The sequence below is a fragment of the Chloracidobacterium sp. genome (assembly GCA_016716305.1).
In the GTDB taxonomy this organism is placed as follows: Bacteria; Acidobacteriota; Blastocatellia; order Pyrinomonadales; family Pyrinomonadaceae; genus OLB17.
The window spans coordinates 692056-735000 of record JADJWP010000002.1; the positions used below are offsets into that span (position 1 = coordinate 692056).

Consider the following 42945-nt stretch of genomic DNA (forward strand, 5'->3'; position numbering starts at 1 on the left):
TCCTGCCATGCAGAGGCACGTTGTGCTGTTATCAGTTCTGAAAGATCTTCGATCACAAGAACCGCACCGCTGTCATTTTCGAGTGCGGTTGCAGTGATAGCAACGGTGATCTCGGGGCTGGCGTCACCCGAGAGGCCCTTCGTCTCGCGGCGGAGAGTCGTCTGTTCCGCAGCCCGGCCTATTCGCCTCGCCCTTGCTACGAGACGTTCCAGAATCAGACGATCGTCTTCGCCTACGAGTTTATCGAGATCGAATCCTCGAAAATCTGCATTTTCAAGCCGAAGCATCTTTATCGCCGCTCGATTTATCGTCCCGACCCGTCCCTCAGCGTCGACCGATATTACACCAGTGGGCAATGCCTCAAATACGGTTTCTATGTACCGCCGCCTTTCCGAAAGCTCGACCGAATTCGCCTCAAGCTTTGAAGACATTTGGTTAAAGGTGTCGACAAGCAAAGCAAGTTCGTCCTCGGCAATGACATCGACGCGGTGCGAAAAATCACCTTGAGCGATCTTGTCGGCCCCCTCAGCCAACGCCTTTATCGGCACCGTCAAACCACGAGCGATATAGAACGCCGTCCATGAAGAGGCAAAAATGAGCATGAACGTCAATACACCGAGCGTCAAAAACCCGAGTTGACGTACGGTCAAATTCTGTCCTTTAAGCCGGTCAAGTTCAACGAGCGCGGTGTCGACCATCTGGCTTACACTTTCGCCCGATCTGGGTTCGGGCACTATCAACAGGCGACGGCCATCAGAGAGCTCGGCGGCCGCGATATCAAAACCGGTGCTGTTATCAGCCGACGGTTCGGCAATTTGCCCCGACCTTGCCAAAACAAGGATCGCATCCAGCTCGGCCTGTTTCACAGTTGCTAATTTGCTCGAACTGACTGCGATCGTTTCGCCCTTACGAGAAACTATCTCTATGTGCGTCAAATTGCCGTCTTGAGCAAGTTTTGCCAGCTCAACACCTGTCGGTTGTCGATCTGCGAAAGCCGCTGCCAACATTTTTGCCGTATCGACGAGCCTTGCGGCCTGATCTGCAACGGCCTTATCCTGCACAGCCTCGGCTTCGCGGACCACATTTTCAGGTATTTGCGAGAACCAGCGTTCGATCGCCCGGTTCATGAAAAGGTATGTAAAACCAGCCATTGCGATGATCGGAAGCAGGCTGATCGCAGCAAAATATACGAACAAACGCGTTTTTATTCGCGAACCTAATTGAAGAGCACGCCGCTCGCGGGCAAGTTTCAAAATGCTACGAAGAAAGATGAAACCAAAGATCACGAAAGCAAAGAAGTTTAGCGAGGAAAGAGCGTAAAGCAGCAATGTGTCGCTCGCGGTTGCGACCGTCAGATCCTTCCAAAGGTTCGACGTCTGAAGCAAGACCAGTACGATGAAGGATAAAAAGACAAAGCCCCCCAATAGCCAGGGCATCTTTCTTCGTTTCCTCTCGACCCGCATCGCCTCCATTATCGTAAGTCTAACATAACCGCAACCGCTCGCGAGGCGTTTGTAACGTATCAAAGCATTCGCTAAACTCAGTCGGAATGACTGGCACAAAGACACTCTTTTTTGACAAGGCGGGCCGATTACGAAGCGGCTTTCGCATGGCTGTGTTTATCGCGATCTTCTTATTCTCGACCGCGCTCCTTGGTTACCTATCTAATGTCGCCTTATCAAACATACCGATAGGCTTCGGGCCTGGTTCGATCTCGTTTTTCGTAACCAGCGGGCTGGTCTCGCTGGTTGCAGCGCTGTTCGCTGGTTGGGTTTGCGGCCGGCATCTAGAGGGCCTTCCGTTCCGCGCTCTTGGAGCCTGGTTCTCGCGAAGGTGGTTTGTTCACGCATTGCTGGGCCTGGCCTTCGGGCTTCTGACGCTTTCGCTGGCGATCGGGCTAGGCGTTCTTTTAGGCGGACTTACCTTTTCACCGAACGCCGGTCAAGGGCGATGGGCAATATTCTTGACTATGGGGGTTTCGTTCGCTGTCTTCGCTATCGCGGCCGCATTTGAAGAGGCGTTGTTTCGGGGCTACATTCTGCAGACGTTTGCGAGGTCGGGCCTGATCTTGTTTGGAGTGATACTGACTTCGTTCATGTTCGCAACCGTCCATAACGCCAATCCTAATGCCTCAGTACTCTCATGGATCAATACGTTTTTGGCAGGCATATGGTTTGCGACGTCGTATATCAGGACCCGCGACCTGTGGTTTGTCACAGGAATGCACATAACCTGGAACTGGACTCAGGGAGCCGTTTTTGGGGTCGAGGTAAGCGGCTTGAAGGAGTTGATCGCAGCTCCGATGCTTAGCGAATCGGATCTCGGCCCGGTCTGGCTGACCGGCGGCAGCTATGGTGTTGAAGGCGGAATCGTGACCACCATTGCTCTTATCGTTTCAACTGCGGCGATCTATTTTCTTCCGATCCTGAGACCCGACGAGGAGATCCTCGCAATGACCAGCCCACCGAGATACGCCATCGAGCCTGAGCTTCAAAATGCTTAGAGTGTTTGGATCTTGAATGAGATATCGACCGCTCGAGCCGAGTGGGTCAGCCTTCCGACCGAGATAAGGTCGACGCCCGCCTCAGCAAATGACCGGACACGGTCAAGGTCCATACCGCCGGACGCCTCGATGAGTACGCCGGGATTCATGTTCCGTGACATTTCGACCAATTTCGCAGCTTCTTCAGGCGTTTGGTTATCAAGCATGACGATGTCGGCTCCGGCTTCGATAGCTTCGCGGAGCTGTGCCCAGTTGGTGATCTCGACCTCGATCTTGTGCAGATGGCCGGCTTTTTGCTTTGCCGCGAGGACTGCCTCAGTGATGCCTCCGGCCAACGCAATGTGATTGTCTTTGATCAATACGCCGTCATCGAGCCCCATTCGGTGATTTCGCCCGCCGCCGACAGTAACAGCATATTTTTCTAATAGCCGGAGTCCAGGCGTGGTCTTTCGTGTATCAACGATCACTGCGTTCGTCCCCTCGACAGCGCGGACATATTGCCGAGTCAAAGTCGCGACACCGGACATTCTTTGAAGAAGATTCAGTGCGACGCGCTCACCGGTCAATAGAACATCGGCGTACCCTTTGAGCGTCGCGAATACCGCCCCCTCCTCGACCTCGTCACCCTCGTTGACAGACGTCTCGATCTCAGAGATCTCGGCGTCAAGGTGAAGAAAGACCGCCTCGGCAACCTCGATCCCGCACACAACAAGGTATTCTTTTGCCAAAAACCGCCCGAGTCCTCTGACCTCAGGCTGAACCGTCGCCTGCGTTGTTATATCGCCGCGGCCAATGTCTTCGGCCAAAAACTCGCCGATCGCAGAAAGGACGTCACCATTATCGAGCCAGTTCATAGGCCTTAGATTATCAACCTTCCGCATATTTACCGCAAGCCGAAGATCGGACGCGATGAATGCAACAAACGAACAGCACGGCTTTGACATTGCGGTCGCCTCGAAGTAATCTCAGCAGGTTTCAAGCAATCGAAGTAAGATCATTTCGTCAGAAATAGATAAGGAGATTTTTCAACGTGAATAACAAATTACCGGCCTTTGCCGCAATCGGAGCTCTTTTTGCTCTTGCCCTCGCATGCAATATGAGCACAGCAAACCTGAGCAGCCTCAAGACGTCAAAGGACAAGGAAGGAAAGCAGGAATCGACTGCCTTCAAAGCTGGCGATACCATTTATGGAAATGCGGTCGTGGCGAACAGTATGAGTAAAGTGACGGTCAAGTATAAACTCGTGGCCGACGACGTTCCCGGGATGAAGAAGGGTGATACAGTGAAAGGTTCAGAAGTGAGCATCGATCTTCCGTCAAGCGGCACGGCAAACTACTCGCTGCCGATCCCTTCGGGAGCACCGAGTGGGAAATTCACCCTCATCGCCGATATGCACGATGAGGCTGGCGAGCGAAAGGACGGAAAGACCGTAAACATTACCATTGAGGGCTCATCGGCCACGACTCCTGCTGCAAAACCGCCGGCTGGTGACGATGTTGACGATGCAAACTCAACAACTGACGCTAACGACGACGACAAAAGTGACAACTAGTTCCTTTAGATCAGCCAAAGTAAGAGAGCGGCCGGGATCAGCCCGAACCGCTCTTTTCATTTGGCTGCACAATTCCATTAGGGTCGGGATCACTCGAGTGACGTAAGATTTTGCTGGAGTGTTGCGGTCTGAATCTCGATCTCCGATCTTCGTTCTCGCAGAGCTTCTACCTTTTCGGCGGGTGCTTTTTTAACGAAATCCAAATTTGACAACTGTCCGCTAAGCCGCGTCAATTCGATCGCAAGTTTCCCGATCTGGTTTTGCAACCGTTCGCGTTCCTTACTAAAATCGATCAGGCCTTCGAGCGGCACAGCGATCTCGGCATTTGCTATCACAGCTTTGGCGGACGCTTTAGGCACCGTGAGGGTGTCGCCACGCACAAGCTTATCAGCCCGTGCAAGCTTTAAGATCTGTGCTTCGTTCGCCGCGAATACTGCGCAAATATCCTCCCCACCTGCTACATGAACCGCGACGCGATCCGAAGGCTTGATGTTCATATCCGTCCGGATATTCCGAACACGACGAATAAGGTCGATCACTGACCCCATCTCGTTTTCGGCTCGATCGTCGGAAAGGTCCGCAGTGCCCGGAGGAAAGTCGGCAAGCATTATCGTGCGTTCAGCTGAACTATAGGCTGGATTGTGAAATTGGCTGTTAGTTCCGGGCAATTTCTGCCACAGCTCTTCGGTCAAGTACGGCATAAAGGGATGAAGCAGCCGCAATGCCTGTTCGAGCACTGATAAGATCAGCCAACTCGCCTCGATATCACCTGCGTTGATCTCGTCTTTCTTGAGTTCGATGTACCAATCGCAAAAATCGTCCCAAAAGAAATGGTAAAGAAGCGAAACTGCCGTATGAAACTCGTATTTTGCAAGCGAGCTGTTTACATTGATCGCGGTCTTGTTCAATCGCGAGACGATCCATCGGTCGGCGATACCGGTCAGTTCTTCCGGAACAATAGCCTTTACTTGGGCGCCGTCGGAATTTAAAAGGCAGAAACGCGTTGCGTTCCATATTTTGTTGGCGAAGTTTCGGTAGGTCTCGACGCCGGTGTCGTTCCATTTAATGTCCGCGCCGGTCGCGATCGAAGCAAGATAAATGCGGGTTGCATCAACGCCGAATTTGTCGAACATCTCGATCGGATCGACGCCGTTTCCACGGGACTTTGACATCGGCTTTCCGTCCTTTCCAAGAACGGTTCCGGTCACCACCACGTCGTCGAATGCGGCCTTACCAACAAACTTCTTCGTCAACATCATCATTCGCGAGACCCAAAGGAAGATGATGTCGCGGCCCGTAACGAGAACATCAGTAGGCAGAAATGTCTCGAGATCGGGTGTATTTCTGACCTCACCGTTCCAACCGAATGTTGAGAAAGCCCAGAGCCCCGACGAAAACCATGTGTCAAGAACATCCTGGTCCTGAGTCAGTTCTTTATCGCCTGCTTTTTCTTTCGCTTCCTCCGGCGTTCGTGCGACATAGACATTCCCTTCATTGTCGTACCAAGCCGGGATCTGATGTCCCCACCAAAGCTGCCGTGATATCGTCCAATCCTTTAGATTTTCGAGCCACGTCGTATAGACCTTTTCATGCGGGACCTGCGGCCAGAATTGCGGTTTGCCTGTTCGAATCAGGTCAAGTGCCATATCGCGCAATTCATCCATCTTTACGAACCATTGGTCAGATAGTATCGGTTCGACAATGGTCTTACAGCGTTCGCAGATCGGCAGCGAGACCTCGTAGTCTTCGATCCTATCCAGCAAACCTAGGCTCTCGAACTGCTCTACTACCATCTTCCGGGCATCAAAACGGTCAATTCCATCGAAGGCGGCTCCAGCAGCCGCATTCATCGTGCCGTCATCGTTCATTACGAGAAGTTGTTCAAGCCCATGGCGTTCACCGACGACGTAATCGTTCGGGTCATGAGCCGGAGTGATCTTTACTGCACCGGTCCCGAATTCCGGGTCGACGTAATCATCGGCGATTATCGGTATTTCACGACCTGTGAGCGGCAATGAAACTGTCTTTCCGATCAGATCGGTGTAGCGCTCGTCCAATGGGTTCACGGCAACTGCCGTATCGCCGAGCATCGTCTCAGGACGCGTCGTCGCAACCGTGATAGTGCGGTCGGTTCCCTTTACCGGATACCGCAAATATGTCAGTTTCCCATCCTTCCTTGTTTCCTCTTTGACCTCGAGGTCGGAGAGTACCGTCTTATCCTTCGGACACCAATTGACGATCCGAAGTCCGCGATATATCCAGCCTTCGTCATACAATGTGCAAAAGACGTTTCTAACCGCTAGCGAGAGGCTGTCGTCCATGGTAAAACGATGTCGTGACCAATCGACCGACGCCCCTTCGCGCCGCATCTGCTCGGTGATCGTGTTGCCGTATTGCTCTTTCCACGCCCATGCCCTTCGAACAAAGTCCTCCCGTCCGATATCCAATGGCGATCGTTTCTCGTCTTTTCTCAGTTGTTCGACGACCTTGCGCTGTACAGAGATACCTGCATGATCGGTACCTGGAAGCCAAAGCGTGCGGTAGCCCTGCATTCGCTTCCAACGCGTCAATACATCCATGATCGTATGCTGAAGCGCGTGGCCCATGTGCAGGCTGCCAGTGACATTCGGCGGCGGGATAACGATCGAAAACTTTTTTGCCTTCGGATCCTTGTTGATCTCCGGCGCAAAACAGCCGATCGATTCCCAGCGATCGTAGTGATTTTCCTCAGCGACCTTCGGATCGTATGACTTCGGGATTTCCATAACCGTAAAACGTTTATTCTAAAACAAATACAGACAGTTTTCATCCGATGTCGGAAAACTGCCTGCAGTCTTTGCTTCGAATTTCCAGCTAGTATTTTTGAGCCAGCTTTTCGACCACCTTTTGAACCAGCAACTCCATCAATTCCGGCGAGAGGGTAACGACCTGCTTACTGCCGGTTTCCTCTCGTGCCAGTTCAGGCGTAGTGAATTCGATCGTGCGGTTGTCGCCGACCGGCGGCAGCTCAAGCAGATCGATACCCTCGAAGACCGGTTGAGGTACGAATGATGTTTCGCTTTGCGTCTGAACGCCCGATTCCCCGTCTACGCTGTCCTTTGCCACAACATATCGCTCGTCAACGCTTGCATCAAAGTCCGAGGGTTCGCTTTCTTGAACTTCGTGCAAATCCGAAACCGCCAGGGTATCTGCTGTTCCCGACTGCTCAATAGCCTGCAAGCTCGCCTCTTCCGGCTCATCGGTTATCCGTTCGAATGCGAGCGGCTCCGGCTCCCGATTCGGGTGGGGTTCCTCCCACGCGATCGGCAAAGAGACTTCCGGAGGCCGATAACTTTCGTCCTGATAGCTTTCGGCCAAAGAGCGAGGCAATTCGACCGTTTCAGCCGCCGGATCGCCGTCGGGATAATAGGGAGACGGGTCAAACTGCTGTTCGTCCCGCACATCCGGGAGATCGTTATCTAAGACATCAGCCAGCCCGAAATCGATCGTCTCAACGTCAGTTTCGGGTGAGGCGTAGCTTGTCTCTATCATTTCGTCATCGAGACCGCTGTCGCCGAACTCGAACTCTTTAACCACTTCGCCAGATTCGGCGCCGGCCGTAACCAGGCTCTGCTCGTAAAGCCGGTCTATATCGTCCCCCTGCTCGATCTCGTTGTCGCCGCCATACTCGTCGGCAGCGGGCATCGAATCGCCGACCGTGCCTTGTCGATCGGCTGTTGCGGCCATCATTTCGGTTATATTGGTCACTAACTGCCGTATCGATTGAAACGGTTTGGTCATGAACGCATTCGCCCCGACGCGTTCAGCTTCCGATTCGTCAAAAGGCTCAAATGATCCGACAAGAAGTACGACCGGAATGGTCCGTGTCGATTCATGTGCCCGGATCGCCTCGCAGATCTGATAACCGCTTGCCCCGGGCATGTTGACATCGGCCATAACGAGATCGGGACGTTCTCTCGATAGAAACTCAAGAGCGGCGTCTCCGTCGCTGACGGTCGTCACTTCGATGCCTTCTTCGGCAAACGTAAGATTGACGACTTTCTGGATCGTTACGGAATCATCGGCAAGTAAAAGCTTGCGTTTAGAGACGTTCATTTCAGCTCCTGATCGGTCCTACGAGGGGTTGTTTCTGAAAGCTATCATCTTGTCCGCTCAACAGTCAAGATACCTCTTCGACCACGGTCGGTTTCACCGACTATCTAGGACCGTCTTCAACATTAGCCGCAATTGGCTGTTTGTGAACGGCTTTGAAAGAAATGCCGCAGCACCAGCATTGAAACTTGAGGACGTCGCTTTCGGATCGGTTCCGGCGGTCATAACGATCACCGGAATATGCGAAAATCGTTCATTGGAACGCATGAACCGCAGCAGTTCGGTTCCTTCGATATAGGGCATACGAATGTCAACGATGACGGCTCGGATCTGGTGGTTTGATTGAAGCAGTTTGTAAGCTTGCTTGCCATCATTCGCAGCAACGACCTCATATCCCTCCGCCTGAACGATTGCTGTAACAAGCTTAAGGATCGCCGCGTCGTCATCGGCGATAAGAACAGCTGGTCTTGGAGGAGTCTCAGAAACCATACTAGATTGGTTCAATTCACTGGGCATCGTCGGCCGTGCACTTCATCGGGCGTTGCATGGCCAAATCGGCAGCTAGTTTGATCGCAGATTGCATACTCGAAGCATCGGCAATACCCTTGCCCGCAATATCGAACGCCGTTCCATGGTCGACGGAAGTTCGGATCAACGGAAGTCCCAGGGTCACATTTACCGCTGAGCCGAACGACAACGACTTAACGGCGATCGTAGCCTGATCATGATAACACGCGATGACCGCGTCAAATTCGCCCCGATAGCCTCGTAAAAAGACCGTGTCCGGGGAATACGGACCCGATACGTCGATGCCAAGCTCGTCGCGGCATCGCGCTATTGCCGGTTCGATCTCGTCTGCTTCCTCGACACCGAACATCCCATGTTCCGAGGCATGCGGATTCACTCCAGCGACGGCGATCTTGACACTACGCCCGAGCAACTTCTTGAACTGTTCCGAGGCAAAAGTGATTAGCGATATCATGGTCTCGGTCTTCACAAGTTCGATCGCTTTTCTTAAAGGCACGTGAGTCGAAACCAGCACGACGCGTAATTTGTCCGCAAAAAAACTCATGGCAAACTCGCGAGTTCCAGTCAACTGAGCAAGAAACTCGGTATGACCGGGAAAATCGTAACCGCCGAGAACAAGCGAGCCCTTATTTATAGGGGCTGTCGCGATCGCGTCGATCTTTCCTGCTCGCCAGAGTTCGACCGCTTTTTCGATATAGCTTCCTGCCGCCCGGCCGCAAACGGGCGACTCTCGACCGATCGCCAAGTCAGACGGGAGACCACCGAGATCGATCACCGGGACAGAACCGAAAGGCTCCTGCTCATCCGCATTTCGCAGCCGGACGGGAATTGAAAACGAAGCGGCCGTACGACGTAATAACCCTAGATCACCGACTATGATGATGTCAGCGAACTTATTCAAATCGGCATCAGCGGCAGACCGCAAGACGATCTCAGGTCCGATTCCCGCCGGGTCGCCGATTGTTACCCCGATCCTTGGACGTACTTGCATTAACCGTCGTTCGCTTTGGTCAATTCCGGTCATGCAGCTATGATATCACGCAAAAAGGCCGGGCTTAATGATTGGCCCGGCCACTGCATCGATCTACCAGCGGCTAGTCGGCTTGCCTGCGAATAAATGTAGGAACCTCGAGATCTTCGTCTCGTTTGGATTCGATTGCGGGAAAAACAGATCCTCCGCCCCCATTCGCGACCGCTGGAACTTCCATCGGCCTCGGAAACGGCATTGCCGACTGTACCGCTGTATCAAAACCTGTCGCGATAACCGTCACCCTGATCTCGTCACCCATATCTTCGCGAATGACGTTGCCCCAGATAATGTCCGCCTGATCGTCCGATTCACTCTCGATCATACCGATCGCGTCTTCGATCTCGCCGAGCGGCATATTCGCGCTCCCGGTTACGTTGATAAGAGCAGCCTTGGCTCCGGTGATCGAATTCTCTTCAAGCAACTTGTAATCAAGTGCGGCACGCATCGCTTTCGACGCCGCATCGGGTCCACTGGCTGAACCGATACCCATCAGGGCGACGCCTTTGCCGCGCATAACGGTGGTCACGTCGGCGAAATCAAGATTGATGATTCCCGGCGTGGTGATCAGGTCGGTTATGCCCTGGACCGCCTGCAGCAACACGTCGTCCGCGCTTCTGAAGGCGTTCATCAAGGTTATATTTTCTTCGACCTCGCGGAGCTTCGAGTTGGGGATCGTGATGATGGTATCAACACAGCCGCGAAGTTCGGCAAGGCCGCGTTCCGCCTGTGCCATTCGCTTCTTGCCCTCGACACCAAACGGCTTGGTCACAACGGCAACCGTCAATGCTCCGAGTTCGATAGCAAGCGATGCAACGACCGGTGCGGCTCCGGTTCCGGTCCCACCGCCTAGGCCTGCGGTAACAAAGACCATGTCAGACCCTTCGAGCACGTCGAGAAGTTTTTCGTGATCCTCCAGTGCCGCTTCACGTCCGACCTCCGGGTTGGAACCGGCTCCAAGGCCGCGTGTCGATCTGGTACCGAGTTGGATCTTCATCGGGGCCTTCGAAGCGTTGAGCGCCTGAAGATCGGTGTTCGCGACAATGAACTCTACACCTTTGATACCTTCTTCGATCATTCGATTGACCGCATTGCCGCCGCCGCCGCCCACGCCGATCACTTTGATCCGGGCACCCGTTATCGGCGGCTCGTCCAAAAACATTCTTATTCCGCTATTATTCATTTGAAGACCTTCCGCAAATACCTAGCATCCCGGTTACCCGGGCAGTCATCCTGATAAATTAATTCTGATGATTCGTTGACGTGATTACTGCTAGCAACAATATATTGTGCTGATGGGCAAAAAGCATACAACGATTTGTGGTAAAAATCTAGTCGTGACATTACCATTATCGAAATTTTTCTCGAAAATTCTCAAGCCATGCCGTAACCCTTCCGGCTCCGGATCTTCCGCCCAAGTTTTGCTCACGGACCTGTGTTCTCATCGATGAAAGCGCCAGCCCGCATGCGACGGCCCAGTCCGGGCTCGCGACCTGCGCAGAAAGGCCGCCGAGATAATTCGGATCCGGAAAGCCCACACGTGTAGGCGCATCAAACACCTGTTCGCCGATCTCGACCATCCCGCGAGCAAGCGCTCCTCCGCCGGTCAGAACGACACCGCTTGGGATCTGTGCCTGTGTTGCCGCGACCTCCTGAGCAATATGCTGAAGCAGTTCGATGGCTCGCGGCTGCATGATGTCGCAGAGTATTTCCTTGGATAAGGCACGGGTCTCATTTCGTCCGACCGGCACGATCTCGATGACTTCCTGCCGTTCCTCATCGTCCATCAGAAACGAGGCGACGCATCCGAAATCGTGCTTGATCTTCGCTGCTTCCTGCATCGACACGCGTAACCCAACCGCGATGTCCTTTGTAAAGTGAAGGCCGCCGAAAGGAAAAACCGAGGTATGCTGGACGGCTCCGCGTCCGAAGATCATAAGCCCGGTGATCTCGGATCCAATGTTCACGACAGCACATCCGTATTCACGATCGTCATCGATGAGCGTACTCTCAGCCGCCGCAAGCGGTTCGAGCATCATACGTTCGACTTCGAGGCCTGCCCGCCTCACTGCCTTTTCGAGATTCTGCCTGCCCGCACTCGGGCCGGTAACAACGTGAACAAGCGATTCGAGCCGCGAACCCGTCATTCCGACCGGTTCAGTGATGCCGTCCTGCCCATCAATGATGAATTCTTGTGGAAGCCTGTCGAAGACTTCCCATCCAGTCGGCAGCTGTACAGCGCATGCCGACTCGATCGCACGGTCCACGTCTTCGTTCGATATCTCACGGCCTGTTCCGGCTACAGCAACGACCCCGCTCTTGTTCTCGCCGCGAAAGTGTTCGCCGGAAAGATTAACGGTGACAGCACTGAGGTCGAGCCCGCTGATCCTCTCGGCCTCTTCGACCGCCTTCTTGACCGAGTCGGCAACGGCCTCAGCACCTGTCACGATCCCGCGCCGCAGCCCGCGCGATTCTGATTGTCCGATGCCGACGATGTTCATCTTTCCGCTGGCCGCAGCTTCGCCAACAATGCATCGAACCCTGCTCGTCCCAATGTCGACCCCGATCGCGTGAATTTCGTTGCTCATAATCCGATCACTATTGTGATTACCTAACTTTCTGGCTTTGATGCTTGTCAGTTCGAGGTGCCAGAATCATGTTCGATCCGACCAGATCGACTGCTTCGAACGTAGTGCCTTTGCCCGCGATCGCTTTTATGCCGCGGCTCAAATTCTCACCAAAATTGCTTCGTCCAACGGCGATCGAAACCGCATGACCCGAGTCGTCCAAAACAGCACGCGGCTCCTTCGGATCTGAAATATTTACGGCCTTGACCCGATCTGCAATTCCAAAGGTGACCCATTCCTCGAGCATCTTTCGATAGAGCTTTACGCGTTCCGGGTTTTCTCTATCGGCTCTTTCCGATTTTGATTCGTCCCAGCCGGTCATTACGAATGGAAGCGCGGCCTCATTCTTGTTTGCTCTCGCAAGTATCTTGCCATCAGCCCCGACCAAATGATCGCCATCAGAAAGCCTTACTATCGCCTTGGGTTCGTGTTCGATGACCTCGACCCGAATTCCGTTCGGAATCACTCGGGAGACTGACGCAGATCTGACGAAGGGCATCTTTTCGATCTGAGATCTGAGTTCATTGAGGTCGGCATTCCATACTCCGGTCCTGACGGTCTGCGATTCTACCAGTCGTTCGATGTTCTCTCTTGATGTACGGCTGGTGCCCCCGACCGCTACCGTCCTTACCTCAAAGAAGTCCGATGCGGTGACAGTTCGATAGCCCAGGTAAACCAAGGCCGCGATAAAACTTAGAATTACCGCACTCAGCAATATCGGAAAGACATTCCCGAATCTCGGAGCTGCCCCAGAACTTGAACGTTTAGGGCGCGTTGCACTTCTGGAACGCCTCTTTACCGGTCGCGCCATACTTCGCTTTAAAGCTTTTTGGCTCCTCGTCGCTGCCATCTACGCCGTTACGCCTCCGTCGTTCGAATTTGCTTGCCTGAGCTTTTCAATTATCTCATCAGATACACGCGTAACGCTTCCCGCTCCGAGGGTAATGACAAGATCGCCTTCGAGGAGCTCTGGAACAACCCGGTCAGCAGCTTTTTCTACGTCGCCGATATAGCTAGCGTTCTTATGGCCATGCTTACGAACATTTTCGGTAAGGACCTCGGCATTAACGCCCTCGATCGGCTGCTCGCTGGCAGCATAAATGTCCAGAACATAGAGAACGTCGGCATTGTTGAAAGCAAGTGCGAACTCGTCCATTAACTCTTGCGTCCTTGTATATCTATGCGGCTGGAAAACAACAACGGTCCTTCGACCGCTGGCAGCATTCTTTGCCGCTGACAGCGTTGCGAGTATTTCGGTCGGATGATGTCCGTAGTCGTCGACAACGGTGATCCCGTTAACGTCGCCTTTGAACTGGAAACGACGGTTAGCGTTCTTGAATCCGGTAAATGCCTCGGCGATCTTTTCGAACGGCACATCTAGTTCGAGTGCGACGGCCGTTGCGGCTAAAGCATTGTATACATTATGCTTGCCCGGCACCGGCAGGTCGATGTCGCCGAGCACCTCGGTCCCTTTCCAGACCGTAAAGTGCGATCCGAAATCATCTCCATACTTAATGTCATGTGCTGAGATATCTGCCTGGGCCGTCATGCCGTAAGTGACGCGGCGCCGCTTTATATTCGGGATCAACAATTGGACATTCGGATCGTCAAGGCAGATGATCGCTGCTCCGAAAAACGGTACCTTATTGACGAAGTCGGTAAAGCACTGAACGACATCGTCCATGCCCTTGTACGATTCCATGTGTTCTTTGTCGATATTCGTAACGACCGCGATCGTCGGATAAAGCATGAGGAAGGACCGATCGCTTTCATCGGCCTCGGTGACAAACCATTCTGATGTTCCGAGTTGCGCATTCGAACCGAGCGTATCGACCACACCCCCAACGACCGTCGTCGGATCTACACCGGCATGCTTTAAGATCGTCGCCACCATCGACGTCGTCGAGGTCTTGCCGTGTGTACCCGAAACAGCAACTGCGTAAGGCTTTAGCACCATCAACTCTGCCAGCATTTCGGCACGAGGTATTACCGGTATACCGTTCTCTTTCGCGATCAGGACCTCGGGGTTATCGTCACGAACTGCAGATGAGTAGACCACAACCTCGGCATCTCCGACATTTTCGGCCGAATGACCCTCGGTAATACGGATGCCGCATAGTTTTTCAAGGCGGTCAGTATTCTTCGATCTCTTGATGTCCGATCCTGACACCTCGAAGCCAAGATTAGCGAGTACCTCGGCTATCCCGCTCATTCCGATTCCGCCAACTCCGATAAAATGTATCTTCTTTACGTGTCTAAACATTCTTTTGTAACTCTTCGATCAGATCTACCGTTCGCTCTGCTGCATCGGATCTTGCAAGTGCTCGTGCCGATCTTTCCATCTGCGAGATCGTTTCCGGCGACGCCATCAACCGTCCGATCTCGGAAGCAAGTCGTTCTCCGTCAAGGTTCTGCTGTAGAAGCATGATCGTCGCTCCGGCTTTCTGCATCGCTTCAGCATTTTTTCGCTGATGATCGTCAGCAGCCGTCGGCAGCGGTATCATGATCGAAGCCTTGCCCGCAGCAGCAAGTTCGGCACAGGTCGTGGCTCCGGCTCGGCTGATGACAAGATCGGCATTTGCAAATTCCGCACACATATCGCTGATGAACGGTCGGATATCCGAATCCGCAAATGCGGACCGATTGTAGATCTCGCGGATCTTTTCGAAATCCGCCTCACCGGTCTGATGTACGACCGAGATCTTGCCTTTGTACTCTGCCAGGTGTTCGAGCGCATCAGCCATTGCATTATTGATCGCACGAGCTCCCTGCGAACCGCCGAAGATAAGAATACTGAAAACCTCGCCACGCACTTTTGGCTCGATTTCGAAGAACTCGTATCGCACCGGGTTGCCGGTAACAACGCCTTTGTTGCCAAAGTACGGCAAGGCCGCCTCGAACGTCAGGGCTGCCTTATCGATGAACCGTGCCAATCGCCGATTGGTGAAGCCCGGCAAAGCATTCGAGTCCATGACAAGCGTCGGTATACCCATTACTGCCGCCATTAATAACACCGGTCCCGAAACGTATCCGCCCGCTCCGACAACGACGTGGGGCCTGAACTGCCGGATCAACTGTCGTGCCTCGAGAAAGCTCTTCGGTAGAACAGCAAGGCCTTTTAGCTGCGCGACCAACCCGACACCTTTTAGGCCTGCGCTGTCGATGAGCGAAAGCTGAAACCCATTTTCGGGAACGATCTTCACTTCGAGGCCTCTAGCCGTGCCTACGAAGAGCACCTCCGAGTTCGCATCTCGGCGCAACACCTCTTTGGCGACCGCTATTCCCGGAAAAATGTGTCCGCCGGTTCCACCCGCGGCGATCAGGATCTTCATTATGTATCCAATCTACCTGAGCCCGTTCTTGTTCTTCTTTCGTCGGACCGGCCGATCGATCGGGCCTCCACTTTGAGAACTGTCGGCTGCAGATGCCTGAGAAATATTCAGGAGTATTCCGACGGCGACAAGCGTCACCAACACCGAAGAGCCTCCATAGGAAATGAATGGCAACGGGATTCCTTTCGCCGGAAGTATCGAGATCACGACGCTGATGTTAAAAAGTGCCTGAACAATAATCCCGGTGATCAGCCCGATACCGAGAAGCGTTCCAAACCGGTCCGGGGCCTTTATCGCCGCTCGGGCACCACGCCACAGCAAGAGGCCGAAGGCGATGACCAACCCCAAAGTCCCAAACAGTCCAAGTTCCTCGCCGACCACCGAAAAAATGAAATCAGAATGCGGATACGGAAGATAAAAAAGCTTTTGCTGGCCCTTCGCGAATCCCTCGCCGAATATCCCGCCTGACCCGATCGCATAAAGCGATTGGCATACTTGATAGCCGGCACCAGCCGCGTTGTCCGGATCGCATGGATCGATGAAAGCCCCGAGTCTCCTCAGCCTCCATGGTGCAAGCAATAGTGCGGCGGCTCCGATCAAAACCAGGCCGCCGACAACCGTCACTATGTGAAGAAACTTAGCACCGGCGGCAAAATAAACAGCCGCAAATATTGCACACAAGACGATCGTCGTACCCAGATCGGGTTCGAAAAACACCAATCCGCCAAGTAGCCCCAAGCAAGCAAGACACGGCAAAACGGTAGCACGGAGATCTCCGACCCGGTCGCTGTTGCGTGTCAGATAATACGCAAGGAATAGAGGCAACGCGATCTTGGCCATTTCGGACGGCTGCAGCGAAAACGAACCGAACCGAATCCATCGCCGCGCACCGTTTATCTCCGGGAACCCGTAGACTGCGATCAGTGCTCCAACGGTGACCGCAAGTACCGCGACGACCGCATAAGGATTATTGTATCGACGATAGTCGACGCGGCTCGCACCAAACATTAGAAAAATACCGGCAATAGTGAAAGCAAGCTGCTTGTAGAAATAGGTGAACTGCGTTGCTCCGGCCGATTCGTTGTGAGCGATCATTGCCGATGCGCTGTAGACCATCATCGTCCCGAAAACCGCGAGGCTCGCAGCTATCGCAAACATGATCCAATCCATTCGCAATTCTCGCATAGGAATCAATCTGAATCAGGCAACTTGCCCGCTCTGCTTTTCGCTGAGTTTCGCAACCTCAGCTTTGAAAACCGTCCCACGTTCTTCGTAACTTCTAAACATATCGAAACTTGCGCAGGCTGGGGCCAGCAAAACCGCATCGCCCATTCTCGCAAGCTCATATCCTTTTTCGACCGCGTCGCTTATTCCATTCGCACGGACAATAGGTGCCAGACCGTCGAGCTGGTGTTGGATGTTGTCGCCATCTTCACCGATCACGACCATCGCCCTTACAGACGAACTGATCAAGCCGCTCAGAGGCGAATACGGAGCGTTCTTTCCACGTCCGCCAAGTATGACGATCGTCTTGCCGATGCCGTCGCTAAGAGCTTCGAGGGCCTTCGCTGTTGCGTCGACCGACGTTGCCTTCGAATCGTTGTAAAACCTTATTCCGCGGATCTCAGCGACGAATTCGATCCGGTGCTCGACGCCCTTAAACGCAGCTACTGTTTTACGCATCGATCCGGGGTCGGCACCGCACGCCAATCCGGCAGCCAGAGCGGCCAATGTGTTCTCGACATTGTGAAGGCCGCGAATGAAGATCTCGTCGCGCGTGATCAACACCTTTTCTTTCGAATTCGCTCTCGCGACAAGATCGCGGTCCCGGAGAAAGAGGCCGGTTTCAAGTTCGCGTCTGACGCTAAACATGGTCACGTCGGCTCGGAGGCCCGACGCCCAGCTTGAGGTGGTCGGATCGTCCGCATTCAGTATCGCAATGTCGCTCGGCTCCTGATTCATGAAAATGCGGTGCTTTGCGGCCGCGTAATCGTTGAAACTGTCGTATCGGTCGAGATGATTCGGCGTGACGTTGAGACAAACCGCAACGTTTGGGCGAAAATCGACGATGGTCTCAAGCTGAAAGCTCGAAAGTTCGACGACGGTCCACGTTGCATCAGTCGAGGACCCGGCGAGACTTAACAAAGGTGTGCCGATGTTCCCGCCGACCTGAGTCTCAATACCTGCGTTTCTCAACAATTCGCCAATAAGAGTTGTTGTCGTCGTCTTCCCGTTCGATCCGGTGATGCCGACGATGCGGCCCTTCATGAAACGATAGGCGAGTTCGACCTCGCCAATGACCTCGCCGTCCTTTCGGTCAACGTACCGAGCCGGGATCGTGTTGGTGGGCACGCCCGGCGAGATCACGACAAGATCGATCTGGTCGAGAAGCCAGGACGGAAGCTCTCCGGAGATCAATCCTACGTTGTGACTTTCTTTTAACGAACGTGCGGCATCAGACCAGTTTTCGATATCGTTTCGGTCATGGAGAGCGACCACCGCGCCACGCTCGGCAAGAAACGTCGCAGACGCGATGCCCGACCGTCCCGCTCCAAGCACCAAAGATTTTCGTCCTTTGATCTCCATTTCAGACTTCGCCGTTGCTGGCCGATCCAATTCGTATTTCCCGATCCGCCGCGATCGCACCCCGATGATCTGACGTCCCCTAACGCAGTTTCAATGTCGATAGACTCAATAACGCGAAGAGGATCGCCACGATCACGAATCGGAACACGATCTTGGGTTCTTTCCAGCCCGAGAGCTGAAAATGATGATGCAGCGGCGCCTGCCGGAAGATTCGCTTCCCGACGCCCGTGCTGCGTTTCGTAAACTTGAAGAACGACACCTGAATCATCACCGATACTGCCTCGAGGATAAAAACGCCTCCGATAAACGGCAGCAGGAACTCCTGCTTGGTCAATATCGCTACTGTCCCAAGAGCTCCGCCGATCGCAAGCGAGCCGACGTCTCCCATAAATACTTCTGCCGGGGGCGCGTTGAACCAAAGAAACCCGAGGCTTGCTCCAACCATCGCCCCGCAAAAAACGGTCAGTTCGGAAGATGCTGGGTTGTGCGTCAGGTCAAGATATTCGGCCCACCGCCGATCACTCGCGACGTAGGTCAGAGCCGTTAGAGCAGACATCGCAATGAATGTCACACTCGTCGCCAGGCCGTCGAGCCCGTCAGTTAAATTCACCGCATTTGACGATCCCAACAGAACAAAAACGATAAAGATCAAATAAACAAAGGGGCCTACATAACTGATACTGATCGCAGGGTTGGTTTCGGCCGTTGCCTTGATGAACGGAACACTTATATTCCACGCGTAATTCGTCAAAAAGAACAAGACCGCCCAAATACCGACCGCGGTGAGCAATTGCCCTGCCAATTTCTGCTTTCCGGTCAACCCGAGGCTGCGTTTCTTGACGATCTTGATATAATCGTCCGCAAAACCTACAGCCGCGAACAGCGTTGTCGCGATCAGCGCAAGCCAAAGGAAAAGATTGTCGAGCCGTGCCCAAAGCAGCGTCGAGAGAAAGACCGACCCTATTATCAATATACCGCCCATCGTCGGGGTTCCTTTCTTTGCCTGATGTTCTGGCGAAAGCTCCTCGCGTATCTCTTGACCGACCTTCAGAGCATCAAGTTTGCGGATCACCGTTTTTCCAAGAAAGAGCGAGATCAAAAGCGCCGTTATCGTCGCCCAAGCCGTCCTAAACGTCACATACTGGAATACGTTAAGCCCCTTAAAGAAGTACGATTCGCTGCCGGCCCCGTACTGTCGAAATATTAGTTGGTATAAAACGTAGTAGAGCATGAGCAGTCTCTGGTTTCCCGATCATGGACAACAGAGGGCTTAGCGGATCGGTCTCCGCGTCTAAGCCTCACCAAGACCGTCCGCGCTTTTCTCCAGTTCAAATTTCTCTAACAGCTTTTCGATCACCTTTTCTGTCCGTACGCCTCGCGAACCTTTCACAAGTATCGCGTCGCCGGCTCTGACCCATCGAGACAATTTCTCACCGGCTTCGGCCGAGTCCGTCACAAATTCGGCATTGCCCAGTCCGCCACCTTTTGCACCCTCGACCAACTCCCTCGCCAATCCCCTGACCCCAATAAGGATATCGATCCCGGTGTTCGCGATCTTGTTTCCAGTGTCTCGGTGGATCAGAGCGGCATCATGACCAAGTTCGAGCATCTCGCCCGCGACGACGATCAGTCGTTTCGCATCTTCCGCACCAGCCTTCAAAGTCTGTACCATCGAGAGCAAAGCGTCCGGATTGGAATTGTACGAATCGTTGACGACGGTAAAACCCGCGGCAAAATGCAAGATCTCGCCACGCTGCGGCGGCGGTTCGGCAGACGACAACTGCGCGGCAATTTCGGCAGCAGTCATTCCGAATGCGTGACCGACGGCTGCGGCCGCCAATGCATTCGATATGTTGTGTCGACCGTTCAGCGGGAAGCTTACGCACGCCTCGCCTGACGGGAGCACCAGCGTAAACGAAGTCTCGCCAAACGAAACGTACTCGATATTCTTTGCATAAACATCAGCAGGATTTTCGATTCCGTAAGTGATTATCGATCCGCCGGCGAGGCTCGCCATGGCCATCACACGCGGATCATCCGCATTCAAGACCGCCTGTCCGCCAGCCTTCATTCCCTCTACGATCTCCGCTTTTGCCGCGGCGACATTTTCGATCGAACCGAGATGTTCGACATGGACCGGCAGCACGTTCAGAACGACCGAGTAATCCGGTGGAGTGACGCGGCATAACCGCTCGATCTCGTGCATCGGTGTGGACATCCCCATTTCGAGAACGGCAACGTCGAACGTTGGATCCTTTGCGAGATTCAAGACCGTCAACGGATGCCCTAGGCCATTGTTATAGTTCTTGATGTTCTTGAGAACTTTGCGGCCGGATCCCTCAAGCACGTGCGCCGTGAGTTCCTTTGCGGTCGTTTTACCAGCGCTCCCCGTGATCGCGACCACTGGCCGATTCCATTCCAAATAAACACCATGCGCAAGACGCTGGAGAGCCACGACGGTATCGTCGACAAACAGTATTCTGTCGGCAAGATCTTCGAGCTGCTCCCGGTGCTCTTCGAATCGATCAGACCGGACGACACACGCGATCGCACCTTGTTCCAAAGCACCTGGGACGTATTTGGTCGCGTCCTCAAAGTCGCCGTTAAAACCGTTATTGGCATAGTCGGGCTGCGAAAGGGCAAAAAAGACATCACCCGCCTGAACCTCGCGAGAATCGATCACGAATGAAACGACGTCACGCTCCGTCAAAGCGGGTTCCAGATTCGGCGCCGAAGCGTTCATATGATCAATTGCGGCTTTCAGTTTCAATGTGCTTTCCGATCCTCGAGTTCTGTTTATCGCTTTTTATATTTGGAGTTCCGGTCGTCTTCCGATCTATGACCTTTTTTGAAATTCTGCTCGCATCGGTATCCGATCTGGACGCCGCAGGCTTTCGGCCGACAATTGGCAACGACGGGCGTATCGCCTGAAGTTCATCCGATCCTACGGCCGAGTCATCTCCGAATCTATTTGTCTCGACCTCTCCGTTCCCGACCGGCTCAACGACTTCATCGCCCGAGTCCGCGAGAGTTTCTGCGATCTCGTCGCGGCGAACATTCAGTTCAGGCAGTATCCGTTCTGCGATCTCGCGGAATGCCGGTGCGGCTACGCTCCCGCCGTCACGACCGCCCGATCTTGGTTCGTCGATCACCACAGCGATCGTTACGTCAGGGTTGTCAGCAGGAGCAAATCCGATGAACGAGGATACATATTTCGCCGAATTCACCCGTTTAAGTTTCTCATCAAATTTCCACGCCGTGCCTGTCTTACCTGCGATCGTGTAACCAGCAACCTGGGCCCGTTTGCCCGTTCCGTTTAAAACGACCTGGCGGAGCATTTTGCGCAGATCTCTGGCTGTTTCGACACTTACGACCTGAGTTTTCTCGGGCCGGGTGACTGAAACAATGGTCTCATCAGATTGTCGGATTTCTTTAATTAAATGAGGCTGAATTCTGACGCCGTCATTTGCTATCGTCGCAAAAGCGTTTGCCATTTGCAACGCGGAAACACCAATTTCATAACCGATCGACATAGACGCCAGCGAGTCGCCAAACCAGCGTTCGATCGGCCTCACGAGACCCGGCGTCTCCGCGGGCAATTCTATGCCTGTCGCATTGCCGAAGCCGAATTTTTTGACCGTCGAATAGAAATCCTCGCGGCCGACACGAAGACTCGTCTTTATCGCCGCAACGTTGCTCGAAACAGCCATTGCTTTAGCGTATGAAATGCGGCCCAACGAGCCGTGGTCCTTGAATTTATGTTTCGCAACCTCGATCGTGCCGCCGCCAGTGTCGATCTCGGCCTCAGGCGAAATGAGGTCCTTCTCTAATGCGGATCCGTATGTGATCAGCTTAAAGACGGAACCGGGCGAATACATATTCTGAATAGACCCATTTGCAAGATTCTCAGCAGTAATGCCTTCAAGATCATTCGGATCGAAGGTTGGGTAGTTTGCCATCGCAAGCACTTCGCCTGTTTTGTTTGAAATGACGATCGCCATTCCTGCTTTTGCGTTCGAAGCGCGAACGGCTTTTTCTAGCGACTGCTCAGCGATATACTGAACGGTATTGTCGATCGTAAGAACGATATCTCTCGGCGGTTCTTTTTCAGAGACAAGCTCGTCATAGACCCGTCCCAGCCGGTCGCGCTCCTGCGTTCGTTTGATAACCGCTCCGTAAAGAATATCGTTCTGCGATTGCTCTATTCCGGCCTGACCGACACCGGCATGATTGCTGAAACCGACGACGTGAGCAGCAAGCGATCGATGCGGATAGCTCCGCTTCTGCTCATCTCGCCAATGCAGACCCGGAAACTTTGGTAGATCGGCTTTTTTAACGCCGCGACGTTCAAGATCCCGGTTCAGATTCTGCACGGCCTGTTCGTCAAGTCCCTTTGCGATAGGCACGAATCGCCGCTCAAGCGATCTGGCCTCTTCAAGCTGACCGGTTAGTTCTTTTGCGTTCAGCTTTAAAAGTCCCGACAGAGTTTTCGCCGTTTCCTCGACGTCTTCGATCTTGGTCGCGTCGGCGTAAAGCGTTTTCACATTGATACTTATTGCCAAAGCTCTCTCGTTCCGGTCGTAGATAGTGCCGCGAAGCTGTTTGGTCTGCTTTACATCACGTCGTTGGACGAGGGCCTTTTTACGCAGTTCTTCGTGCTGATTTACTTGAAGGTAGACCAGTCGCGTGCCAATCCCCGCGATCCACAGGACGAAAAACGCGACGATCAACATGAATCGAGTGAAGGCCACCTGTCGGAGATCGGTCCTTTTTTTGCGAGTTGCTCGAACGGCCATAAAAGTTACTTAACGGAGCTTTGCAACTGATAAAATACCGGCGGAATCGACTTTTGTGCGTGATTCGGTCACCTGGCGAGGACGACCATCTACCAACTGAGGTTCCCTTCGTGGGCTCGTTTCCGGCGAGACTACCGTTTTCGATCCGGCCTGCGGCCGAACCGACGCAGTTTTCACAACCTTTTTCCCGGATGCTTCGATAATTTCGAGCTCCGAGGGTACCGCCTCAGCCTGTTTTTTCTCCACCACTTCAGCCGACGAACGCACTTGCTCACTCAAACTGCTCATTGAAACAACGGCCGGTACCAGGCCAGCCTCGGTAAACCCATATTTCCGGGCAGCCTTAGTGATCTCAACGGGCGAGAGCGAGACCTCCTTGGCGAGCAGGAGCCTTCGCTTTTCTGATTGAAGGTCGTCCACCTGTTTCCTGAGCTTCGAATTCTTGAAACCGAGATCGATCGTCGCAAAGTGCTGAAGCGCGGCGAAAAAGAAGCCTATGGCCATCAGGGCTGCACAGAAGATCGTCAGCAGCAGGTAGCTCCAAGAAATGGGGCGAACTTCAGCCGTATTGGCCGATGTTCGTATCGCTCTGGTTTGATTTCTTTTTCTCATGACTATTCGAAGTTCTTTAGTTGGCACCTGCACCGATCTTCCTCACGGCCCGTAGTTTGGCACTTCTTGATCGTGGATTTGCTTTCAATTCGTCGTTGTCCGGTGTGATCGGGCGTTTTGTGATTATTTCGACCGTCTTTACTGCACCGCAAACACACTGTGGTATTCGCGGAGGACAGTAACATTTGCCGGACAGCTTCTGAAAAGTGTGCTTTACGATGCGATCCTCAAGGGAGTGAAACGTTATAACTGCAAGTATCGCCCTTGGCTGCAGCAATCCCGCAGAGTCGATAATGAATTGTTCAAGGATCTCGATCTCTCGATTGGCGGCTATCCGCAACGCCTGAAACGTTTTTGTAGCTGGGTGAACCTTGTCCCGCGGACCCTTCTTTATGACCGACGCCACCGTGTCGGCAAGCTGCTTGGTCGTCTTGATCGGCTCGCCTCGATCCCTCTTCTGTACGATCCTGCGTGCGATTCGCCGCGAGGCTCTTTCCTCGCCAAAATTATAAATAATGTTCGCGATCTCTTCTTCGGATCTCGATGCAAGAATTTCAGCGACCGTTTCTGAGCCGGAACCAGCATCCATCCTCATGTCCAATCGGGAATCGAACCTAAAACTAAATCCCCGATCCGGACTGTCAAACTGCAGCGATGAGACGCCCAGGTCGGCCAGAACGCCCGCGACCGAGTCGATTCCAGCTTCGCCGACGATCCGCCTGATCTCGCGGAAATTGCCGTACACGATCTTTGCTCGGTCGCCGAAGGCGGACAGCCGTTGACTTGCGATCGCTATGGCCTCTTCGTCCTGATCGATACCTAGGATGTCGATCGTCGGATATTGCGTGAGGAGCATTTGTGAATGACCGCCTAATCCAAGTGTCGCATCAACGATAGTTCCGGGCGCGATGTCGCCAAACAACGAGACAACTTCGTCAAGCAAAACGGGTTGATGGATGTTCTCAGTTTCGGCCATCGTTCGATTCAAAGAACCGTTTTTTAGAGACACCTGTAGTACAGCGTGATGCTTAACGCTTTCTTACGGCTCAAATTTTTCGGAAAGGTTGCGGAAGTGCTTTGTCCTCTATTCGCCCTGCTTGCGAACAAAAGGTCTTTTCCACGGTTCGATCAAATCGACATTTCGCCTACGGTCTCTGCTTAAGTGCTTAAGCATTCATTTTAGCTGCCGGGCATCTGAAAATCTCTGAAAACTGTCAATTAGCGAATGTCCACAAGCATCTTACGCCCGTTCTGTAAATTCTGTCAAGAGATAAAATGACGGATTACTTTAATCACTAGTTTAAGCAGTGCATTTGAAAACCTCGGGGGGTTTCGGTGCCCGAACCGACGTTTTCCTTTCGTGCGACAATACGGTAAAGTTGTGATTCGTTCGGTTTATGGATCCCATCCTTCTGCAATTGATATTATTTGGGGCACTAGCGGCCGCCGCCAATGTCCTTGGCGGATTGATACTTTTTCCCTCACGGTTACATTCAAACTACAAACCCGCCCTTAAATACCTTCTCGCTCTTGGAGCTGGTTTCATGTTGGCGGTCACGCTTTTTGAGATACTGCCGAAAACGATCTTGTTGTGGCAGGCCAAACATCCGGAATCGACCGGCAATCTGTATCCGCCAATGCTTCTGTTGCTTGCTGGCTACTTGCTTACTCAGTTTTTCGAGCATACGATCGCCCCGCATTTTCACCTTGGAGAAGAGGTCCATTCTGATCATGTCATTTCGGCCAGGTCGGCCTACACCGGGGTTGGAGGCTTACTGATCCACACGTTCTTTGACGGTGTTTCGATCGCGGCGGCAACTCTGATCGATATTAAGATCGGTTTTCTGGTCTTTATCGCAGTATTTCTTCACAAATTCCCTGAGGGTTTTACGATCGGATCGATGATCTTGGCCGCCGGCAAGGGTATTCGAGAAGTCATCGTTGCGACCTCGGTCATCGGTGCCGCGACTGTTTTGGGTGTTGCCGCGTTTTACGTTGTCGGCAACAACGTTGATGGCGCCGTTGCTTATGCGTTACCGGTTGCCGCGGGCGTCACACTGTACGTTGCTGCAAGCGACCTGATCCCCGAGGTCAACCATCACGGCGGAAAGCGTCCATTGGTTTCGCTTTCGGTATTCGGCGGTGTTGCGTTGTTTTTTCTTATCCACTTGGCGGTCCATGAGCTTTTCGAGCACTGATCGTGCCGAGGCCCCTAAAACAATGCGGAACTATTTGCCCGCTATTTCGTTAATTGTTATCGGAGGTGCTTTTCGACGATGCGAGAGCCAATTGTTGCAGGGATTTTGAGTCTTTTGGTGCCCGGTGTCGGTCAGATATACAACGGCCGTATCCTGATCGGCATTATCTGGTTGGTCTTGACCGGTGTTTCCTGGATCGGAACGGCCGGGTTATTGGGATGGGTGATCCATCTTATCTCGGCTTGGTGTGCATACAGCTATGCCAAGGATAACCCAGTGAGAGCGTAAAGTTATCTTCATACAATCCTCCTCTTGCCCGCCGTCTAGTCAACTGCGGGCGTTTTTATGTTCGCCAAACTTGCCTAAATTGTATAAGATGTTCGAAAGCATCAAGAGGTTAGATATACAGAGGTCGGTTCATCATGCTTCTGTTTCTAACCTCTAATTCATTATGGTCAAAGAAGGTCTTCCGTTCTTGATAGTGCCGGCTATCCTGGCATTGATCTTTGGTTACTTTCAGCTTTGGATCGTCGTTGCGGCATTCGTTATCGTTGCCGCGTTCATGGCCTACTTTTTCCGCGACCCGTTCCGCACAGTTCCCGAAGGCGACGACATCATAGTATCGGCAGCGGATGGAAAGGTCACACGGGTCGAAGAGAATGAGGATGGCAAATTTGTCAGTGTTTTTCTTTCGCCGCTTGATGTTCATATCAACCGTTCACCGATCGCAGGGGTCATTGAAAAGGCCGATTACATACGTGGAAAGAAATTACCTGCGACAAGTAACGAGGCAAGCTTCACGAACGAGCGCAATTCGCTCACGATCCGGGGCTCGAAGGTCACTGTTGTATGTACACAGATCGCCGGCATCGTCGCGCGTCGGATCGTTTGTTGGAACAAGGTCGGCGATGAACTAGGTCTCGGTCAAAAATTCGGCCTGATCAAGTTTAGTTCAAGAACCGACCTTCTGATGCCATTGAATGTTGATGTTCTTGTGAGTGTGGGCGACCGCGTTGTGGGTGGTGAGACGATCATTGCCAGGATCAAATAACCCGATGGAAAACGAAGAGCCGAAATCGGTTCACAAGGGAATTAAAAAAGGCCTTTATGTGATACCGACCGCGTTTACGGCGGGCAACATCGCTTGCGGATTTCTTGCCGTGCTCTGGTCGATCCGCGGCTTTCACCTGGTGTTTACAGATCCGGTAGCGGCGTCAGGATATTTTAATTACGCGGCGGTTGCGATCGGCCTTGCCATACTCTTCGATACACTCGATGGCCGCGTTGCGCGAATGACAAAAACGGCGACCGAGATCGGTGTCCAGTTCGACTCGCTGGCCGACGTCCTCACTTTCGGTATAGCTCCCACTTCGCTTATCTTCAGTTGGGCGTTTGCTCCGACTTTTGCCGAAAATACCTCGGAATACGGATTCGGCGTATTTTTACTGTTCATGTATATCATGTGCGGCGCGTTTCGGCTTGCAAGGTTCAATATCCAGTCAACACGACCGCGGGTGCTGATCGAGGGCACTCCGAAACTGGACAAAAAGAACTTTGTTGGACTGCCAATTCCACCGGCCGCCGGTCTGCTCGCTTCGATCGTGCATTTTTCTCCAATGCCGCTGAGTTCGCACGGCCAAGGACTTTCTAGCTTTTACGCGCTTTTGATGATGGTTCTGATCGCCGTGCTGGGTGTTCTTATGGTAAGCACACTAAGATACACAAGCTTCAAATCGGCCGGTGCCGGCAGACGCAATCTTTATCTGGTATTGGTGATCGCTGCGGTTGGGATGCTGATTTGGCTATACTCAGAATACGTACTCCTGATACTCTCGGCGGCCTATGTATCACACGGCATTGTCTGGCACATCCTGACTCTTTTCCGGCGGCCCACTGAGGAAAAACCGGCGGAAGCGTAGTACCCTAGGTCAACAACCTGTCATCCAATCGCATCCCGCGAGACACTATTCATGTACACGTTTAAATTCGGCGATCGTCGGCTTCTGCAGATCATCAAGCGACCGCCGAGGCGTACGACGCATGCGTCGGTGACGATCGGTTGCATCCTCTACATCGTCTTTGTAAGAGAAACCCGCCGCGATCAACAGCGTCAATAGCAGTAGAAACAAAAGTGCAACGGCGGTCGTGTGGAGCACGAAATCAAAAATACTGTGAACCAGCAAGGCAGAGATCCCAGAAAAAGCGCCGATAGCGATGCCTCGTCTATAAGTAATATCTATCTGCGATGATCTCAAACCCGTTCTGATGACGAGCCACAGAAACCCGACACCGATCAAAAATCCGATAATCCCACCGTCCGCAACAACCTGTAAATAATCGTTATGGGCCTGTTCGACCCGTTCGAGCCCGCTGTACGAGTCAAAGGCAGTGTACGCCACGCCAAATGCTCCAAAGCCGGCACCGAATGGCATGTGAGCTCCGATCACGCGTATGGCAACGCCCCAAATATGCAGCCGATCGGTAGTTAAATCCTTTGAAGCCGAGGTTTCGGCGATTCTTGTAAGCGATGTATCGCCGCCAACAAAGAAAGCACCGCCTGTGATCGCGGCGATCAGGGCGATCGCCAGCCCCAGCCGGAGCACGATGTTTCGCTTTGTCCGCGAGCCAAGAGTAAGAATAACAAGCAGTATCAATTGACTAATGAACGCAACGAGCCCGCCGCGCGACCCGCTTAATAACAATGCCGCCCCCATCAATGCAATAGCGGTCACGTAGAGCAATCGTTTATCGCGCGTGACGGCGCCTGCAAACAAGAGGCCGAGCGGTATCGAAAGCGTCATCTCCATGAACGCCGCAAAATTGTGGCGATTTACGAAAGAACCGAACGGGACCGCAAACCGAGTTTCGTAGATGCCGTATATCCTGTCAGGACTAAGTACCGACTGCAGAACTGCGAAAAACGCAAAGCCAAATCCAAAGACCGTTACGAGCATAGCCGCACGTCGAATTCGTGCGGCGCTGTCCAACAAAACAAGTGATGCAGAGAAAAAGAACGCTAAAGCAAAGAACTGTATGGCCGTCAGTTTCGTGGAAAACGGGTCGACCGAGATCGTTCGTGGTATTCCGTTCACTCCGGCGATATCTGCGATCGATCCGAAGGGTAAGATCTGAATAAGACTATAAATCGCAACGGCGAATAGCGGCAGCTGCAATACGCTCGGGCTGATCCGTACAACGCCCGACTTGACGGCATCGACTACCCAAAGGACCATCAATGACGCTACGGCTAAATAAAATATGACAATGACCGGTTGATGCACGCCACCATAAGCCAGAGTCGTGAAGGCCACGATCCCAAACATCAATACAAATGCTGTTTTGTTCGCCCAGGTCATTCTTTGATCGGTCTTCCGAAAGATGTCGTCGTCTGCTCAACGCCGGGAGAGAGCGAAATCGTCATACCAGAACGTTCCGGCGATCGGACACTCGCCGCCACAAAACGTCCGGGCAGTACGTATCGAGATGCCGGTGCAATCGGCCGGCACAGTAAAATCAATTGTCTTTTGTTCCCAATCGGACGTGCCGTTCGCAAACGGCTCGGTCGCACCGAGAATGGCGCCGTCATTCATATTGGTCACCTGCAAGATGGGTGGGCCGCCACTTCGCAGATTCTCGGTCCGAACCCAAAACGTAAGCCGGTAATCGGTACCGGATTCCACCGCAATGATCTGAACTACGTTGTGCAATTCCGGCTTGATGTAGCCCTTAAAAGTGACCTTAAGACTCCTGGCACCCTCTCTTTTCACTCCAGAATCGACCGACGCCTCGAAGCGCGCATCGCCGCGATAGACGTTCCAGCCAAACAACGTATCGTCCGGACTGCCGAGAAATTTCTCAAATCCCCCGTTTGAAACAGCGCCGATGGATGCCTCCGGATCGATTCCGGCCTGCTTCGCGAATTCTAGCGCTTCGCGAAACGATAGTTTGTCGTAGAGACCTTGAGCCATTATCCGCGGCAAACGCGGATCAGCCGCTTTTTGCTCTTCACTGAGCAAGTTCCAATTTCGAAGCGCGTCTGCGGCGGCACCGCGAACTGCATAGAACATTGCAAGACTCGACCTGATGTCCGGGGCATCGCCAGCGAGCTTTTCGACCATCGATGGATCTTTCCCGAAATAATCCCATGCGAGTGCAAATACCTGTTCGCGATACACGCTGCTTTTTTCGGTTGTCTTTATGAGTTCGGCGAATGCTTCGTCAGTCCGGCGCTGCCGAAGATAAAAGTTACCAAGCTGCCAACGCGGAAAAGTGTAAGCCGGCGCCAGTTCGACCGCTCGAAGCAATGCACGTTCAGCCTCTGCCGGCCTTTCTGTCTGTTCGTAGGCTCGGCCAAGTTCGATCCACCAGCGAAAGTCGTTCGGTGCGATGCGTACAATGTTCTCGATCAACCGTGTCGATGTCTCAAAGCTCTCTGTACCGAAGTTCTCGCGCTCCTTGCTTGCCAATAACCAAATAGCAAAGGGATCGGAAGGTGAAATACCAACGGCAAGCTCGGCGATCTCGCGAGCGTCCGGTTGATTCACTTGCGTGATCTCTGCAAAGAGATTGCCGATCTGCCAGCGCACCCCGAACCAAACGAACAAGATCGCGATGACGATCGTTAAGATGATGGTCGCGCGTGCCGCAAATGAACTCGTTTCTAAAATTATTAGTGGACTGTTCAACGGTTCTTAATTCTCTCTACGATAAAAGCGGCCGATCGTCTCGACCACATATTCCTGTTGATCGGCTCGCAACTCCGGATAAATCGGCAACGCGAGCGTCTCGGCGGCTGCCCTTTCCGATTCCGGAAAGTCGCCCTTACTATGACCGACGAAAGCGAAACACTCCTGCAAGTGAAGCGGAACGGGGTAATAGATATCGGTTCCGACGCCGTTTTCGGACAAATATTCGCGCAAAGCATCCCGAAAATTCGGGACGCGGATCACGTACTGATTGTAAATATGCCGGCACGCTTCCCTTTCAACCGGCAGACCTATTTCCTTGGTCAATCCGAAATCCGAGAACAGCTGCCGGTATCGAAGCGCGTTTGCCCTGCGGGCATCTGACCACGCATCAAGGTGAGGTAATTTAACGCGCAGTATCGCACCCTGAAATCCGTCGAGACGCGAATTAAGTCCGACCCATTTATGGTAATAGCGCTCCTTTGAACCGTGAACGCGTAGCGCGAGCAGCTTCTCGGCTATCCTGTCGTCGCTCGTGGTCATGAATCCACCGTCGCCCATCCCGCCGAGATTTTTTGAAGGATAAAATGAAAAGCAGCCGATCTCGCTCATCGCTCCAGCCCGAACGCCATTTTCGTCGGCCCCGATCGCTTGTGCCGCATCTTCAATAACCGGAACACCGTGCCGTTTGGCAACCTCGTTAAGTGCCGCCATATCAGTGCACTGTCCGAAAAGATGAACAGGCTGAATGGCCTTTGTCCGTTCGCCTATTTTTGCTTCGACCTGCGAAACATCAAGGTTGTATGTGAGCGGATCGATGTCAACGAATACCGGGGTGGCTCCGACACGGGTGACCGCACTGACCGTCGCAAAAAAACTATACGGGGTCGTGATCACCTCGTCTCCCGGGCCGACATCAAGAGCCATCATGGCAAGAAGAAGAGCATCACTTCCGGACGCACATCCGATCGCATACTTTGTACCGCAATAGCCGGCAAGCTCGCATTCAAGCTCAGCAACCTCGCTCCCAAGGATAAATGCGTTGGTGTCGAGTACGCGGCCAAGCGCAGCTTCGATCTGAGACCTCAGGGCTGCGTTCTGTTCTTTGATATCCAGGAGCGGAACATTCATCGGCTTCTTTGACAAAATCAAATCTTACCGAAACTCCGGTCGATTTGCATTTTTCGACCGTGCATTTTAGCCTAGCCTGAATGTTGCGAGATAAAACTAAACAGGCCGCTGAGATCATAAATCGGCTCGCGAAGGCCTATCCTGATGCACACTGCGCGCTCGATCATTCCAATGCATTCGAATTGCTGGTCGCTACGATATTGTCAGCTCAATGCACAGATGAACGAGTAAACATCGTAACTGCGAACCTTTTTCGCAAATACCGAGGCCCCCGCGATTTCATCGCCGTATCGCAGCAAGAACTTGAAAAAGACATCCATTCGACGGGCTTTTTCCGTAACAAAGCAAAGAACATAAAAGCTGCGTGTGAAAGGATCGTAGAGACGTTCGGAGGTGAGGTGCCAAAGACAATGGATGAGCTGCTGACACTCGGAGGGGTTGCCCGCAAAACGGCTAACGTCGTGCTCGGCAACGCTTACGGCATCGCGTCGGGCGTTGTCGTCGACACACATGTCTCCCGGCTGTCTCAGCGGCTCGGATTGACAACTGAAAAGACGGCCGAAAAGATCGAACGCGATCTCGAACGACTCGTGCCGCGCAAACACTGGATAATGTTTCCGCACTGGCTCATCACTCACGGACGCCGGATATGTAACGCTCGCAAGCCAAAATGTACGGAATGCATTCTAGCAAACATATGCCCGAGCCGAGAGCTCTTTGACCCAGCGGCAAAATAGAATGAGGCCGCCGCATTCGACGACCTCGCACGAAAGACCTCGAACGGTCGAACGCGTCTTAATTGCGCGAAGGCGGTGCCGGAGGCATGGCTTCTTTGGCAAATCGCGGCAACAGTTCGTCGCGCATCGCCAGCTGATAAACCGCCGCGGCGATAACGATCGCACTCTGCTGCAGATCGCTCTCGATCAATCGTTCATATGTATCAAGGTTGGTATGCCACGTATGTGTCTGATACTCGATCGGGTCGAGAGCCGTACCGATACCCGGCAACCCGGCAGCATTGAACGAGGTGTGATCCGAACCGCCAAGCCCGCGGCTACGCGTTGCGATCGCACCAGCCAAACCGAAATCGGCAAATGGTGTCCCGATTTCGCGAAGGATGGTTGCAGCTTCAGGTGGTCCGAACACGGTCAAACCGCGAATACGTCCGGTCCCGGTGTCATGATTGAAGTATCCGCCGAATTTCGACCAGTTCGGGGTCGGATTCTCAGCAGTTCCAAAATGCTTCGCGACGTAAGCCTGCGACCCGAGCAAGCCCTGCTCTTCACCGCTCCATAATGCTACGCGGATGGTCCGACGCGGCTTGACGCCGAGAGCCTTTAGAATCCGTGCAGCTTCCATCATTACGGCACAGCCGGTAGCGTTGTCGGTCGCACCGGTCGCTGCATGCCAGGAGTCGAGGTGGCCGCCAAGCATTATCACTTCGTCTTTCTTATCGGTCCCGACGATCTCGGCGACCGTATTGTAGGCCGTTGCCCCCTCCGGAAAGAGCTTGTTTCGAATGTCGAACTCGAGTTCGACCGTACGTCCCATTTTCGCAAGCCGAACTATCCGGCCGTAATCTTCGTTTCGCATCACAACGGTCGGAACGACCTTTGTCGCATCGTAAGTGTTGTTGCCGAACGCCCTTATCTGTCCGTGCTCCCGGCCCGCGTCATTGATCCGGACGGCAACACCAGAATCGATCAGAAACTGATTGACCTGAGCACCCAACTGCTGAAATGTGAGTGCTCCCGGTTTCGGTGGCTGCGGTGCGGGCGGTGTAAATTGCGGTCCGGCCGGCTGTGCGGCATTTGGGTCAAATCTCTGTTTAGCGACATCGTCGGCAATGCGTTTCGCAGGTGGATTTAGATTGAGGGCCACACGATTTGGGTCGCCCAAAACTACCATCGCACCTTTCAAGCTTGAACGAACGCTGTTGAAATAGGCAGTCAGTTCATCCTGCGTCGGCCGCATCGGGATCGTTAGCTGGACAACCGGTCCTTTGACCGGGCCGGGTGTGCTGGGTGTCCACGCGAGCACTTCAAATACAAGTGAATCCTGTACCGGAGCGGTAATGAATCCGTAAGCCCTTTCATTGACCCATCCGGGATTGCCCCAATTCCAAGGCTCGAGAGCGGCATTCTCCAATCCCCATTCGGTCATCTGTTTCGCAGCCCATTCGCCGGCCGCCTTAAGCTGAGGGGAACCTGTGAGACGAGGACCATATACATCCGTCAGTATCTGGATGGTCTTCATTACTTGCGAATTCTTGGTCCCTTCTTCGCGGATACGGGCGTTGATGTCGGCCGCAGGCTGCGCAAAACTCAAGCTGGGAAGGACGATCGCCTGCAACGCGAACAATACACAAATACTCTTCAAATTCTTCGATTTTCTCATTTTTCTTTTTCTTATTGACCGGCCTTGCCGGTTATGTTGATACTCTGCAAACTGACGCCTTCAGCGGCCTCGCCGAGTGACGAAGCCGAAACGAATGCCTAAGCAAACGGAATGAAACACTTACTTATACTGTATCATCGGCGGACTGGTTTCAAAAAAGTGACGAAAGGTATACCAAAGGTGACGAGCGGCCGATCGTTTCTAATGGCCCGGACGAGAAGCGGTGTGTCCTTTGCCGAACCGGTGGATTGTATTATTATCGCCGCTATGAAAGACGAAATAAAGGCTCGCGCGCCCTATCGCGTAAGTGACCCGCGTTATTCGGTCTCGCCGCAAATGGTAACGACGGCATTCGACGTCCCCGGTTTTCGTGTCGTTCAAAACCTCGGCGTGGTCCGCGGAATTGTCGTTCGTTCGCGCTCTATCGTCGCGAACATCGGAGCTTCGCTTCAGACTCTCGTTGGAGGCAATATCACGGCGTGGACCAACCTCTGCGAGCAGACACGAGCCGACGCGTTCGACATCATGATCCAGCACGCATCCGAAATGGGTGCGAATGCGATAATCGGCGCGCGATACGACGCGACCGAGATCGCAGCTGGAGCTGCCGAAGTCCTTGCGTATGGAACGGCAGTGATCGTCGAACCGCTTGAGGGCTCAGAAACGATCTATGATTCATGAACGTCCGCAAATGCCTGTTTCTAAATGATTTTCCAAGGAGACAAGAATGAAATCGATCGCCGGTGTCCTGACTGCTTTGGTTGCTATTGAGCATCTCGGCATTCTTGTCCTAGAGATGTTCTTTTGGGACCATCCGGTCGGCCAACGAATATTCGGAATGACGCCCGAGGTCTCTGCAGCATCGGCAACTTTGGCAGCTAATCAAGGCCTGTATAACGGTTTTCTGGCGGCTGGACTGGTATGGGGTCTCTTGTCTGCGCGGCGTGATCTAAAGATCTTCTTTCTCGGCTGTGTCGTCATCGCAGGTATCTTTGGTGGATTGACGGCAAAGACCTCAATATTGTTTTCACAGGCTTTGCCTGCACTCATTGCTTTGCTTTCGGTCTTGTTAACAGATAGAGAGTAGCTTCGGAATGCAATCCATTTTGCCTTGGGTCCATCCTTTTCATCTATGCGATCTAACTACAAACGAAAAGTATTAATGTCCACTGTAATGGTCTTTGTTTTGAACATTGCAGCTGGATCGATCACTGCCCAGCAGGTCAGCCCGGAAGAACGAATGATCGTTGATCATGTCGACAAAAATTCTGCCGCCGCGATCGCCTTTTTGGAAAGATCAGTAAATACCGAAAGTCCGACCGAGGATCTTGCGGGAGTCAAGGCCGACGGCATGTTATTTATGAAACAATTTCAGGCTATCGGAATGAAGACACGATGGATCGATATGCCCGTCGCATCAAAAAGGGCCGGCCACCTCGTCGCCTATACTAGCGGGACGAGGGGCAAGCGTGTACTTCTTCTGGGTCATCTGGATACTGTGCTTCGTGGTGAGAAGTTTCGCCGTGAGGGAGATCGCGGTTACGGCACCGGGATCGGCGACATGAAGGGCGGGAATGTGATCCTGCTTGAAGCTCTGCGGGCAATGCATGCGGCCGGCGTCCTTAAGGACGCCCGGATCACCGTTCTGCTTACGGGCGATGAAGAAGACTCCTGCGAACCTGTTTCTATTTGTCGCGGCGATATGATCGAGGCCGCTAAGAACAGCGATGTCGCTCTTAGTTTCGAAGGTACGGTTGGTTTGACCGCAACTGTCGGCCGGCGAGGTGCGAGTTCGTGGACGATCGAGATAGAGGCAAAGACCGGTCATTCGAGCGGCATCTTTCGTGAAAATATGGGCTACGGGGCCATTTTTGAAGCGTCGCGAATCCTGAACGAATTCAGAACGCAGCTCGCCGGCGAGCAATATCTCACCTTCAACCCGTCGCTCATCCTGGGTGGAACGACCGCTGAAGTAGAGAACGCCGCCGGAACAGCCACCGGCAAAACGAATGTGGTCGCGGCAAGGGTCGTGATCGACGGAGACCTAAGGTTCATAAGTGAAGAGCAGAAAGAACGTATTCGCGACAAGATGCGTTCGATCGTTGCAAACAATCTGCCTGGTAGTAAAGCGAAGATCTCATTCTTTGACGGCATACCGGCAATGACCCCGGTCGACGGAAATTTCGCGTTACTTGCAAGACTCGATCAGGCGAGTAAAGACCTTGGATTCGGGCCGGTCGAAGCTCTCGATCCGGGTCTTCGAGGGGCCGGCGATATTGCATTCATCGCGCATCTCGTGCCAAGTCTGGATGGCATTGGGATAGGAGGCGGCGGAAATTCCCACGCGAAAGGTGAGTATGCCGATCTTTCTTCGATGCCCATGCTCACGAAACGTGCCGCGATACTGATATATCGGCTGACCAAGGAACCAACCGACAAGAAATGATGAGAAACAATCTCGATCCGCGTCGATCGCTGGCCGCTCTGTTGGTCGGCGCTATCCTATTCACCGCCTGCTTTGGGCAAAACATTCCGCGCGCAAAACCTGAATCCGTTGGCATGTCGACCGAAAGGCTTGGCCGGCTCAGTAAGGAACTCGATAAATATGTTCGCGACGGCTTGCTCGCAGGCGGCGTTGTTATGGTCGCCCGTCGCAGCAAGGTCGCATTTACACATGTGTTTGGTGACCGCGACCGCGAAGCGAGGTCACCAATGCTCGAAGACACGATCTTCCGCATTGCTTCTCAAAGCAAGTTGATAACAAGCGTCGGCATCATGATATTGCAGGAAGAGGGAAAACTTCTGATCACTGATCACGTCGGAAAGTTCATACCCGAATTCAACGACACGACCGTGGCGATCCCGAACGGCAGCGGCGGCTACGAAGTAGTGAAGGCGAAACGAAAGATCACGATCCGCGATCTGCTGACGCACACCGCCGGAATAAGTTATGGCACCGGCCCCGCAAAGGATAAATGGGAAGCCGCCGGTATTACTGGCTTCTATACGGCAGACCGGGATGAACCGATCGGAGAAACGGTTAGAAAGATGGCAGCTCTTCCGATGGATGCCCATCCCGGAGAAAAATACATTTACGGTTACGCGAACGAGATACTCGGCGTCGTCATCGAAAAAGCGAGCGGAATGGATCTTGACTCGTTCTTCAGCGACCGTCTATACGATCCTCTCGGCATGACCGACACTTCCTTTTTTCTTCCACCTTCGAAGGCGGGCCGATTTGCAGTCGTATATTCGGCAGGTACCGATGGAAAGATCTCGCGGGCTCCCGATCCGGGTAAGATCGTTGGCCAGGGGGCATACCTTTTGGGTCCGAGAAGGAATTTTGCCGGCGGTGCCGGAATACTCTCGACCGCCGGCGACTATATGCGATTTCTGTTGATGCTCGCAAATGGCGGCGAACTCAGCGGCAAACGGATCCTTAGCCGCAAATCGGTCGAGCTTCTCTCGGCGGATCATTTACGCGGTATTCCGTTTCGCGATGGGCAGGGATTTGGCTTTGGCGTTTCGGTGGTGAAGGATCTCGGCGCCCGCGGAACCATCGGCTCGGTTGGCGAATACGGCTGGGGCGGAGCCTACCATACGGCCTACTGGATCGATCCGAAAGAACAGATGGTTGTCGTCTACATGACGCAGCTGATCCCTGCCGGGACGATCGATGACGTTGGCAAGCTACGGACTCTTGTCTACCAGTCGATGATCGATTGACCCGGTCGTTTTTGTTTGATCTGGCAATATCAGGATCCAGACGGCGTCTGATCTGATAAGTCCGGAGCAGTTTTTCCGCGTTAAAGTTTAGCGAAGATCAAATCTTGGAGGGGCGCATTATGGCATACGATGGCGAGATACTTGAACAGTGCGGAGTGGTCGATATGGACTGCTCGAAAGTGGCTGTAGTCGCGGTCAGCGGCAGCGGGCCGAACGTCTGCGGCCACCTGCTAATCGGCACCGGCGTCGGCGGAAACCTGAACTATTTTCATGTTGCCGAACTGCGGAATTATCCGAAGTATATGACCGAAACGGGCTTCCGCCGATATCTGAAAGAAAATGGAAAGAGCGAGATAAGGCGGCGCATTTTGTCGCTTCCCGACCCGAATGGAGCAATGACCTATCTCGAGGACCTGATGTCCAAAAAGTGGACGTGGGGAGCACTGCCAAATAACTGTGTAGCTTTTGTCGAGGAAGTGATCGCCGCCGGAGGCGGATCGTGGAGCTCGTACTCGAATTGCCCGGCCGCGGCGATCTCGGACTCGATCGAAGAAAGAGCGAACCGATTCATGAACACGCTTGAGAACGAGATCTACAGCCTTTACGGGGTCAGATGATAGCGGAATTACGACGCGACGACGATCTCGCCGACCAGATCGTAGTCGTGCGCTTCCGTTATGCGAACGTTGTAGATCGTCCCGATCTGCGGATCGAGATCGTCCGGAATGTCGTTTATCAGGATATAGCCGTCGATCTCTTGGGCCTGGCCCTGCAGTCGCCCCTGAAAGAGGAGGTCCGATTCTTGTGAAAGGCCTTCGAAAAGCACTGGAAACGTCTGTCCGACCTTTGCTTTGTTGAGTTGTTTGCTGATCTTCGCTTGTTCTTTCATCAATTCCGTTCGACGGCGTTTGGCGGTTCTTGCATCGACTTTGTCCGGAAGATCGTATGCTCCAGTTCCCTCCTCGTCCGAATAAGTGAAAACACCGACGTTATCGAACCGGCAGTTGCGGACGAATTCCATCAGTTCGTTAAAATCTTCTTCGGTCTCGCCCGGAAAGCCGGTGATAAAGGTCGTTCGTATCGTAATGCCGGGAACTCTTTCTCTTACTCGCCGAATAAGCTTCTCTAGCGATTCGCGTGTTCCGCCACGCTTCATCAGCTTCAAAATGTTTCGCGATGCGTGCTGTAGCGGCATATCCAAATACTTAACTGCCTTTGGAGTTTCGGCGACCGCAGCAAGAAACGCGTCAGAAATATGCGTTGGGTAGGCATACATCACACGCACCCATTCAAGTTCTTCGATCTCGCCCAACGCTCGGATCAGCGCCGCCAAAGCATCGACCTCGCCGAGATCTTCTCCGTAACGTGATGAATCCTGTGCGATCAAAACGACCTCTCTTACGCCTTGTTTCGCCAGCGTTCGAGCCTCCTCGATGATCGAACCGAACCTCCTCGACCTGAATGAACCGCGCATGCCCGGGATCGAACAAAATGCACACGGCCGGTCGCAACCCTCGGCGATCTTGATGAAGGCCGTATGTGAATCGGTTGCACGGTATCGCGGCGTGTCGAAATCGTAGAGATAGGTCGAGGTCTTGTTTCCTATCGGCGTGAGCGTAAGTTCACTTGCGTCGAAACGGTCGTCTGCGGCCTTTAATATCTCGCCGACCTGCGACGTCCCGATGAATGCATCGACCTCGGGAAGTTCCTTGATCAGGTCATCACGATAACGTTCGACAAGACACCCGGCTACGATCACGCGCGACGCCCTTCCGTTAAGCTTCTGCTGTGTCGCCTCAAATATCGCGTCGATCGATTCCTGTTTCGCTGATTCGATAAAGCCGCAGGTGTTGACGACGAGCGTGTCGGCTTCGTCGGCATTATTTGTGATCTGATAACCGGCCTCGGCAAGCGTACCCATCATCACCTCGCTGTCGACAAGGTTTTTAGGGCACCCGAGACTGACAAATCCAACTTTTTTCATACTGCGGCCTTACGTTTTTGAATCGAATTTAGCTTTCTCTCACGAGCGAGCGGTTTTTCGATGTTTCCGCGATCGCATCGAGCCAGCGTTCAACCTCTTCGGTTTCCGCCGGAGACAGCTGCTGTTCACCAAATCGTACGCGATTGTATCGTTCCGTGATCTTGACGGCTTCGGGAATTCCGACAACGTGTGCGAATTCCATTGGAGTTTGAAACGGTTCGCGAACGACCCCATTTTCAGCAAAGATGCCCAGAAAGCGCTCGTAGAATTCGACGGCCGATCCGCCTCGTTTGCCATAAAGACGATTCCATAGCTTGCCCCAAACCTTTAACTTTACTATTTTTCGATACAGCCGAACAAACAGGAAAATCAGAAGTGCAGCACCGGCGACCGCCGCGATCCCGTAGATCATCGCAATAAGACTCGCTGCGGTCCCGCTGTCTCCGCGCACCTCACTCCACCATGCGGCAACGGTTTCCTGGACCTCTGAGATCCACGAACTCGCTTTTGCGTTGTAGTCAGAAACCCCGCGTCTGATCGATGTAAAAAGGGTTCGTTGCTCCTGATTATCGAAAGCGACGAAATATTGTATCCAGATCATTTCCAATGCTTCCAGATACTTCCCGATCTTTGCGGTGAAACCGCCTGTCGGCCCCGTTTCAGATCGGCCCGCCGATGGCGTCGGGTCGAATGCGACCCACGAATCCGCACCTGGGAAGTAAACTTCGACCCAGGAATGCGCCTCGCGTTGGCGGACAACGTAGATGTCGGCAGTCTCGTTGTATTCGCCCTGCTGAAATCCATTTACAACGCGCGTGGCTATCCCTTGGGTCCGGAGCATTATCGCCATTGCCGTCGCGAAGTACTCACAATGGCCCTCGCGTATATTAAAAACGAAATCTGCAAGCGGCTGACTGCCGCCTGCCTTTTGCTCGAGCGTATATCCGAACTCGGATCGCAAATGCGATTCGATCATCGCTGCAGCATCGTACCGATTATCGGCACCGGCTACGAGTTGGGCCGCAAGTACAGCGATCCGGCCATCGAGATCACGCGGAAGCTGTAAATAGTTGCGCTCTTCGAGCCGATATGGCTCGCGGTCACCGCGCAGCACATCGGTCGGTGGCTGACGTGTGTCTGAGAGGACCTTGTAGGAGATACGTTCTCCCGATCGTTGAAACGAAAGACCGCCATGAGCATCTTTAAATAGAACCGGAAAATTCCCCTGGATCCCGACGGCTCTTGGCAAAACGAAAAGGACCGGGGCGTCCAGCGGTTCGAGGTAGAAGGTCTGCAGCGAAAGATCTTCCCGGTCGGTCAGCGAATCTACTTGGATAACATCGCGTTCGCCCTTTTCGCGCACTTCACGAAACGCGGCCTTCGATCGCCGCCATGCTTGATTGTCGAAAACGTCAAGCGCGATCCCGCGCCAGCGTATGCCCCCAGTCGGCGGGTCTCCCTCATCAAGCCTTACGCGCATTACGACCTCATCGTTTTCCTGGATGCGGCCGATGCCGCCTAAACGAACCGTGTCAGAAAAACCGGAAGATGTAGCAATGCCGCCCTGTCCGCCGCCGATTCCCGCGCCACCGACTCGCGGCAGAAGAAAAAACATCGGAGCGGCGATCATTACGATACCTATGATCAGGACAACTGACGCAAATGGAAGTCGTCGCATCGAGAAAGCCCCGATACGCGATGCACCGTTCGTATCGTGTCTGACCAAACGGTTTTCAGATATCGTGCGATCGGTCTTCCGCATTTCGAACAGAACGATCGTGCAGACCATCACGAAGGTATAACTGATGAACGAGACCAAATAGAGGGCACTTATGCTTAGGCCTGCGGCCAGCAGAACCTCGAAAAACGCCATGACATAAAGGAAGATCCAGTCGCGGTCAGATTTTTTTTGAAGGAGTTTTATGGCCGTGAGCGATAGGATAAGTCTGGCAAGAAGACCCGGAAGCTCGGTTTCGGTGCTCACGAACGAAAAGAAGCGGATGCGCCAAAGCACGAAAAAGACCGGCATCGCTGCGACGATCAGCAGGGTCCCAAGCCTCTCGTTGATCTGCCACCGTGTCCCTTCGATGAACCACGCAGTGAGCATCACCGCAACGAATAACGCCGTACCCAAAATGCCGAAGGTTCCCGAGATCCACAATGAAAGGAATCCGCAAAAGACAGCAGTATAAGACAATGCCCGAAATATCGTGTCGAATTTTGCTTGATTCTGTTCGGCCATCCGTATATCGATTATAGGGGCAGCCAAGGGAAGTGTCTAAGAAATTATCATTACGAATGCCAAACGCCCATCGCGAGCATTGTACCTTTCGAAACCGGCTGAACCTAAGATCACCGAGCCACTCGACCCGGCCGTAAAGTGACGGCCGTCCCGCCTGCGACCTGTCGCTACATTGCAATAGAAAAGCCCGCTCAAAACAATGAGCGGGCTTTTTTGATATAGATCCGGCGACTACCTACTTTCCCACAACTGAAAGCTGCAGTATCATCGGCTCAAACAGGCTTAACTTCCGTGTTCGGGATGAAAGTAGTGTGTATCTGGAGCGTGTCACAGCCCCGATGGTATAATGTTGCGAAGTGCCTGGGGACATGGTTGGCGATAAGTCCAGATGATCGAAACCTTTGGGTCTGGTCAATCTACGGGACGGGTTTCGAGAAATCAATAGAACTCGCTGGCACCTTTACCTATGCATCCTGCGTTGCGAACAGTTTGCCTCCTACTTGCGCTCACCTGCACGCATCAAGGTCTCGGGCAAGCTCCTCTATTGCCGATTATGCGAAATAGTCTCTATGGCTACGCAGATTCTCGTGGCAGGGTAGTGATCAAGCCGAGGTTTCATTTGGCCGAGCCATTCTCGGAAGGACTTGCGACCGTAAGCGTCTGCACCGAAGACGGTTGGCGGTGGGGTTTCATAAGCGAGACGGGCTCGTTTGTTATAAACCCCAGATTTCACGATTCAAAGTCATTTCGCGAGGGTGTCGCTGGAGTAAAGGTCGGCGACAAGTGGGGATTCGTAAATAAGAATGGTGAGTTGACGATCGACGCTACGTTCGACGACGAGTTTGCTGTCGACTTTGAATTTCGGGAGGGCCTGTCTGCCGTAAAAGTAAACGAGAAATATGGCTTCATTGACCTTTCGGGAAAGCT

Annotated in this window: 37 protein-coding genes (2 of these 37 cut by a window edge); 13 read left to right on the forward strand and 24 right to left on the reverse strand. The window is 53.2% G+C overall.

From position 1 onward, the window contains the following. Positions 1–1436 carry the 5' portion of a HAMP domain-containing protein gene (locus IPM28_05005; GenBank protein ID MBK9172352.1) on the reverse strand. It extends 694 nt beyond the left edge of the window, so 1436 of the gene's 2130 nt are visible here — the first part of the coding sequence; it begins with the start codon at positions 1434–1436; its stop codon lies beyond the left edge, outside the window. Between the two features lie 173 nt (positions 1437–1609). Between IPM28_05005 and IPM28_05010 the strand changes: the two genes are divergently transcribed. Beyond that, positions 1610–2503 carry a CPBP family intramembrane metalloprotease gene (locus IPM28_05010; protein MBK9172353.1) on the forward strand — a complete coding sequence of 298 codons (894 nt, stop codon included), beginning with the start codon at positions 1610–1612 and terminating at the stop codon, positions 2501–2503. Here IPM28_05010 and nadC read toward each other — a convergent pair. Then, positions 2500–3357: a carboxylating nicotinate-nucleotide diphosphorylase gene (gene nadC, locus IPM28_05015; GenBank protein MBK9172354.1), complete on the reverse strand. Its 858-nt coding sequence runs from the start codon at positions 3355–3357 to the stop codon at positions 2500–2502. The genes IPM28_05010 and nadC overlap by 4 nt on opposite strands. 176 nt (positions 3358–3533) lie before the next feature. On the opposite strand from nadC, the gene IPM28_05020 reads away from it, so the two are divergent. Beyond that, positions 3534–4055, forward strand: coding sequence for a hypothetical protein (locus tag IPM28_05020; GenBank protein ID MBK9172355.1), 522 nt, complete (start codon positions 3534–3536; stop codon positions 4053–4055). Positions 4056–4144: 89 nt separating this feature from the next. Here the strand turns inward: IPM28_05020 and IPM28_05025 are convergent, their stop codons facing one another. From IPM28_05025 to rsmH, 16 genes are all read right to left on the reverse strand, one after another. After that, positions 4145–6820 (reverse strand): valine--tRNA ligase, encoded by a 2676-nt coding sequence (locus IPM28_05025; GenBank protein ID MBK9172356.1) that lies wholly within the window; start codon positions 6818–6820, stop codon positions 4145–4147. An 88-nt stretch (positions 6821–6908) separates the two neighbouring features. Next, entirely contained in the window at positions 6909–8150 is a 1242-nt protein-coding gene (locus IPM28_05030) for a response regulator (GenBank protein MBK9172357.1), read from the reverse strand. Positions 8151–8243: 93 nt separating this feature from the next. Further along, entirely contained in the window at positions 8244–8636 is a 393-nt protein-coding gene (locus IPM28_05035; GenBank protein ID MBK9172358.1) for a response regulator, read from the reverse strand. A 16-nt stretch (positions 8637–8652) separates the two neighbouring features. Next, positions 8653–9666: a 4-hydroxythreonine-4-phosphate dehydrogenase PdxA gene (gene pdxA / locus IPM28_05040; GenBank protein ID MBK9172359.1), complete on the reverse strand. Its 1014-nt coding sequence runs from the start codon at positions 9664–9666 to the stop codon at positions 8653–8655. 103 nt (positions 9667–9769) lie between these two features. Continuing rightward, positions 9770–10885 carry a cell division protein FtsZ gene (gene ftsZ, locus IPM28_05045; protein ID MBK9172360.1) on the reverse strand — a complete coding sequence of 372 codons (1116 nt, stop codon included), beginning with the start codon at positions 10883–10885 and terminating at the stop codon, positions 9770–9772. A gap of 166 nt (positions 10886–11051) precedes the next feature. Next, the gene (ftsA, locus tag IPM28_05050; GenBank protein ID MBK9172361.1) at positions 11052–12290 is read right to left on the reverse strand and encodes a cell division protein FtsA; all 1239 of its coding nucleotides are present in this window, start codon (positions 12288–12290) and stop codon (positions 11052–11054) included. A 19-nt stretch (positions 12291–12309) separates the two neighbouring features. Beyond that, entirely contained in the window at positions 12310–13140 is an 831-nt protein-coding gene (locus IPM28_05055) for an FtsQ-type POTRA domain-containing protein (protein ID MBK9172362.1), read from the reverse strand. 39 nt (positions 13141–13179) lie between these two features. Then, positions 13180–14592, reverse strand: coding sequence for a UDP-N-acetylmuramate--L-alanine ligase (locus IPM28_05060; GenBank protein MBK9172363.1), 1413 nt, complete (start codon positions 14590–14592; stop codon positions 13180–13182). Beyond that, positions 14585–15661: an undecaprenyldiphospho-muramoylpentapeptide beta-N-acetylglucosaminyltransferase gene (murG, locus tag IPM28_05065; GenBank protein ID MBK9172364.1), complete on the reverse strand. Its 1077-nt coding sequence runs from the start codon at positions 15659–15661 to the stop codon at positions 14585–14587. The genes IPM28_05060 and murG overlap by 8 nt, the downstream gene beginning before the upstream one ends. A 12-nt stretch (positions 15662–15673) precedes the next feature. Then, a complete protein-coding gene (gene ftsW / locus IPM28_05070; GenBank protein ID MBK9172365.1) occupies positions 15674–16831 on the reverse strand; it encodes a putative lipid II flippase FtsW in 1158 nt (385 codons plus the stop codon). Between the two features lie 30 nt (positions 16832–16861). Continuing rightward, positions 16862–18247 (reverse strand): UDP-N-acetylmuramoyl-L-alanine--D-glutamate ligase, encoded by a 1386-nt coding sequence (gene murD / locus IPM28_05075; GenBank protein ID MBK9172366.1) that lies wholly within the window; start codon positions 18245–18247, stop codon positions 16862–16864. A gap of 79 nt (positions 18248–18326) precedes the next feature. After that, entirely contained in the window at positions 18327–19478 is a 1152-nt protein-coding gene (locus tag IPM28_05080; GenBank protein MBK9172367.1) for a phospho-N-acetylmuramoyl-pentapeptide-transferase, read from the reverse strand. A gap of 60 nt (positions 19479–19538) precedes the next feature. Continuing rightward, on the reverse strand, positions 19539–20990 hold the full coding sequence (locus IPM28_05085; protein ID MBK9172368.1) for a UDP-N-acetylmuramoyl-tripeptide--D-alanyl-D-alanine ligase: 1452 nt from the start codon (positions 20988–20990) through the stop codon (positions 19539–19541). A gap of 4 nt (positions 20991–20994) precedes the next feature. Then, complete coding sequence (locus IPM28_05090) at positions 20995–22998, reverse strand: penicillin-binding protein 2 (GenBank protein ID MBK9172369.1); 2004 nt, start codon at positions 22996–22998, stop codon at positions 20995–20997. Positions 22999–23052: 54 nt separating this feature from the next. Next, entirely contained in the window at positions 23053–23655 is a 603-nt protein-coding gene (locus IPM28_05095; GenBank protein ID MBK9172370.1) for a hypothetical protein, read from the reverse strand. A 16-nt stretch (positions 23656–23671) separates the two neighbouring features. Next, positions 23672–24631 (reverse strand): 16S rRNA (cytosine(1402)-N(4))-methyltransferase RsmH, encoded by a 960-nt coding sequence (gene rsmH / locus IPM28_05100; GenBank protein MBK9172371.1) that lies wholly within the window; start codon positions 24629–24631, stop codon positions 23672–23674. A gap of 421 nt (positions 24632–25052) precedes the next feature. Between rsmH and IPM28_05105 the strand changes: the two genes are divergently transcribed. The 4 genes from IPM28_05105 to IPM28_05120 all read left to right on the forward strand — a co-directional run bounded on the left by IPM28_05105 (position 25053) and on the right by IPM28_05120 (position 27772). Next, on the forward strand, positions 25053–25853 hold the full coding sequence (locus IPM28_05105) for a ZIP family metal transporter (GenBank protein MBK9172372.1): 801 nt from the start codon (positions 25053–25055) through the stop codon (positions 25851–25853). 78 nt (positions 25854–25931) lie between these two features. Next, positions 25932–26141 carry a hypothetical protein gene (locus IPM28_05110; GenBank protein ID MBK9172373.1) on the forward strand — a complete coding sequence of 70 codons (210 nt, stop codon included), beginning with the start codon at positions 25932–25934 and terminating at the stop codon, positions 26139–26141. A 163-nt stretch (positions 26142–26304) separates the two neighbouring features. Beyond that, positions 26305–26904, forward strand: a complete 600-nt coding sequence (locus IPM28_05115) for a phosphatidylserine decarboxylase (protein ID MBK9172374.1) — start codon at positions 26305–26307, stop codon at positions 26902–26904. A gap of 4 nt (positions 26905–26908) precedes the next feature. Then, positions 26909–27772, forward strand: coding sequence for a phosphatidylcholine/phosphatidylserine synthase (locus IPM28_05120; GenBank protein ID MBK9172375.1), 864 nt, complete (start codon positions 26909–26911; stop codon positions 27770–27772). 45 nt (positions 27773–27817) lie between these two features. On the opposite strand, the gene IPM28_05125 is transcribed toward IPM28_05120, so the two are convergent. Genes IPM28_05125 through IPM28_05135 form a run of 3 tightly spaced genes read right to left on the reverse strand, consistent with a single transcriptional unit; the run spans position 27818 to position 31669 of the window. Next, entirely contained in the window at positions 27818–29209 is a 1392-nt protein-coding gene (locus IPM28_05125) for an O-antigen ligase family protein (protein MBK9172376.1), read from the reverse strand. A 36-nt stretch (positions 29210–29245) separates the two neighbouring features. Beyond that, the gene (locus IPM28_05130; protein ID MBK9172377.1) at positions 29246–30538 is read right to left on the reverse strand and encodes a carbohydrate binding domain-containing protein; all 1293 of its coding nucleotides are present in this window, start codon (positions 30536–30538) and stop codon (positions 29246–29248) included. A 6-nt stretch (positions 30539–30544) separates the two neighbouring features. After that, positions 30545–31669, reverse strand: coding sequence for a DegT/DnrJ/EryC1/StrS family aminotransferase (locus IPM28_05135; protein MBK9172378.1), 1125 nt, complete (start codon positions 31667–31669; stop codon positions 30545–30547). Positions 31670–31749: 80 nt separating this feature from the next. Here IPM28_05135 and nth point away from each other — a divergent pair, with 80 nt between their 5' ends. After that, the gene (gene nth / locus IPM28_05140; protein MBK9172379.1) at positions 31750–32406 is read left to right on the forward strand and encodes an endonuclease III; all 657 of its coding nucleotides are present in this window, start codon (positions 31750–31752) and stop codon (positions 32404–32406) included. A 58-nt stretch (positions 32407–32464) separates the two neighbouring features. Here nth and IPM28_05145 read toward each other — a convergent pair whose 3' ends face one another. Then, positions 32465–34066: a M20/M25/M40 family metallo-hydrolase gene (locus IPM28_05145; GenBank protein ID MBK9172380.1), complete on the reverse strand. Its 1602-nt coding sequence runs from the start codon at positions 34064–34066 to the stop codon at positions 32465–32467. 267 nt (positions 34067–34333) lie between these two features. Here IPM28_05145 and IPM28_05150 point away from each other — a divergent pair, with 267 nt between their 5' ends. From IPM28_05150 to IPM28_05170, 5 genes are all read left to right on the forward strand, one after another. Further along, positions 34334–34747, forward strand: a complete 414-nt coding sequence (locus IPM28_05150) for a YbjQ family protein (GenBank protein ID MBK9172381.1) — start codon at positions 34334–34336, stop codon at positions 34745–34747. Between the two features lie 46 nt (positions 34748–34793). Continuing rightward, positions 34794–35153, forward strand: coding sequence for a DUF1304 domain-containing protein (locus IPM28_05155; protein MBK9172382.1), 360 nt, complete (start codon positions 34794–34796; stop codon positions 35151–35153). 75 nt (positions 35154–35228) lie between these two features. After that, positions 35229–36512: a M20/M25/M40 family metallo-hydrolase gene (locus tag IPM28_05160; protein ID MBK9172383.1), complete on the forward strand. Its 1284-nt coding sequence runs from the start codon at positions 35229–35231 to the stop codon at positions 36510–36512. Next, positions 36512–37792: a beta-lactamase family protein gene (locus IPM28_05165; GenBank protein ID MBK9172384.1), complete on the forward strand. Its 1281-nt coding sequence runs from the start codon at positions 36512–36514 to the stop codon at positions 37790–37792. The genes IPM28_05160 and IPM28_05165 overlap by 1 nt, the downstream gene beginning before the upstream one ends. Before the next feature lie 119 nt (positions 37793–37911). Continuing rightward, the gene (locus IPM28_05170) at positions 37912–38409 is read left to right on the forward strand and encodes a hypothetical protein (GenBank protein MBK9172385.1); all 498 of its coding nucleotides are present in this window, start codon (positions 37912–37914) and stop codon (positions 38407–38409) included. Between the two features lie 8 nt (positions 38410–38417). Here IPM28_05170 and rimO read toward each other — a convergent pair whose 3' ends face one another. Together rimO and IPM28_05180 are read right to left on the reverse strand one after the other, a co-directional pair. Further along, entirely contained in the window at positions 38418–39776 is a 1359-nt protein-coding gene (rimO, locus tag IPM28_05175) for a 30S ribosomal protein S12 methylthiotransferase RimO (protein MBK9172386.1), read from the reverse strand. 28 nt (positions 39777–39804) lie between these two features. Beyond that, positions 39805–42018: a DUF3488 domain-containing protein gene (locus IPM28_05180; protein MBK9172387.1), complete on the reverse strand. Its 2214-nt coding sequence runs from the start codon at positions 42016–42018 to the stop codon at positions 39805–39807. Positions 42019–42571: 553 nt separating this feature from the next. On the opposite strand from IPM28_05180, the gene IPM28_05185 reads away from it, so the two are divergent. Continuing rightward, positions 42572–42945, forward strand: the 5' end (the start) of a protein-coding gene (locus tag IPM28_05185; protein ID MBK9172388.1) for a WG repeat-containing protein. The gene runs 637 nt beyond the window's last position; only the first 374 of its 1011 coding nucleotides appear in the window; its start codon is at positions 42572–42574; its stop codon lies off the right edge, out of view.

Coding starts and splice junctions, on each gene's coding strand:
- IPM28_05010 (MBK9172353.1), top strand. CDS start 1,610: ATGGCTGTGTTTATCGCGATCTTCTTATTCTCGACCGCGCTCCTTGGT.
- nadC (MBK9172354.1), bottom strand. CDS start 3,357: ATGAACTGGCTCGATAATGGTGACGTCCTTTCTGCGATCGGCGAGTTT.
- IPM28_05025 (MBK9172356.1), bottom strand. CDS start 6,820: ATGGAAATCCCGAAGTCATACGATCCGAAGGTCGCTGAGGAAAATCAC.
- IPM28_05030 (MBK9172357.1), bottom strand. CDS start 8,150: ATGAACGTCTCTAAACGCAAGCTTTTACTTGCCGATGATTCCGTAACG.
- IPM28_05035 (MBK9172358.1), bottom strand. CDS start 8,636: ATGGTTTCTGAGACTCCTCCAAGACCAGCTGTTCTTATCGCCGATGAC.
- pdxA (MBK9172359.1), bottom strand. CDS start 9,666: ATGCAAGTACGTCCAAGGATCGGGGTAACAATCGGCGACCCGGCGGGA.
- ftsZ (MBK9172360.1), bottom strand. CDS start 10,885: ATGAATAATAGCGGAATAAGAATGTTTTTGGACGAGCCGCCGATAACG.
- ftsA (MBK9172361.1), bottom strand. CDS start 12,290: ATGAGCAACGAAATTCACGCGATCGGGGTCGACATTGGGACGAGCAGG.
- IPM28_05055 (MBK9172362.1), bottom strand. CDS start 13,140: ATGGCGCGACCGGTAAAGAGGCGTTCCAGAAGTGCAACGCGCCCTAAA.
- IPM28_05060 (MBK9172363.1), bottom strand. CDS start 14,592: ATGTTTAGACACGTAAAGAAGATACATTTTATCGGAGTTGGCGGAATC.
- murG (MBK9172364.1), bottom strand. CDS start 15,661: ATGAAGATCCTGATCGCCGCGGGTGGAACCGGCGGACACATTTTTCCG.
- ftsW (MBK9172365.1), bottom strand. CDS start 16,831: ATGGATTGGATCATGTTTGCGATAGCTGCGAGCCTCGCGGTTTTCGGG.
- murD (MBK9172366.1), bottom strand. CDS start 18,247: ATGGAGATCAAAGGACGAAAATCTTTGGTGCTTGGAGCGGGACGGTCG.
- IPM28_05080 (MBK9172367.1), bottom strand. CDS start 19,478: ATGCTCTACTACGTTTTATACCAACTAATATTTCGACAGTACGGGGCC.
- IPM28_05085 (MBK9172368.1), bottom strand. CDS start 20,990: ATGAACGCTTCGGCGCCGAATCTGGAACCCGCTTTGACGGAGCGTGAC.
- IPM28_05095 (MBK9172370.1), bottom strand. CDS start 23,655: ATGAGAAAAAGAAATCAAACCAGAGCGATACGAACATCGGCCAATACG.
- rsmH (MBK9172371.1), bottom strand. CDS start 24,631: ATGGCCGAAACTGAGAACATCCATCAACCCGTTTTGCTTGACGAAGTT.
- IPM28_05105 (MBK9172372.1), top strand. CDS start 25,053: ATGGATCCCATCCTTCTGCAATTGATATTATTTGGGGCACTAGCGGCC.
- IPM28_05110 (MBK9172373.1), top strand. CDS start 25,932: ATGCGAGAGCCAATTGTTGCAGGGATTTTGAGTCTTTTGGTGCCCGGT.
- IPM28_05115 (MBK9172374.1), top strand. CDS start 26,305: ATGGTCAAAGAAGGTCTTCCGTTCTTGATAGTGCCGGCTATCCTGGCA.
- IPM28_05120 (MBK9172375.1), top strand. CDS start 26,909: ATGGAAAACGAAGAGCCGAAATCGGTTCACAAGGGAATTAAAAAAGGC.
- IPM28_05125 (MBK9172376.1), bottom strand. CDS start 29,209: ATGACCTGGGCGAACAAAACAGCATTTGTATTGATGTTTGGGATCGTG.
- IPM28_05135 (MBK9172378.1), bottom strand. CDS start 31,669: ATGAATGTTCCGCTCCTGGATATCAAAGAACAGAACGCAGCCCTGAGG.
- nth (MBK9172379.1), top strand. CDS start 31,750: ATGTTGCGAGATAAAACTAAACAGGCCGCTGAGATCATAAATCGGCTC.
- IPM28_05145 (MBK9172380.1), bottom strand. CDS start 34,066: ATGAGAAAATCGAAGAATTTGAAGAGTATTTGTGTATTGTTCGCGTTG.
- IPM28_05150 (MBK9172381.1), top strand. CDS start 34,334: ATGAAAGACGAAATAAAGGCTCGCGCGCCCTATCGCGTAAGTGACCCG.
- IPM28_05155 (MBK9172382.1), top strand. CDS start 34,794: ATGAAATCGATCGCCGGTGTCCTGACTGCTTTGGTTGCTATTGAGCAT.
- IPM28_05160 (MBK9172383.1), top strand. CDS start 35,229: ATGTCCACTGTAATGGTCTTTGTTTTGAACATTGCAGCTGGATCGATC.
- IPM28_05165 (MBK9172384.1), top strand. CDS start 36,512: ATGAGAAACAATCTCGATCCGCGTCGATCGCTGGCCGCTCTGTTGGTC.
- IPM28_05170 (MBK9172385.1), top strand. CDS start 37,912: ATGGCATACGATGGCGAGATACTTGAACAGTGCGGAGTGGTCGATATG.
- rimO (MBK9172386.1), bottom strand. CDS start 39,776: ATGAAAAAAGTTGGATTTGTCAGTCTCGGGTGCCCTAAAAACCTTGTC.
- IPM28_05180 (MBK9172387.1), bottom strand. CDS start 42,018: ATGGCCGAACAGAATCAAGCAAAATTCGACACGATATTTCGGGCATTG.